The organism is Paenibacillus litoralis (assembly GCF_046244365.1).
GTDB lineage: Bacteria > Bacillota > Bacilli > Paenibacillales > NBRC-103111 > Paenibacillus_V.
In genome coordinates, this window is the sequence record NZ_CP176395.1 from 6,356,065 (window position 1) to 6,413,735 (window position 57,671).

Consider the following 57,671-nt stretch of genomic DNA (forward strand, 5'->3'; position numbering starts at 1 on the left):
GCGATACCCCACACCTCAGTCCCATAATCATGAAGCCTCTTAAGCCGGGAGGATGGAGCGTTTGTCGCGCCCCCCTCAAACTTGTTCTTTCAAAGATTAAAGGTTATTCTAGAAAATATGTCAGAAAGGATCATGTGCAATGGAACGTTCACGGGTATGGAGCGACAGGTTCAAGCTGTTTTTTTTGAACAATAAATTCGTCATCTTCTTATTGATTATTTTGCTGATCGGCATAAACATTATGGTGTTTACCAAAATCTCGTATGTGTTTAAACCGCTGCTCGTGCTGATCAAGACCGTTTTATTGCCGCTGATTCTTACCGGGGTCGTCTATTATTTATTGAATCCGATCGTGGATTACATGGAACGCAAGAAGGTAAAGCGCCTATACTCCATCGTCGTGCTGTATTTGCTCATTATCGGAATCGTCACCCTGGTGGTCGGGAGCGTCGTTCCGCTGATTCGCGAGCAGGTCATGAGCCTGATTCATAATTTCCCCGTCTACAGTCAGACGGTCGAGGCTCAATTCGAATCCTGGATGGGCAGCGACTTCATCAATCAGCTGCAGCAGGCGGTTAACGTCAATCCCCAAGAGCTCACGAAGACGATCTCCGAACGCGGGACGGCGCTCTTGAACCATACTTGGACCAGTATCGGCGGTTTTCTCGGGGCTTTGACCGAAACGCTGCTCGCTATCATTACGGTGCCTTTTATCTTGTTCTATTTGTTGAAGGACGGCCGCCGGTTGCCGAATTATATCGTTTCGTTCTTGCCGAATTCGTTCCGGGATCAATCGCAGCGGGTCATGTCCGAAATGAGCCATCAGATCAGCTCCTATATCCGGGGGCAAATCATCGTCAGCTTCTGCATCGGTTTTTTGCTCTATCTTGGTTATTTGATCATCGGCTTGGAGTACTCCCTCATTCTGGCGATCATTGCCGCGTGCACAAGCATCGTGCCTTATTTGGGCCCCGCTATCGCGATTACCCCTGCACTGATCGTCGCCATTGTGACGTCGCCGGTCATGCTTCTGAAAATGATCGTCGTCTGGACCGTCGTGCAGCTGATCGAAGGGAAATTCATTTCCCCGCAAATTATGGGAAGAACGCTGCAAATTCATCCGATCACGATTATATTTATCATTCTGACGTCAGGCAATCTGTTCGGTATCGCGGGGATCATTCTCGCCGTTCCCGGCTATGCCGTCTTGAAGGTCATCTTCTCGCACCTGTTCCGCTGGTTCAAGGTTCGTTCGCGCTTGTATGAGCCGGTAAATGCGGCGGAAGCCGAATCCGGTAACGCCGCGGAATAAGCATGGAACAAAAAAACCTCCTAAACCACTGTAAAAAGTGGTGCTGGAGGTTTTTTTTACAGCTCGTTTACATCAAAACGTGGGCTTAAAAAAATCAAAATTGCACGGTTGGTACAGCCCCTCTCCCTCTCCTCACCGTTCTACCGAACGATACGGAACAAGGAGACTTCCTGCTTCAGGCTTTGCGCCAGCTGGTTGAGCGTCGCCATCGACTGGGACACGCCCTCCATCGCAGCAAGCTGCTCCTCGGTTATCGCCACGATCTCATCCGTGTGCTCCGCGGACCGTTTCGCAATAGCCGCCGATTCCTCTACGGAAGCGGATAGCTCCTCCGAGCTTGCCGACATTTCCTCGGCTACCGCGGAAACGTCCTGCATATCGGCCGAAATGCGCCGAACCGATTCATAGATCTTCTGAAATGCGTCTCCCGCGCGCAGGATGACGACCGTTCCGTCGCTTGCCTCGCGCGTTCCCCTCTCGATTGCGCCAATCACGTCCGCCGTATCGGCCTGCATGCTGCCGACCAGCTCTTCGATCTGCTTGGTCGCTTCCTCCGATTGCGCCGCCAGCTTCCGCACCTCCGCCGCGACGACGGCAAACCCTTTGCCGTGTTCGCCCGCTCTCGCCGCTTCGATATTGGCATTCAACGCCAGTATATTCGTCTGCGCCGCGATTCTGGCTATGATGTCGACGATCAGTCCGATTTCTTCGGAATGCTTGCCGAGCCGCTTCACCACTTCCGACGAACGGGCCACCGCCTCGCTGATCGAAGCCATCTGCTTATCCGCTTCCTGAATCAAGACATTCCCCGCTTCAGCGTCGGCCGCAGCCTGCTGCGAAACGTCGGCGACGCGGGACGAACGCTCGGATACCTGGTGAATGCCTGCCGACATTTCCTGCATTGATCTTGCGCCCTGCTCGGCCCCCGACGTTTGCGCCGCGGCGCCGTCAGCCACTCCCTGCATTTCCGCCACGATTTGGTGGCTGGCCTGGACGGTCGCCTCCGCGCTGCTTGTCAGCCGATCGGCAGACGCGGCAACTTGATCCGTCGTTTCGCGGATTTGCGCCACGATTGTCTTGAACTGGCGCAGCATCGATTGAAGGGAGCCTGCGATCAGCCCGACCTCATCCCTTCGCCGCACATGCGCGGCGGCGATATCCTTGGTCAAGTCGCCGGCTGCGACATCGCCGAGCAAACGGGCGAATTGGCGCAGCGGCTTTAGCACCCGGAGCTGGAATATGACCGCAAGCAATACGACAAGCAGCAGCAGTACGCCGCCGACGAGCAAGCTCAGCATTTGGATTTTTGCCGACACCTGACTGCTTGTCTCCGACGGACTGCCCACGTACATGACGCCAAGCGGCTTTCCGTTTATATCGAGGAACGGCGTCATGACCTCCGAAACGAGTTCGCCGTCCAGCGAACGCGATTGGAACGCGCGATAACCCGGGTCCGCCTCCGCTTTATTCAAATGCGCTTGCAGCACGTCCGCTGCGTCATCGCGGGTACCTAGCACGGCCCCTTTCTTCGGCAACAGCGCTACGTCGACATACAGCGTTTCTTTAATCTCTTCCAGCGCTTCCGCATCGATAAAACGCCCGAACACCAGCAGCGCTTGCGGCTTCGCCTTCTCCGTTTCATCCGTAACTTTGGCCACGCCCAGAACGGCCAAGCCTTGTCCCGTGCTCACAAAGCCGGAAAAAACGTCTTCCTTGCCGAGACGCTCCAGAAGCTCCGGGTAGCCGAGCTTACCGGTGAATTCGGGAACATCGCCGCTCTGCGAAAGGACCGTCCCGTTCAGGCCGATCGTGCTCGCAAAGTTGACGTTCGGTATGACGCTAGTGGATACGTTGACGTTTTTCTCGATCCACGCCAAGTCCTTCGTTTCCACCGCTTTCCAGTAATCCTCCCAATGGGCGTTCGTAATGACGGAATCCAACAAGCTTTTGCCGATTTTGTCGGTCAGCTTGTGCGCCGCATCGGAAGCGCTGTAGGCGTGGTCCCGTTCAATCTCCTCCAAGCTGTTCATCATTGAAGAATAGTACGTATAACCGATGACCGTCATCGGCAAGCCAAGCAGAACGGCGAGTAACAAAACGACTTGAATGCGCAAAGAAAACAAATGAGAACGACCCATCCGACAGACACCCCTATTTATGCGCTGGTTCTTTATGGAAATCGAGAAGATTATAGCAGGAAATAGGACAAAAGTAACGTATTTTTATAAGCTTGCGGCGGACTACCTCAGTTCGGAAGGGCTCTTGCCGGTATGCTGCTTGAATTGTCTGCTGAAAAAAAAGACGTCGCGGTATCCGAGCGCTCCCGCCACTTCGGAAACCGACATCCCCGCGTAGCGCAGCAAATGCTCGGCCCGCTCCAGACGGGTGCGGATCACATAATCCTGCACCGATTCGCCGATCAGCTCCTTGAATTTCGCAGAAAAATAACGGGGCGATAAATTGGCGCGCGCCGCAAGATCTTCAAGCCTGTGCGGCTTGCCCGCATGCAGCTGAACGTAGTTGGCGACCTCGCGAATCGCTTCCTTCTGCTGAATGCTGCCCTCTCCCGGCCGTTTCGAACGCTGAAGCGGAGCCAATCCTTCTATGCCCTTGTCATCGGCTTCGTTACGATCGTGACGGAGCAGATGAATCATCAGCTGCTTCAATACGAGCTGGGCTTCCTCTTTCGCCGCGAACCCTTCCCCAAGAAAGAGTCTCACATACCGGGTCAGCAGACGTTCAACCTCCGTTGACTCGGGCTCCGGCAGCACCCTGTATGGCTTAGGCACCTCAAGCGGCACCGTCAGGATATCGAAATGGATGTAGGTGAGAACCAGCGGCTTTTGAGCGTTGTGAGTGGCGGTCGTCTCATCCCCGGGTCTAAACAGAAAGCAGCTTCCGTTTCGGACGTCGTGTGGAATGCCGTTCAGCACGACCTCGCCTTCCCCGCTCCATACATAGAACAAATCATAATTTTGCAGCGGCTTCTCGCGCTTTTGCCACTTCCAGGCCGGCTCGCATACGATTTTGGCAAAAGCGGATTTCACGACAAAATCGCCCGGCGAAACGTTCAACATGATGAATCTCCTTCACTTCTGAGTGATTTACTGCCATTTCCATTATAGACAATTGCGGAGGACATTTCACGTTCCCTGCGCGGATTGTCGCTAAAAGATGAACGAGCGGGATGATCGTTCCGGCAACCAAGGAAAAACGGCTTCGCCGTCTTTGGTCGGCGCGTTTACCGAGAAGTCGAACAATCAGCGGAGGATATCCTTTCCGAGACTTGAACGAAAGCCCTTGTCTTCCTTAAGAAACGGATGACAAGGGCTTAACGGACCGGATTAGCGGCCTAAAGCTTGAACTTGTTAATTTCCTTCTGCAGAGTGGCGGCCATTTCCCTTAGGGATGTCGCGGATGCGGCGATTTCTTCCATCGCGGCCAGCTGTTCCTCGGAAGAAGCCGCTACGCTTTGCGAGTTTACGGAAGCGCCTTTCGCGATACGCGAGAGCTCCTCCAAGGAAGCCGCGATCTCCTCGCTTCCGGCGGACATTTGCTCCGCTGCCGCCGACACCTCCTGCACTTGCTCCGTTACGTGCTGGAACGAAACGACGATCTTCTGGAACGCTTCGCCCGCTTGACCGGCGATATCCGTTCCCGTCTTCACTTCCTTGGAGCCCGCTTCCATGGCTTGAACAGCGCTGTTCATGTTGATTCCGATACCGTGCAGCAGCTGTGCGATTTGATCGGACGACTCCTTTGATTTCTCGGCCAGCTTGCGGACCTCATGGGCGACAACGGCGAAGCCTTTGCCGTGCTCGCCTGCCCGGGCAGCCTCGATCGAAGCATTAAGCGCAAGGAGATTCGTTTGGTTCGCGATATCGCTAATAATATCCACAATATGGCCGATTTCAACCGAGCGCTCGTTCAGCTCGTGCATGATCGACGCGGTTTTCGTTACGGAAACCTCGATTTTGTTCATTTGTTCGACCGTTTGCTGAATAACTTCGTTTCCGTTGTCCGCATCGCGGGACGCATCCTGCGCAAGCTCGGACACGACGGAGGAGGAATCGGCGATCCGCTCGATGCCGACCGCCATTTCGCCCATTGCTTTCCTGCTTTCCTCCGCGCTTTGCAGCTGCGATTCGGAGCCGGAAGCGACCTCTTGGATCGACGCTGCCACCTCGTTCGTCGCCTTGGCCGTCTGATCCGCGCTCATCCGCAAGTTATCCGACGACTCCATGACGTCGTCCGCCGTGTTCTTGATATTCTGGACGAGGCTGCGGATGCTGCCGATCATCGTATTGAAATTCGCCGAAAGCTTGCCGACCTCGTCGCGGTTATGCACCGGGATGGAAATGCTCAGATCGCCTTCGGACGCCTTCAGAGACAGCTCGGATAACCGGCGCAGCGGCCTCAGCGTATAACGAAGCATGACGATGACGAGCAGGATGAAAAACACCTCCGCGCCAATCGAAATCAATACGAAATCCGTCGTCGTCTTGTCCAGCTCCGCCTTGACTTTGCCGTAATCGAAGTCAAGTCCGAATATCGCGACCGTCTGCCCTTTCTCGTTCTTGATCGTGCTGAGCAGCGATATCCAAGTCCCTCCCATATCCTCGTATTCCTCCGTCATGCCGACTCCGCTTTTCTGCGCCTCCTCGTAAGCCGCTTGAAAGGTCGCCGGCAGCTCATAATCCTTCAGAGGCCCAAGGCCCTGCGCGTCCAAGGATTTATTGGTAAGCATCATTTTCAGATAGCTCTTCCCGTCCTTGGCAGTAATATCCGGCGTCATGACGTAGCTGTTCGTAATGAGGTCGTCCTTCGTCATCGCCTCGAGCTGTTCGGCCAACCGAATGTTCGATTGATTCGCCATGAACTGGTCTGGCTTCAAGTTCATGCTCCCCTTGGCCGCCTCCAGCGTATCGACGCCGAGCTCAAGCTGGGCATGGAGCGCTGCCTCAAGCTGCCGCAAATAATCGTAGTACATATTTTTTTCGCGTACGATTGAAATCGTTACCAGAACGGAAGACAATAAGACGATCATAATCCCTAAAAAAACCGACGATTTGAAAACAAGGCTTCTATTTCTCATAGCTTGTCTCCCCCCATTGAAATATGTGCTATAGGATCATATTTCGACAGAATCCAGTCGTTTGTTTAGCATTATTTATAGGCAATAATACCCATATTAAACCTCCTCAGTCGCAGCCTCGCCAAATGTCCGCAGCTGTTTACTTTAGATCGCAAGGAGTCCGAGGCGGAGGTGTGGGTACGGAAGTCAAAGAGACCGCCGCAGCGGTCTCTTTCGATCACGGAATTTATAGCGGCCGCTCTAAAGGACATATCTTGCAAGTGACAGCAAGAGCAGGAAAGCGATGCCGAAACAGAGCCGCATCAGCCATTTATCTTGTCGGTCAAACGCATTCACGACAGCTCCCCCTTCACATACTTGGCATTGAAAATGAACAGTCTGAGCAGCAGAACGACGGATGGAACCAACAGCGCAAAGCCGGCGACAAAAGCGACGATCAATGCGCGCCCCATCGTTTCGTTCGTCACTCCGCCATATACCGTTAAATACGGATACAGCAAATAAGGGAGATGGGATTGGCCGTACCCGAAAAAGGCGAAAGCAAATTGCAGCATCACCATGACGAATGCGACGCCGAACGATTTCCTTTGCCAAATCAGCCATACGGCAATCGAAAAGGCGGCTAGCGAAAGTCCGAACAGCCACCATATCCGCAGCGCGCGTTCAAAATGCTCCAGGTTGTGATTCCGGAGTGCGATAAAGACGAACAAGCTGGAGATGAGCGTCGGTATGCCGCCCCACAAAGCGAACTGGCGCATCTGCTCGAGCGCTCTCGCATCTTCCGCGCGAGAGGCATAATACGTCAAAAATGTCGAACTGATGAATAGCACGCTCGACATGGCGAGCAGCACGACCGCCCAAGAATAAGCGCTATAGAACAGCTCCTCCATCAGCAGTGTTACCGTGTTGCCTGAAACGGACAAAAATCCCCCTTCCGAGATGGTAAACACCGTTGACAACGAAGCGGGGATGAGCAAGCCTGTCGCCCCGTAAGCAAGCAGGTAGAAGCTGTTTTTCTTAGCGCCGTAATTGGCAAAAGCGTAGAACGACCCCCGGACGGTAAGTAGAACAAGCGCAATACTGCCCGGAATGAGCAAAGCCGTGCCATAGTAGTGGGCCGTTTCGGGAAAGAAGCCGACGATGCCGACGAAGAAAAACACAAGGAAAACGTTGGTCACCTCCCAGACCGGCGACAAATATCTGGAAATAACGGGCCCGATGATCGTTTCCATCCCGATCACTCTGCCGTAATAGGCATAGAAACCCGCTCCGAAATCAATGGACGCTACAATCAGATACCCGTACAAGAAGCTCCAGAGCACGGTGATGCCAAGCTGGTCGACCGACATGACTGCATCCTCCTTACAAAATGATCCGGCGGGTTTCAAGCTCCAGCTCCGCCGGTTTATTGCGGAAGAGACGAGCCAGTACCAAAAGACATACGATGCCGAGCACGGCATACAACACGGCAAACAGCCAAAACGCCACGCCTACGTGACTATTCGTCGTCGCCGCATCGGATACGCGCAAGTATCCCCGCATGATCCACGGCTGTCTGCCAACCTCGGCATAAAACCATCCAAGTTCGATGGCAAGCAAGGATAGCGGCCCGCCCGCTAAAATGCCCGCGAGTATCCAGCGATTGTAACCCTCCCATCGCAGTAACCGGGGCAGCGCCAGAAAAAGAACGGGTACCGCCAATAAATAAAACCCGATGCCGACCATCGCATCGAATAAATAATGCACATACAGCGGAGGCCATTCGTCCTTCGGAAAATCGTTCAAGCCGGTGACCGTGCCGTTTGGGTTATGGGTAGCCAATAGACTAAGCGCCCACGGGATTTGAATGGCCCCTGTCACCTCCTGCGTCTGCGGATTCAACCGGCCTCCGACGACAAGCGGCGCCCGGCTTCCGGTCTCGAAATGCCATTCGGCTGCTGCAAGCTTTTCCGGCTGTTCCTTGGCCAGAAACTGTGCGGCCATATCGCCCACCCCGATGGTCAGGACGGCAAGAATGAGGCCTGCCGTCATATTCAGACGAATCGACTTCCGGTAATAATCGTCCTTACGCCCCCGCAGCATGGCGAAAGCCGCGATCATCGCTAGCAAAAAGGCGGCTGTAAGGTAAGCGGAAGACAATACATGCGCGACTTTGGAAGGTACGGCGGGATTGAACATGGCGGCAAGCGGATCGATTTGGGTAAGCCGGCCGTTCTCCAGCATGAATCCTTGCGGCGTGTTCATAAAGGCGTTGACCGTCGTAATAAACAACGCCGAACCGGAGGATCCGATTATGATGGGCAAGGTGAGCAGCCAGTGCTTATACGGGTTGGAAAATCTGTCCCATGTATAAAGATAGATGCCGAGAAAGATGGCCTCGAAGAAAAAAGCGAACGTCTCCAAAAAGAGCGGCAATCCGACCACTTGGCCTGCCAATCGCATAAACTCCGGCCACAATAAACTAAGCTGAAGGCCGATGCATGTCCCGGTGACGACGCCTACAGCCACCGTTATGACAAAACCGCGCGCCCATCTCCGGGCCATTAACGAATAATGCGCGTCTTTCTTCCGTATGCCTATCCATTCGGCCAAAGAAATAAAAACCGGAACGCCGACTCCGACAGTCGCGAACAAGATATGAAAGGCTAACGTCATTTCCGTTAATCCTCGGCTCCAATCCACCGTTCCCACGAAGCAACCCCCCAGTTTCATAACCAATGATTCCTGCTGGTTACTATTCCCACCTCATTCATTTGTATTCACGCCCGATCATCGTTTCGAATCGGCGATTTTAACGTGTATCTAGCAGCATACATGCGAAAAGCCGGCGTCAGATGACCTGACCCCGGCTTTTCGCACGGCTTGCTATTTTCAGCCAATAGTAGAAGGATTGCTGGAAGTACAGTCACCATGCTGCTAGAACCATTCTCCCCGGTTCAGCCCTGTCCCCTTTTCATTCGAAGTTACCAGACCAGATCGGTCGCAATTCGGGGCTCGGTCCAGATTACTTCTGGACGATCGCCAGCATCTGATACACCTCGCGGCGGTCGCCGGGAAGCGTCGCTTCGGCAACCTTCATCTGCGAAGAACCGTCTCCGTCAAGGAATATGCCGTCCACCGGATGCGCATTTACGAGCGTCTCTTTGACAGCCGTACGGAACTCCTCGCCGGTGCTCTTCGTCGGCGTCACAATCATCCATAAGTAGCCTTCTCTATCATAGACCAGACCTGACCGCATCCGTTTCTCGTCGATTGCCGGCAGCCCTTCGATCAGCGCCTGCTCGTACCAGCCCGCATCGTCGCCCAGACGCATGCTGATTCCGCCCTGCGCCCAATAACGGCCGCGGTCGGTTACGGCCAAGCCGTCCGGGTCGGCTGCGACCTGTACCGAGAATCGTTCGGCCGTTTCATCAAAGACCAGCGTCCCTTTGCTATTGTCGATGTTGTACCAGCCGCTTCCATAATCGCCTGCCGCCCCCTTCAGCGGCACATTGTTCTTTACGGCGATGCTGAGCAGGCTGCCCTCCCAGAAAAAACCTCCGTTGATTCCATATTCCCCGGTATCCGTAACGTTGGCATCGATCGCTCTCAGCTCGACATTCCGCGGCGATGTGCGAATGAGGTGCAACTGGACGCCGTTCAGCGCCTTCACCTTCGCATAGCGGTAATCCACCGGCTTACGCGGCTCAGGATGTTTCTGAAACAAATAGATCGTGCCGAAGAAGGATACGGCGACGAGCAAAAAAAGAACGGCTGTGTTCAGACGTCCGCTTTCCCATGCATGCGGCTTCGTCCGCTCCGATTCTCGAATCATCCGCTCCCCCCTTCCATACGCACCCTTGCTTGTCCGCTCCTGATATGGAAAACATTACTATAAGCATACCGTTTTCGCCTGCTCTTTTCAATAAACCTTTGGGACTACCGGCACCCGCATAAATCGCTGAAAAACCGCATTTTACGCCACTCCCCGTCATAATGAGCTTGCCATTCCCGGCGCGAGCGGCTGGAATTCGGCACCTGCAGGATGATCCGAACAAAAATAGCCTGCGTCCTGCAGCTCCGGCAAGAGCATACAGAATCACAGGCCCGTTACATATTCATCCAAACGCTAAACCGAAGATTTGCGCAGAAGCATATACGATACCAGCACGTAGAGGACCACCGGCGGAACCATCCATATAGCAAGCCCGAATGCGGTATGATCGCCCAGCCAAACGAAGATGTCTCCCCACCACTTGTAGTACGTGCTCAAGAAGCTGACAACGGTTAAAACCAGGAAGGATGCGATGAAGAAGGTAAACATCCCTGTACGCCCGTATCTCCGGTATACGCTGGATATGGCGAAGCCGAGCATGAACATGTGGACCAGCAGGATGAAATAGATCAAGAACTGCTGGATTGCCGAGCCGTCATTGACGTAAGGCAGGCTGAAAAAATGCAAACCGGTTCCCCACCCGGAGGTTGCGTCCTCCAGCAGCGCCAGAATAAGCAATATCGCTGAAGTAATCCCGCTGACAACGCCGGCCATAGCCAGCGTCCCCTTATAAAAGTCCGTTCTCCTTATGCTGAAGCCGATTGCGAACGGAAAGGTTTGAGAAAGCACCAGCGTGCCTGCGACCAGCATAAACACGAAGATGGAAGAAATGCCGCCAGAATTGATCGTTTCATCGATCATGAGGCTGATAATAACGTTGATGACAAAGCTGGACATCATGATGATCCAGGGGAGGTACACCCACAGCCATTTGTCCCTATAATGTATTTTCATAACGCCCGTTATCCGGTTCATATGGCATCCGCCGCCTTTCTATCCGTTTTGCCGTTCGTTAAATGTACGATCAGCTGCTGCAGCGATACCGGCGCGAGCTCCAGGCCAAGCTCTTCGGCGTGCTTGCGCTCTCCCGCTCCCAGATGGCCGAGCAAGGTAACCGATGAGAGCCCGCCGAACGTTTCCCGTTCGATCGCCTGCTTTCCTGCCGAGAAAACTTCGACCTTGGAAGCGGGGCCGACGACGGTGAACGCTTTGCCGCGCAGCGAATCGGTGTCCTCGTCGATCAGCTTTTTGCCACCGTCGATAACGATGACATGCTCCAGCATCCGGTTGACCTCGTCGATTAGATGCGTCGACAACACGATCGTTCTGGGATGCAGCCCGTAATCCTTAAGCAAGTGATCGTAAAACAACCCTCGCGCCACCGCATCAAGCCCCAAATACGGTTCGTCAAAAATGGTGAGCGGCGCGCGGCTGGCAAGCCCGATGACGATGCCGACGGCGGAAAGCATCCCTCTGGACAATTTCTTGATTCTTCTTTTCGGAGGCAGCTGAAAATCTTTAATGAGCAAATTCGCGAATTCGCGATCCCAATGCGGAAACAGGGAAGCCGAAACCTCAAGCATATCGACAATGCGGTAGCTGTCCGGATATTTCTGGCTTTCCTTAATAAAGCATACTTGGCTAAGCACCCGTTCGTTCTCGTAAGGCGCTTCCCCGAAAAGCTTGACGCCTCCGTCCGTCGCAAACAGCTGCGCCGTAATCATATGCATGATCGTCGTCTTGCCTGCGCCGTTTCGTCCCAGCAGCCCGTAAATTTTGTCGGCTTCGATCTTAAAGCTGATGTTATCGACTGCCGTGAAGCTGCCGTACCGCTTCGTCAACCCCGTTACTTCCACTACTGGATTCATCGATTGCCATCCCCTCTCCGAATCATGTCGCTAAGCTGCTCCGCCGTAATCCCCAGCTTTTCCGCTTCCCGCATCATCGTTACGACGTATTGTTCATAAAATTGTTCCTTCCGCTTCTCCATCAATACCGCGCGTGCTCCCGCAGCCACAAACATCCCGATCCCCCTCTTTTTGTACAAAATTTGCTGATCCACAAGCAAATTGACGCCTTTCGCCGCCGTCGCCGGATTGATCTGGTAAAAGGCCGCGATCTGATTCGTGGAAGGAACCTGCGATTCCTCCGGCAATCCGCCTTCGATGATGTCGTCTTCGATCCGCTCGGCAATTTGCATGAATATCGGCCGGCTGTCGTCCATTTGCAATCCCATTTCATCACCACCAAACTGGTTAACTACTCATGTAACTAACCATACAAGTGATCCGCTAAAAAGTCAACATCCCGGCCGCCCATTTTCCAAAAAAAGAAAGCGGCCCGCCCGTCCTTCCCCCGTTCCGCTCCCGTTATCCGGTCATCCTCCCGAAAACCGCCCATTATCGGGCATTTTGACGAATCGGAAGTGACTCGCACAGGCTTAAATGTTATAATCAGTGGTAACCCTGACGGACGCCTGCGTCCACAAGACGGGAAAAACTACGCGAACTTGTTCACGGAAGGATGGACCGTAATGAATCCACTCTCACAACAGTTAAATGAAACGCTTGAGCGCGAAAACCCGCACGTCTACGCCATGCTGTCGTCCCTCGGCAAGCAAATTTACTTTCCGAAGGAAGGCATCCTGAGTCAATCGGCGGAAGCCAAGGCCAAAGCGAAAAAATACAACGCTACGATCGGCACCGCACTAGAGAACGGTCAGCCGATGCACCTGAAGGTCATTCAAGACACGCTTTCGGCTTACAATCCGAAGGACATTTACGAATACGCTCCGCCTGGGGGCAAGCCCGAGCTCCGTACCGCTTGGCGCAAAAAAATGCTGGCAGAAAACCCGTCGCTCGCCGGCAAAACGTTCAGCAACCCTGTCGTCACGAACGCGCTGACCCACGGCCTCAGCATCGTCGCCGACCTGTTCGCGGATGCAGGAGACAGCGTCATTATCCCGGATAAAAACTGGGAAAATTACGAGCTTACCTTCGGAGTCCGCCGCGGCGCCGTTATCGTGAACTACCCGCTCTACAACGAAGCGGGCAAATTCAATTCGGAAGGCTTGAAACAAGCCATTCTGGCACAGAAGGATAAAGGCAAAGCGATCGTCGTGCTGAACTTCCCGAACAACCCGACCGGCTACACGCCGGGCGCGGAGGAAGGCAAAGAAATCGTAGCCGCCATTCAAGCCGGCGCCGATGCGGGCATCAACATCGTAGCCGTCACCGACGACGCATACTTCGCCCTCTTCTTCGAGGATTCGCTGCACGAATCGCTGTTCGGCCATCTGGCCGACCTTAGCCCGCGCATTCTGCCGGTTAAAGTCGACGGAGCAACGAAAGAAGAATACGTGTGGGGCTTCCGCGTCGGATTCATTACGTACGCCGGCAGCAGCGAAGCGCAGCTTGCCGCGCTGGAGCAAAAGACGCTCGGCATCATTCGCGCCACCATTTCAAGCGGACCGCACCCGTCGCAAACCTTCGTGCTGCACGCCCTGAATTCTCCCGAATTCGAAGCGCAGAAGAAAGAGAAATACGACATCATGAAAGGCCGTGCGAACAAGGTGAAAGCCTTGCTCGACAACGGCGATTTCGGCGGCGTATGGGACTACTATCCGTTCAACTCCGGCTACTTCATGTGCCTGAAGCTGAAAACCGTCCAAGCCGAAGCGCTCCGCGTTCATCTGCTTAACGAGTACGGCGTCGGCACGATCGCCCTCGGCGAAACCGACCTGCGCGTCGCGTTCTCCTGCATCGAGGAAGCGAGCATCGACGAGCTGTTCTCGCTCATCCATCAAGGCGTCAAAGATCTCGAGAAGGTTGCGGCGAAATAATCGCCCGCCCGAACGTCAAAGCGGGGTTACCGGCATGCTGCCGGTAACCCCGCTTTTTTATTAGCAAAACAGTATTATTGCACGGATTTGGCGCTTTCCAGCGCTTCCTTCGGAACGACGATTTCTTTGACGCTGTTATAATTGGAATACGTGCCGTCGATATTTTGCACAAGATGCATCTTCTGGCCTTGGATTTCCATCTCCATGTCCATCGCCATGACAAGCGATTTCGGGAAGTAGGTCTTCTTGTCGATCGAGATCGTGTATTCCATGCTTTTCACTTTCAAGCCAGACATAGCGCTCAGCATCGCGTCCATCGATTCCTTGTCCCCGCTGCTCTTCAGCTCGTTGATAATAAAATCGTTGAATTTATCGCCCGAGGCCGTCAATTTGATCGTATAAGTATCGCCGCTCTCCGACAGCACCATATCGTTCGTGAACGCCTTCAGCTTGTCGAGCTGCTTGGACGGATCGAATTGCTCGTTGGACAACCCTTGTATCGCCGCGTTCATTTGCTCCGCCGGAAGCTTCATCCACGATCCGGAAGTAGGATCCTTCATGTACAAGCCGTTCTTGACATAGTACATTTCCATGTTCACATTTTGTCCCGCCGTATTCATGCTCATCACTTGCTTGAACATGGTTTCCGGCTTCATGACTAGATCCATATCGATTTTGGAGGCAATATCCGTCTTGTTGCCGCCCTGTTCGATCTGCTGCTTCATGTTCATGCTGACCGTATAGCTTTCAAGCTTGGCAGCTCCCTCGATCGATTTCGCAAAAACCGCCGCCGCTCCTCCCGCCTGCGGCGCTTCCGAAGGTTTGGCGCTCGGCGAAGCCGATGCCGATGCGGATGGCGAAACGGACGCTGCTCCGCCCGGACTTGCCGATGCCGATGGCTGGGCTCCCGTGTCCGCCGCTTTTTGACCGCAAGCCGTAACGGCCAGAAGGCTCCCTCCGAGCAGTGCGGCCATGATCAGTTTGGCCATTCTTTTTCTCTGTGTCATCTGTCAGTTTCCTCCCTTTCCGAATTCTTGTGGATTATACCATATATGGCAGACAGAAAAACCGACCGATCGTCCCATGGCCCAAGGACCATGAACGAGCAGCCGGTTTAGCCGATTGTTCTTATTTACTTATCGTAACTGTGCTGCTTGCCCGGAAGCTTCCGCTGGGGCTGGCCGCCTCCCTGGCGCTGCTTGTTTTTCTCGTCTTTTTGCTGCGTATCGTGAACCTTTTTCACAAAATCGCCTGTGCTTTCCATCTGCCGTCCCTCCTTTCCGGTTTTTAGCATTCTTCCGATGCGGGTTTCCGATACGTCCTTGCTCCGCCTTTTTCGCTCAAGCCTGCCGTGATAAAAATCACAGCGATTTTGTAATGCCATTCACAGAATTAATAGGCGATTTATGAGATAATTAGGAAAATTGGCACGGAATCGGGACAGATCATCGATCTTCCCTATAGTAAGGAGGAATTCATGAGACTGGTACCAACGACGGATTGTTTACCGGGCATGCGGTTGGGCAAAGCGGTATTTTCCGAAGAGGGAAATATTTTGCTCGGCGCCCATGTGGAGCTTTCCGAATCCTTAATTAACCGACTCTATAAGATGGGCTTCGACTTTCTGTTCATCGAGGACGGCAGGACGGAAGATATCGCAATCCGCGACCCCATTTCGGACGAGACGCGGCGAGTTGCGCTGCAAGCCATTCATACCGCCTATCGCACGTTCGGTAAAGATCCGGATCCTCTGAATACGGTCGAATACGGTTTGGTCATCAAGCAGCTCCGTCAAGTCATGACGCTTATTCTGGATGAGTTGAGCGCCGAGAAGCAGGATACGATCATGCTGCTTAATATGAATGTGATGAAGCCGGACGACTGGGAAAAATCCCGCTGCCAGAACGCCCTGAACGTCTGCATGTATGCGGCGATGATGGGCAATATCGAAGGATATTCGCCCGAGCAGCTCGAAACGATCGCGCTCGGCAGCCTTCTGCACGACGTCGGGAACGCCAAAATCCCTAGCCGGCTGCTCCGCAAAGCATCCAAGCTGACCCCTTACGAGTACAAGGAAGTGCAGAAGCATACGGAAATCGGTTATGAGCTTATCCGCAGCAACATGAACGTCCACCCCGACGCTGCGCTATGCGTACTCCAACACCACGAAAGAATCGACGGCAACGGATATCCTCACGGGATTAGAGGGAAAGAAATACTCGAGCAAGCGAACTGGATCGGACTTCTTGACGCATACGACGCCATGACGAATCCGCGCGCCTACCGCCAAGCGCTGCTGCCGCACGAAGCGCTGGACATCTTGTTCGGGAGTGCGGGAACCTGCTACGATTTGCACAAAGTAAGGCTTTTTCGCAACCATATCGCCATCTACCCCATCGGCATGAGCGTAACGTTAAGCACCGGCGAAAGCGGCATCGTTTCCGGCATACACCCCCTTTTCAAGCATAGGCCAACCGTACGGGTCCTGCATAATCCTAAAGGCGAACCGCTTAAAATTCCGTATGAAGTCGATTTGTCGACCCATCTGTCCATCATGATCGATAGCGTCGCCGGCCACAAAAAAATGTTGTCCAACCATGCAGGACTTCCTGCGGCTTTTAGCGAATCCATAAAGATTGCAATCAAATAAGAAAATAATGGGTTGATTCGAATGGAAAGCCGCATTGCCGTCCTTCTGAAAAGCGTTCCCATTTTCGAGGACTTGTTGTACGAGGAACTGGAGTCGATCGTTCCGCTCTTTACCGAGCGCAAGTACAAGAAAGGATCGATCCTGTTTTGGGAAGGCGAACCCGGGGACGAGTTCTTTATTATTAAATCCGGGCTGGTCAAAATTTACCGGCTCGACGAATCGCGGGAAATCATTTTATCGATGTTTCGCGAAGGAGACTTTTTCGGGGAAATGGCGCTGTTCCGCCAAGATATGAAACGCACGGCCACGGCGGAAACGATGGAGGCGACCAGCTTCTACGTATTGTCCCGCTCGGATTTTGCCGGTTTCATGGAGAAATACCCTAAAATTTTGCTCATGCTCCTTGAAACGTTATCCGAAAGACTCCATAAAGCGAACGAACAAATACTCAGCCTAACGTTTCAGGACGTACGCACCCGCATTTACAAAACGCTGCTCCGCTTGGCGGAAGAATACGGCACGCCTTACCAGAACCGCTCGACTATTAATGTGAAGCTGACGCATCAGCAAGTCGCCGGCATGGTCGGAACGGTCCGCGAGTCGGTGACCAAGGCGTTCCTCGAGCTGCAGGACGACGGCATCATTGCGGTGCAAAATAAATTCATTATGATCAAAGACATGAACAAGCTGAGAAGCAAAATTATCCCCTCAAAGTGAAGCGGTATCTTCGAAAAAACAAACGGCAAAAACCCCCGATCGTCGTTTCGGGGGTTTTCCTTTTAGGCGCGATTCCGAATGCGCTCGTATATGCAGAAGCTGTATGCGTAAGGATTGCGCTCATCCGTAACGCCCTGCTCCTCGGAGACGAGCGTCCATTCCGCTTCGTCAAACTCGGGAAAGAACGTGTCGGCATCAAACTCGGCATCGATCCGCGTGATGTACATCTTATCTGCATAAGGCATAAACAAGCGAAACATTTCGGTGCCGCCGGTAACGAACAGCTCTTCCTCCGCAAACCGCTCCAGCGTTTCCTCCGCCGTATGCACGACGACACAGCCATCGGCTTGAAAATCGGTACTGCGCGTCAGCACGACATTCGTCCGTCCGGGCAGCGGCCGCCCGATCGATTCGTACGTTTTGCGTCCCATCAGAATCGGATGTCCCATCGTCGTCTTCTTGAAATAGGCCAAATCGGCCGGCAGCCGCCAAGGCAGCTTGTTATCCTTACCGATGGAACGATCCCGCCCCATCGCTACGATATAGGATACCGTCATGCTCTATCCCCTTCCTGACTGTTTCCGTTCCCTCGTCCGCGCTTGCCGTTAAATGGCGATTGGCGCCTTAATCGAGGGATGCGCTTCATATCCTTCCAGCTCGAAATCCTCGAACCGGTAATCGAAAATCGAATCGGGCTTGCGCTTGATCACAAGCTTCGGCAGCGGAAACGGCTCCCGTGTCAGCTGCAGCTGCACCTGTTCGATATGATTCGCGTAAATATGCACGTCCCCTCCCGTCCAGATCAGCTCGCCGGCTTCGAGGCCGCACTGCTCGGCCACCATATGGGTCAGGTAGGCGTAGCTCGCAATATTGAACGGCAGGCCGAGAAACGTATCGACCGAACGCATGTTGAACAAGCAGGACAGCTTCCCGTTTGCCACATAAAATTGGAAAGCGAAATGGCACGGCGGCAGCGCCATCCGCTCGACCTCCGCCACATTCCATGCGCTGACCAGATGACGGCGGGAATCGGGATTGCGCTTGATCTGCTCGACGACCTGACTGATCTGATCGATTCTTCTGCCGTCCGGCGCCGGCCAAGAACGCCACTGCGAACCGTATACCTCGCCGAGATCGCCGTTCTCATCCGCCCATTCGTCCCAAATCGTGACTTTGTTTTCCTGCAGGTAGCGGATATTCGTATCGCCCTTCAGAAACCAAAGAAGCTCGTGTAAAATCGAGCGAATATGAAGCTTCTTCGTCGTAAGCAGAGGAAAGCCCGCCGCCAAATCGAAGCGAAGCTGTCTGCCGAACACGGAAATCGTCCCGGTACCCGTCCGGTCCTCTTTACGCGTGCCGTTTGCCATAATATCCCGCAGCAAATCCTGATATATTTTCATTCGTGTAAGCTCCTTCGTCATCGCGTTCCAAGCATAATCATTTCATTATACGACAGGAACAGACATCAGACAATGCGCGGACACCTTCATGGAGCAGCGGCGCAGGAAAGCTGCGCCTCCCCGTTCCCCTTCAAACCGCATCTCCATGACCGCTAACTCAACAAAAGATGAGCATCAAGACGTAGCTTGATACTCATCATTTTGGTATTTATTGGCGTTCATTTTACGTCAAAATATGGCTCAGGCACGATTTCGGCTGCCGGCCCGCGACGAGCTTCCCGCCCTGGACGTAGCCTTCCTCGCGGCCCTCTAGCTCATGGATGACTTTTTCGCGCCAGCCGGCCAGCTTGGATGCGTAAGCCGGATCGGCCGCACGATTCGTTCGCTCCTGCGGATCGGCCGTCAAATCGAACAGCTGCTCCTCGCCGGTCTGCGAGAACCAGACGTATTTCTCGCTGCCGTCCGTCGCGAAATGATTCGACAGCTTGCCGAAGCTATGCTCGCCGTGAATGTATGCGCGCCAAGGCGTCTCCTGCCCCGCGCAAAGCGGCAGCAGGCTTTGGCCGTCGACGGAAGCCGGTATTTCCGCTCCCGCCGCGTCAAGCAGCGTCGGCATAATATCGCGCAGCTCGACTACCTGATCGACCTTGCTGCCCGCTTTGAAACCGAACCTTCCCGTCGGATCGTTCACGATGAACGGTATTTTGGCGCTTCCTTCGTACGGCAGCGCTTTACGGAAATAATGATGATCGCCGATCAATTCGCCGTGATCGGACGTAAACACGATGATCGTATTGCGCAGCACGCCGTACTCGTTCAGCGCGTTGAGCAGACGGCCGATCTGTTCGTCCAGATGCGTGATCAGCGCATAATAGGCGGCGCGGGCACGATTCAGACGGCGCTTCGGGATTTTGCCGTAAATGGTCGTCGGATTGAAGGCGCCCTCTTCGGCCGCTTCCTCGTCCACCCAATCGCCGATCGGCGGATCCGGCAGCTCCAAATCCTTGTACATATCGAAATAGGCTTGCGGCGGGTCCAGCGGCGAGTGCGGCCGAACGAAGGACGACCACAGGAAGAAAGGCTTGCTCGGATCGCGCCGGCGCAGGAAATCGATCGATTGCGTTACGCACCAGTTCGTCGGATGCAGCGCCTCCGGCAAATGCCACGGACGCGTTACCGTCGAGGCGTTGCAATCGAGCCCGTTGTCCATGATGTCGAGCTCCGCGCCCGCCGTCTGCCGCAGCCAAACCAAATAATCGTCGACCTGGTCGAAATGCCCGTCGACCGTGTTGTCGTTTTTGCTCCGGTTATGATGCAGGTAGCCGTCATGCAGCACGACGTTATGGAAGCCGCACAGGTTTCGGGCCGGATACACGTGCATTTTGCCCACGCACTGCGTATGATAGCCGGCTTTAGCTAGCTCTCCGGGCAACGTATGGGCATAGTTCCAAGGCACTTTATCCTGATAACCGACCCGGCCGTGCGAACGCTGGCTCATGCCGGTAAATATGGCCGCCCTTGCCGGAATGCAAGTCGGCGTCGCCGAGTAAGCGTTTCGGAACAGAACGCCCGAACTTGCCAGCCTGTCGAGATTCGGCGTTTCGATAACGGGATGACCGAGCAGACTCAAGCAATCGTATCGCATTTGGTCTACCGTAATGAATAGAAGATTCGGTTTCACTGCGATTCTTTCTCTCCCTCCGTGCGCGACTTTACCAAAGTCCTTGACCGCCCAAGCGGCGGACAAGCCAGTTCGTGAACAGCAGCATCAGCAGGCCGACGGCCGATTTGAACAACCCTGCCGCAGCAGCCAGCGAGTACCGTCCCATCGATAGGCCGATTCGGTAAACGTACGTATCTAGTATGTCCGCTACATTGTACACCATCGGATTGTATAAAATAAACACCTGATCGAAGCCTGCGTTCAAGATTTGACCCGTCCGCAGGATGAGGAGAATGACGATCGTCCCGGCTATGGAAGGAAGCGTGATGTACCGGATCGCCTGAAACCGGGTCGCCCCGTCGATTTTGGCGGCTTCATAGAGCTCGGGGTTGATGCCGGCGATCGCGGCCAAATAGATGATCGTCCCCCAGCCCGCTTCTTTCCAAATTTCCGATCCGACAAGCAGCGCGCGGAAGCTGGAAGGCTCCATGAGCGGAGACGAGTCGAAGCCGATGAACGACAAGATGCCCGATTTGGTCGAAAACAAGGTGAACATGATGCCGCCGAGCACGACCCAAGACAGAAAGTGCGGGAAATAAATGATCGTTTGGATCACTCGCTTGAAGGCGCTGCCCAGCAGCTCGTTCAGCATAATCGCGAGCAGAATCGGGAACGGAAAGCCGAAAATAAGCTTATAAAAGCTGATGTATATCGTATTTTTCAGAGCCGTCCAGAAATCGTCCGCTTCGAACAGCAGCTGAAACCATTTGAGCCCCGCCCAATCGCTCGCAAAAATGCCTTTAGCCAGCTTGAAATCCTTGAAGGCGACAATGATGCCGCCCATCGGGATATAGTGAAACAGGATGAAATAGACGAGTCCGGGTATCAGCAGGACATAGTAATACTTATAACGGTGAAACTGTCTGAGCGTCATGATCGTCACTCCTCTCCAATCCCCGCAAAGCAACGTTTTGCCGTGTAGCGTATTCCGAGTACTTAGCGGGGAGCCCCGGTTTCCGTGACATTACTTTTTCGCCTTTTTCCATTCTTCGTTGACCTGCTCTTCGATCTTCTTGCCGCCCTGTTGATAGTATTTCGTAACGAATTCGTCGAACTTGTCGACAGGCAGATCGCCGAGCACGATTTTGGAGAAGTATTCGAGCCATAGCTTGTTGATGTCCGGGTATTCGATTTGCGCGGAAACCGTCTTCCAGAACGGGTTCACCAGCACGAATTTGTTCGTGATTTCCATCGCAGCGAGTCCTTCGTCGCTCATCCAGCGGCGGTCGACGACCTGGTTCATCCTGACGGGGTTCGAAAAGCCCTGCTTATACAAATCGGAATAGGAAGCGACGAGCTGCTTGATCCGGTTTTTGTCCTTATCGTACGTGTAGTGCTCCCCTTCGATCCCGTAGGTAACAAGGTTGAAACCGCCGTTCGGGCCGTCGTTCGTCGACCAGTCGATCAATTTCGCGAGCAGCTCCGGATTTTTGGCCTTGGCCGAAATCGATTTAATGTCGCCGTAGGCGGGACCGGCTTCCGGCCATCCGTTTTTGCCTGCCGGCCCTTTAGGGGGCGTGAGCAGAGAGAAGGCGGCTGCAGGCGTCACTTTTTTGACGGAATTGATAAGCGGCTGCTTCGGATCGACGTCGAACGCGGAGCCTTCGAAAACGCCGATTTTGGAGTTGATGATTTTCTCCTCCAGCTGCTTCTTCTCCATCAACAAAAACTCGGGGTCGATTATGCCCTCCTTGTACCACGCATTCAGCAGCTTCAGCACTTCCTTCGTCTCCGGCAGCGTCATGCCCATTTTCAGCACGCCGTCCTTCTCGGCCCAGAAATTCGGGTAAATGCCAAAGGCGCCGAAAATGCCGGCAAAGCTCGTCGACGTATTCGACATTTTGGAGCCGCCAAGACCGAACGTATCGTTCTTCCCGTTCTTGTCGGGATCTTTGGTCGTAAACGCCTTCAGCACCTCATGCAGCTCGTCGATCGTCGCAGGCTGCTTCAAGCCGAGATTGTCCAGCCAGTCCTTGCGGACGATGAAGCCGTTCGTATTCGGACCGTTGAACGGCTCCGGGCGATAGCCGACCGGGAAAGCGTACAGCTTGCCCTTATAGCGGAGCGCCTCGATGTCGGAAGCCTTATAGAGCTTGCTTGCGTTCGGCATGTTTTTGATCATATCGTCGAGCGGCAGCAGTAGCCCTTCGTCCGCCATCCTCGTCATCGTCGGGATATCGAGATTGAAATAGTCCGGAAGCTCGCCGGAGGTCGCCAGCAAGTTCAGCTTGGTGAGGTATTCCTGACCGGTTGCGGGCATCGTCACGTTGAAATCGATTCCTTTAATCCCCGCCTTGTCGAGCCCCTTCAAAATCTCTTGCTTTCCCTTGCCGCCATCCGCCGGATATTCGGCTATTCCGTTGTTGCGCATAATGTTGTATGTAATCGTCTTGCCGCCGCTGTCTTTGTTTTCGTTTGGCGAGCTTGCGCCTCCGTCTTCCGTTTTGGACGAACAGGCTACGAGACCTGCGGCTACCGTGGAAACCAGCACCGTTTTGACAACATACGAAGCTTTCATCGTTTCATCCCCTTTATATGTGTTGTCCTATCGGAAGTGTACCATGGATTTCTGACTGGCGGCTTCCGAACGGATAAATCCAATACGAGAAAATGGAGCGTTCCGTTAAGACTTAACGGCACCGATCATGACGCCTTTGACGAAATATTTTTGCAGGAAGGGATATACGCATAGAATCGGAATCGCCGAGACGATAACCGTTGCGGCAATGACCGAATCGGTAGAAGAGGTGGTGACCTCGCCCGTCAGTCTAGCCAGCTCTTGGCCGCTGATGACGTCGCGCAGCATAACCGGCAGCGTGTATTTCGTTTTGTCGTTCAAGTAGATGACGGCAGCGAAAAAGTTGTTCCACCTCGCCACCGCTTCCCAAAGCGCGATTGTCGACAGCACCGGCATCGATAGCGGCAGGATAATGCGATAAAAAATGTAGATCGGATTCGCCCCGTCGATCATGGCCGACTCCTCCAGCTCCGCCGGCAGACTGACGAAAAAGCTGCGCATGACGAATACGTTGAACGCCGAAACGGCTCCCGGCAAAATGAGCGCCCACAACGAGTTGATCAGCCCTAAACCTTTGACGAGCAAATAGGTCGGTATCAGTCCGCCGCCAAACAGCATCGTGAATAGAATCAGGAACGTAACCGCATTTTTGCCCGGCATCTCGTTCTTAATAAGCGGATAGGCGGTTGACGCCGTGACGAGCGTGCTGATGACCGTTCCGATTAGCGTGATGAATATCGTGTTGCCGTAAGCCGTCCAAATGTAATTGGAGCTGAGCACCGCCTTGTAAGCGCCTGCCGTAAACTCCCTCGGCCACCAGAAGAAGCCTCCGCGCATCGCCTCCTCCATCGAACTGAACGATAGCGACATTTCGTGCCACATCGGATACAGCGTCAGCATGGTGAAGGCAAGCAGAAGCGCGCCATTCGTCCATTGAAACAATCTGCTTCCCAGCGTCAGCTTGCCATACATCGTTCACCCTCCTTTTGTCTTTTACTTTGGTCAATCGATACGCTCGCCGAGCCGTCCAGCCCGCCGCAGTCGTTTCGCGTAAACCGTGCAGCTACCTGCGTTTTTCTAGGATCGGATCGGCTCCGCTCCCGGAATGAGCGATTGATGAATACGCTCTCATTATGGTTCGGAACGCGGCCGTTCAGCAAGGTGGACTATTTGCTTTCGTGTGAAAAAACAGCATACGGACAAGCTTTAAGACAGAAATTTAACATTGCGGATGCTTTTTGCACATGAATGATGGCATGCATTCCTTTAAGGCAACAAAGCAATACTGCATAACAGCGATTTTGCGTTAATGTAAGTTATTGTAAATTGCTTCGCGATGCTCTATAATTCATTACAATTTAACCCTGCAGCGTAATTGTATTGCTTGGCCAAGCGACGCCGCATTGGGGCGAAATTGCTTTATTCCATTCACGCAAGCCTTGCTTGCTTCATACATGCCCACGACGATGAAAGAGAAAAGTACGCCGAGATGTCCTTGACAGGGACGGTGCGCCGGAGACTGAGAGCGCCCGAAAGGAAACAACGGCCGAAGTTCGCTCCCGAGTCGATGCTTGAACGGTTCTCCGGCTTTTGGCTTCGGAGACCAGTAGAGTGATCCGGCCGCACGCCGTTACCGTGCTTAAGCGAGAAACGATGTCCGATTGCGCCGAATGCGCGCGGTCGCCTGCGTCCTTCCGGATTCGTAACAAGACTTTGTCTTGAACGATCAGCCGGTATCAAACACAGGAACGCGTTTCTAATAAGGGTGGTACCACGGTTCCCCGTCCCTTGCGGATGGGGGCCTTTTTGCATTAATAATCACTTATACGAAAAAGGAGTGGAACAACGATGGGGAACAAGGAATTGGAAGAGCTTCGCGCTCAAATCGACGAGATTAATGAGAAGCTGCTGGCGTTGATCGGCAAACGGGGGTACATTTCCCAGGAAATCGCTAAGGCTAAAGACATGCAAGGGCTGCCCAAATTCGATCCGGTCCGCGAACGCGAGATGCTGGATAAGCTGGCCGCCTTGAATGAAGGCCCGTTCGATGAAGCGACGATTCGTCATCTGTTCAAGCAATTGTTCAAGGCATCGCTCGACCTGCAGCAAAGCGATAAGAAGAAGCATCTGCTCGTTAGCCGCAAGAAGCAGTCGGATGACACCATCGTAACGGCCAAAGGAGTGGCGGTTGGCGGAGGTGCGCATCTGATGGTGGCGGGGCCCTGCTCGGTGGAAAGCTATGAGCAAACGCGCGCGGTTGCAGCAGCCTTGAAAGCCGCTGGGGTGAAAGTCATGCGCGGCGGCGCCTTCAAGCCCCGTACATCTCCTTACGATTTTCAGGGACTCGGCATCGAGGGCCTAAAAATTTTGAAGGAGGTCGCGGACGAATTCGGACTCGTCACGATCAGCGAAATCGTCAATCCGGCGCACATCGAAGTTGCGCAACAGTATATCGATGTCATCCAGATCGGCGCCCGCAATATGCAAAATTTCGAACTGCTAAAGGCGGCCGGCGAAGCTACGATTCCTGTCTTACTGAAGCGCGGCATCGCAGCGACGATGGACGAATTTTTGCTGGCGGCGGAATATATCGTCTCCCGCGGCAACGGCCAAGTGATGCTGATCGAGCGGGGGATCCGCACCTACGAGAAATGGACGCGCAACACGCTCGACATTTCGGCGGTGCCGATCCTGAAGCAGGAGTCGCATCTGCCTGTGCTCGTCGACGTGAGCCATTCGACAGGCCGAAAGGACATCGTGCTTCCTTGCGCCAAAGCCGCTCTCGCCGCCGGCGCCGACGGCATCATGATCGAAGCCCATCCCGATCCGGCTACCGCGCTTTCCGACGCGGATCAGCAGCTAACGCTTGAGCAGTTCGATGCTTTTTACACGCAGCTGAAGGCTTCTGGATTGTTCCGCGAGGCTTGAGGGGCGAAGGAATCCGTTCAAGATGGTGAGTTGGACGTTGCTGGAGCGGAAGTGCGGGATGTTGCTTGGAGAAGTGCGATGTTACTGGTGTAGTGCGACGTTGCTGGGGAGTGCGACGTTGGTGGCGTAGTGCGAAGTTGCTGGGGAATGCGACAATTCTGACGAAGTGCGACGTTGCTGGGGAGTGCGACATTTCTGGCGTTGTGCGATGTTGCTGGGGAGTGCGACATTTCGTGCCACGTTTCTGGGGAGTGCACGTTTCTGGCGTAGTGCGACGTTGCTGGGGAGTGCGACGTTTCTGGGGAGTGCGACGTTGCTGGGGAGTGCGACATTTCTGGTGTAGTGCGATGTTGCTGGGAATGCGACTTTTCTATCGTAGTGCGACGTTTCTGGGGAGTGCGACATTTCTGACGTAGTGCGACGTTGCTGGCGTTGTGCGATGTTGCTGGGGAGTGCGACGTTGCTGGGGAATGCGACATTTCTCGAAGTACGATGTTACTGGGGAGTGCGACGTTTCTATCGTAGCGCGACTTTTCTGGGGAGTGCGACGTTTCTGCGTAGTGCGACGTTGCTGAATGGCGCGGATAGTGAACTTTGCTTCACTAATAGTGAAGCAAAGTTCACTATATTTCTGCCTTTGACCCCCTTTTGCTCCAATAGTGAATCAAACGAGACTATTTGGCTCTAAAGTTCATTATTAGTGAACTTTTCTTCACTAAACTGCTTTGAGAGCTCTTCAGATGGGTATTTAGTGAAGTTAGATTCACTAATTGTGAACTTGTCTTCACTATATTCTTCCTTCAGCTCGATAATGAGAAAAGGCTGATCCAAAGCCAAAAAATCCGCTTTGGGATCAGCCTTTTTTTTACCTAATGGTGTTTTATCTTTGAAACTTACTCTTACTCGTCCACTATCTTCATAATCCTTCAACCTGAGATTGCTTCCATGGCTTCATTACATTCCATAACGCTTATCCTAAACGTTAAGACTACTTCCATGGTTCCATTATTTCCCGAATGCTCATCCCAGTTAAGCTACGCAGGCCGCTACCCATTCAACGCCTCATCAGGCGTCTATCTCAGCTAGCACGGTGGCGACTATTCCGATTGCTGTGCAGACCGCCGGTAAGCTTCGAGCAACGTTACGACCGGAATGCCGTCGATCGTCATGCCGTCCAGCTTGCAGTTGCCGATCGTTACCCCGCTCAAGTCGCAGTCGGTAATGACGCTGCCGCCAAGCTGGCAATGCTCGAAACGAAGCGGACGCTGCGTAACGCCCTCTTCATAGGCCGGGTGTCCGACCGGGGGCACCCCGATATTATGGATATAAGCGCCACCGAGCTGAGCGCCGTCGATTTCGAGGTCGCTGAGATTGGCATCGCTAATTTTAGCGTTCGTAAAAGAAATATTTTGCAATCGGGTCCCGTTCAAATTGGAGCACTCCACGGAAAGCCCGAGCATGGCGACATTCTTCATTCGGACATTCTCTCCGATAGCGTTCGTAAACGTCGATCCGGTGATCGACGCGTTCTCCACCTCCAGCCGAAGCGGTTCGTTGCGGTTCTTGAGAGCGATCGGCTCGTTCGGTACGAAAGCCGCTTCCGCGATCTCCGCAGCCTCTTCCTGCACAACCCAGCCGTTCTCCGTGTAAAGCTCCGCGACATCGTCTGCCGTTAGAGCGCGCTCGTACATGCGAATATCGTCAATGATGCCCTTGAAGAAAAAATAAGGCTCATCCGTCGATTTGCGGCCGATAAATAACGGCTCCTCCGGGTGCAGGGAAAGTCGGTCCTGCTGCGAGCCAGTCAATTTGCCGTTCCGATACAGCCTATGTGACTCGCCGTCGACTACCGCCACGAGATGGTACCACTTCCCCCTCTGAAGCGGTTCCCGGTCGATGATGTCCGTCGCGGTCATGAACCGGTGCCAGGTAAACGTATCGTTATATGTACTAAGCTGAAAGGATCTCCGCTCATGATGACCATCCTGGGCAATGATGCAGTTATTCCACCATCCCAGCCTCGCGTCGGGACTATACTGTACCCATAAGGAAACCGAAAACCGTTCCGGGTGAACGGGCGGCGCCGGAGAGACTACGATGTAGCTGGTTGCGCCGTCAAACTTGTAAGCGCTGTCCGGGTTTCCAAAACGATCCTCCGCAAGCTCGGCGCCGAACACCGTCCCGTGCCGATCGTTGCCGCTAGAATCACTCGCGCTGCCCTGAAACAAATATTCCGCTAGTAAGCCGTCATTAAGCTTCAACGTCAATGCAAATCCTCCTCTTTTATGCATCCATGAGTTTCACTTTCCATTATACGGAACATTTGTTCGTTTGTAAATATATGGTTTATATAGAGAAATACAGGCGGCCGCCGTTCATACTTCCGTTCCCTTCCCTCCAACTTTGCGTGCCAAGTTCTCAAGGATGTAAAAAGGCCGCTCTTTAGAGCCACCTTTGAAGAATTTCGGTTATTTTTGCTCCAGCTGCATTTTGCGGAATTCGCCGGGCGTGACCGCCTCGTATTTTTTGAAAAAGCGGATAAAGCTGTGCACGTCGGCGTAGCCGATCATGCCGCTTATTTCTTGCAGCGAGTATTTGCGGTTGTCCTTGAGCAGCTCCTTGCTGCATGCGATTCGGTGCTTCGTCAAGTAATCGAGCGGAGAATGACCGGTCTCCGCCTTGAAAATGCGGCTCAAATAGCTGCTGCTGAGGCCGACATGGTCTGCGATATCGCTGATCGAGATCGGGCTGCGGTAATGGCTTTCCATGTAGGCGATCGATTTATCGATATACATGTTATTATTCCGTTTGTCCTGCTGCGGGTCCAGCCGGTTCATCATTGCGCCAAGCGACGTGAGGATGAATTGCTCCAGCTCTTTGTTGTTGCGGCAATCATGAATCTTCATGATCTGGATCGTCCGGAGCGCATCGGTATCGTAACCGTCCTGCAGCAGCTCGTTCATAACGGTGCTGAGCAGCATGACGATCATTTCCTGCGTACGTTCGTACGAATATTTGTCGCTGTAAATGTAATGGCGAAATAGCGCGGCGACGGCATCATTCATCTTTTTGGCATCCATCGCCTTTACGCTGCCGATTAGCAGCTTCTGAATCGCAAACGGGTATTCGAAGCCCCTGTCCGACGGCGTATCGTGCATGAAGACGACATCGGATTTGTTGTACAGCGCTTTGAAGTTCGTACCGCGCCGCGCTTGGGCGAACGATTCGTGCAGATCATGGAGCGAACGGCACGCTTTGCCGAACGAAAATTGGAGATCGAGCTGGAACTGCATATGTACGGAATCGCTGACTGCGCGGCAGGATTCGGTAATCGTCTGCTTCCAGAGCCGTTCGTCCGGCTCGATGCCGAAGTTGAGCACGTAGGCAAAGCGTCCCTCGTCCAGCATCGTCCCGTAAGCGAGGAATGCATCGCGGAACGTTGTCTCGATTAAGCCGAATACGTACAGCTTGATTTTGTTGTAATCCTCGGAGCTTGCATACTCGCGCATGTCGGTATCGACGATACAAACCGTATAATAGGGCAGCTCGACATGAATACCGACTTGTTGGAGCTGCCCCAGCGTCGTCGTCGCATCGGTTCCGTTGTTGTGAAGCAAATCATAAATAAGACGGTGGCGAATAAGCGGCTCGTGTTGCTCCATCGTCGAGCGGACCTGCCTGTTTTCGTCGATGAGATGATCGATTCCTTTTCGTACGAGCGTATACTCGTCATCGGTGCTCGGATGGAAAGCATGCGTAAAGTTGGACGCGTAGCTTTTCAATATTTTTTTCCAAGGACTGTAGAACATAAAAGCAAACGTGTACGATAGCACAAGCCCCAGAGCGATCACCAGAATCGAGATTTGGCCAATTGCATAAAACTTATCCGTCAACTGGTGCTTATAAAGGGAGTACGGCGTCAACTGGACGATCATCCAGGAGCTTACCGGTGCTTCCAAAACGTTCGTAAAGTACTGCTCGTCGCCTAGCTTCCGGATCGATTGTTTTTCCGTTTTCGGTATGCCGTTGGCCTGAACGTCATCGGTCAGCAGCTTGGCCAGCGCGCCGTCGCGGCTAGAGAACAGCACATTCCCGTTGTCCCTGTCAACGATATAGTAATGGGGCGTCTTAGCGGAAACCGTCTTTTGCAGCGTTCCAAAAAAGCTGTCCTTGCTCACGTTGACGATCAGCTGACCGAGCTCGAATTTACCCGTAAGCGGAAGCTTGCGCTTAAACGAAATGACTTCCTCCGACCGCACGTCCGTCGCACTGCGCACGCTGCGAACTTCATAGCCGGCCGCAGCCTCGTCGCCGCCGACGGCACCGTCGATATACGCTTTGTCGTAAAACTCCTCACGCAGATAAAAGCCTTCGTTCGTCGTCAGTACTTTATCCGTCAGCTTGAAGTAGACATAAACCGAGTGGATCATCCGGCTTGGCGACGTTTGATTAATCAAATTCGATTTCAGTACGTTGAAATCGTAAATGCTAGACTGGAACGGATTGGATAACAACTCGTTTAAGTTGGACATGAACGACAGTTGCAGCGATATCCCGTCGAAGCTGCTCAGCATCGTCGAGATTTGCGCAGATAAATGATGGTTGTCGATCGAAGCCGTCTTTTTGTATTCGTCCTTCAACTCGCCGGAATACGCGTAAAAATAAAACGAGCCGATCAGCACCGTCGGGATAAAGATCGTGAGCAGATAGGAGAGCAGTATTTTGTTAAATACCGTCATCGTGACATATTTCCGCAACCTGTGCCCCTTCCTTTCTCGTTCGATGGTTCTAATGAATCCTGCATTCCGGCGAATCTGATGAATCGAATGAATGCGACGATTCTAATGGATCCGATGAATCCGGCGAAACCGATGAATGCAATAAATCCGACTGTTCCGATTACCGAGGCAGCAGCCTCTTGAGCCGCAACTTCGGCATGGCGAATCGCCTTTTTTGTATGCGCTTTCATATCACAATACCGTGATTGTTACATTCTAGTATACCGTGCTGCCCTTCATACTTGCAATCCAAATCCCCCGCCAAACGCATCTGAACATGCAGATTTTTGCGCGGGGGAAATGGCTATAATGAAAGAACAGAATGTCTAAGCGGCGCTATTCTCGCGTCCCCAATTGACGACAAGCACCGCGATATCGTCGGATTGCGGCGCCCCGTCCGCAAATCGGTCTACGCTGGCGAGAAGCTCGTGCGCACCCTCTTCCGCCGAAAGCAAGGCCACGCTCGGCAGCAATTCGGACAAACGCGCGGTTCCGAACTGGCGCCGTTCGGCATCCTCCGCTTCCGTTATGCCGTCCGTATACAAGACCACGCTGTCGCCGGGAGTCAGCGTGACGCGCTGATCGTAATACGGCGCTTCCTCCATCGCCCCGAGCGGCAGTCCTTTACGGCTTTTCAGCGGCGCTACCGCCCCATTCTCGCTTACGACATACGCCGTGCAATGCCCTCCGTCGCTGTACGTCAAGTCGCCGGTTTCCATATCCAGCAAGCCGCACCATATCGTAGCGAACATCGCCGACTCGTCCCGGCACAGCTCCTCGTTCACTTCGCTAAGCACCTCGCCGGGAAAACGTCCCGGCATCATCCGCGCTTTGAGCAGCGTCAACGTTACCGCCATAAAGAGCGCCGCAGGAATGCCTTTATCCGAAACGTCACCCAATATGATGAACAAATGTCTGCCGTCGATCGGATAATAGTTGTAAAAATCGCCGCCAACCTCGCGAGCCGGACGGAGCAGCGCTCCTACTTCGGCTTTATGCATGGCCGGACGGGCAGTATCCCCTTCCGCAGCAGCGGCAACCTCCTCGGCAGCCCCGTGGTAAAGCTCATACGGGATGGCGCTGAACGTTTCCGTCGCCGCTTTCGGCAGGAAGCTCATTTGAATGTCTCTTGCGATCCGAAGCTCGCTTTCCATTTTTTCCTTTACCGTCGTCGTATCTCTCAACGCCTGAAGCGACTTCTCTAGCGCCTCATACAAGGCCGCGTTCTCGAGCGCGATTGCGGTAGGAGCCGCAATCGATTTCAGCAGCTGCTCGTCGCGGTCGTCGAACGGCTTTTTCCCGCGTTTATTCAGAACCTGGATCACGCCGACTACCTCGCCGCGATTCATGACGGGAACGCAAAGCATGTTCCGCGTCTCGTATTCAACCTTTTTCGCCACCTTGCTGGACCAGCGGGGGTCGCGTGCCGCATCGTCTATCCTGACGGATTCGCCGGTTTGCGCCACCCAGCCGGCAATGCCTTCGCCCATGGCGAGCCGAATTTCGCGCACTTCTTCCCCTTTGCTGCCTAACGCCAATTCAAAATAAAGCTCGCCGGTATGCATGTCCACAAGGATGATGGAGGAGGCTTCGGCGTTTACGACATCCGCCGTCGCTTTCATAATCGTTTGCAAAAGATCTTGCTTGTGGATCGTCGAATTGATTTCAAGGCTGACCTCGAACAACATCCGGGTCCGCTCCAGATCATGCTCCGCCGTACGTCTTTTTTTCCGTTCAGCAGCCCACAGCCAAGCAGAGGCGGCAACCGCGCAGCCAAGCAGCCATACCGCAGCAAGCATCCGAATCACCTCGTAACCTTTATTACACCGCAACCGCCTGCAGCGCTTCTTCTTCCGAGCCGTATATGGCAAAAATCGAGCTGAAGCCCGACATATCGAACACTTCCTGCACCTGCTCCGTCAATTGGCATAGCGCCAGCTTCCCGCCGATCGCCTTCATCTTCTTCGCCGCCAGAAGCAAGCTGCGCAAGCCTGCGCTGCTTACGTACTCGAGCTCCGACATCGCGAAGACGAAGCTCTTCTTTCCTTGCTCCACGAATTTCCCGAATGCCTTCTCAAGCGTGCCGGACGTATTCGGGTCCAGCCTTCCTTGTAAGGTCATGACGATCGCATCTCCGATCGCACGCTCTTCCACTCTCATGGGGTTCCCTCCGAATTCTTGTTTCGTTTCGTAGTCAGTCTGGTTATATTGTAACGCCCAGCCCGCTCATAAGCCACTTGTTCCATGATCCGCGTAACCAAATGAATACCGAGTCCGCCGATTTCCCGTTCCTCCACGTCCAATGTAAGATCCGGGGTGCCGCGGCTGCCGAAAGGATCGAATGGACGGCCGTCGTCCTCGATGACCAAAGCCACTTCCTCGCCCGAAAACGTCACCGAAATACGTATCGTCCGTTCATCTTCGTCTTCATAACCGTAAGAAATCGTGTTCGTAATCAGCTCGTCGCACGCGAGCTGCAAATGGAATGACGTTCCGGCATTCATGTTCTGTTCTTCGCAAATCGTCATAAGCCGGTCTGTCACATGCGTTAATTCCGAAAGCCGATTCTTGATCTCAATCGTGTAAGCATTCGTCAACGTCATCACCGCCATCCGTTTCGTTAACCGCCAAACGAGACTACCCCATCTTCATCAGCATGCTCTCCAGCAAACGAACCCGTGCTCCCGATGCGTGCAGAAGCCCGATTCCGATCTCCGGATAGAGCCGGACAAGCCGGGATAACCCCTCTCCCTTGAGGGCAAGTACGCGAACCTCGTCAAAAATCGCCTGAGCCGTCACAGCCGACGGAGAACGGTCAAGCGCCGTCGTATCCCCGAACGCTTCCTTCTGGCCGAGCACGCCGATCGTTCCTTCCCAGCCGTTTGCCGAAGACGCTGCGCTAAGTTCCACCGTCCCTTCGACGATAATGTACATCGTGGGATTCGGTTCGCCCTGCTGGAGCAGGACCGTTTGGTCCGGGTACGTTTCCTCTTGGGCGATGCCTGCGATCAGTCCCAGCTCGTCGACAGACAGATGGGAAAACAACGTCACCTGCTTCAAAAAGATTACTTTATCCAGCATGCTTAAATATTTGCGTTCTTCCTGCATCGTTCCCCGCTCCATTCCGGCCAGCGCGTGAGCCGCGATTTCCTTCAGCCAATGATCCGACCAGCCTGACGCCGCAATCAATATCGACTTCCCGTCTTCGTTCGGTACGCGAGCCGTCTCCTTGGCTCCCTTGAACAGCTCGAGCAAAGCCTGCGACAATCGGCGGTCGCCGATGCCTTCCGCCAATATTTCAAGCCCGTTCTCGCGCGTCTCCTCGTCCTGGTCTTCAATCGACTGGCGTACCGAGGCGACAACCTGCTCGTCGGCCAGCTTCTCGAGCACCAACCAAACCGTATCGCTGAGGTCAAGCCGTATTTCCCGGTAACGTTGCTCCGCGAGGACAGCCAGCTCCGGCTCGTTCAACCGCTCAAGCTCGGCGGACAGCCGTTGTCCGTCTTGGGCACCGGCGATTCGCGCGGCACATGTCTCTACGAGCACATCGCGTACTTTCCCGCTCGGCAAAATACCGCACAGAGCGGAAACCGACGCTTTCCAAACAAGCGGATGTTCGTCCCGAAGCCCTTTATACAAATGCGCGGCTCCGGCGTCGCCGATCGTCGTCATCGCTTCGATCAGCGCCCGGCGAAGCTCTTGATCCGCGGCCGGAAACATAGCCAGCATGCGCGGCACCGCATCGGCAAGCCGCAGCAAACCGAGGCAGCGTACCGCGGCAACCTTCACCGCCGGCCGCTCGTCGTCCAACAAAGCTGAAACGGCCTGCGTGTACGACGACAGCCGCAGCTCGCCGATCGCGCGGCAGGCTTCTACCGCGCCTGCGCCTCCGGCCGCAAGCAGCTTGTCCAGCGCCTCGCCGCAGGCGGAGTAGCTCTCTTCGCTGCGCAGCGCATAGAGCGACTTCACCGCTTCGGCAATCACGCGCGGATGCTTGTCAAGCAATTTCATGCGCACGAAGAAATGGGCCTGGCTGCGCATATGATCGGCTCTGGCAAGCAGACGAACGCCTTCGCTGCGCACTTCCTCGTCCTCGTCCTCCAGGAAGGAAGCCACCTTCGCCAGCGCTTCGATTCCCGCTCCCTTCAAGCTCATGGCTTTCAGCGCGGCTACGCGGATCCGCGGACTCGCGTCGCTAACGACTTCGACCAGCTGCGGCAACAGCGCCGAATCCTTGGCATGGCCGACAATTTCGAGAGCGACCTCGCGGACGTGCTCGCTCGGGTGTTTCAGGAAGCCGACTACGCCGGCCAGCGCTTTCGCATGTTTGATGCCCCCGAGAAAGGAAGCGGCCAATTCGGAAATTTGCGTTTGCAAGGATTGGACGCTTCGCACCAGCTCGTTGACATAGAGCATACGCCCATACCAAGCGAGTCCCAGCAACAATATTGCCAGCCCTACGCCAAGAAGCGACTGTACCTCCAGCGGCAGCCAGCGCGACGAATGGAGGAAGGAAAGCAGCGCCCCGAGCAAAATGCCGCCGGATGCGGCGATGCCCTGAGCGACAAAGCGAAAACCGTCGCGCTGCGAGATCGGCAGCATTTTGAAAAACAGCTGATAGCACGGCTCCGCGAAATAATAAAGCAGCACATAGAAAAATCCGTAGCCGAGCGATACTGCGAACAACGCAAGTCCCGTATCGATAAATATCGCGCTTAGCACGAATCCGCCCAAGAACACGACCGAAACCGCCAGAAGCAGATTGCTTGCGCCGAGCCAGTTCATCAACCGACCGGACACGGTCTGCAGTAGCAGCGATACGGTGAAGAGCAGCGTTACCATCATTCCGTAGAACGAAGTTAAATCCGCTTCGACCGGAAACCGTTGTTCCGCCGAATAAAAGTATTGGTACTCGATCATAAAATAAAGCGCCGGCATCAAGGTCATCAGCCCTACCGCACAAAGCAAGAACGGCGATTTGAGCATCGCTCGCAAGTAATACATCGAAGAAGCGGGAGCTTCCTCCGCCGTTCCGCCTCCGGCCGCAGCCGCTTGCACTTCGTTCGATGGTCTGCCTTTCTCCTTCTCGGACTTCGCCCGTTCGGTTGCGGAAAGCTGCCCGGCCGCATGTTTGCCGCCGATGCCGAAATTGGCGTCGCCCTCGAGCGTTGCCGCAACCTGTGCGGAAGCCGCGGGCCCGGCCTTTCCTCGCTGCCCCGCCCCCGTATCCCGCAGCATAAGCGGTACCAGATATCGCTTGATGGCAACGCGAAAATTGCGGTAGCCGACAAGCATCATGATCGGGGAAAGCAAGTAAACGTATTCGGTGCCGAAGGCAGGTCCGATTCCTTGCGCGAGAAAGCCGGCGGCGATGCCTCCGACAGTCGCTCCCGCCACGAACAACGGCATCAGCCGTTTGGCCTGCTGAGTCGGGCACAGGTCGAATGCCGTACTCCACAGCAGAAGCGTCATCTGCCTGACGACAAAGTTGGAGGACAAGAACAAAATCGGGTAATACCACAGCAATTCCGTGCCGCTTAGCTTGAAAAAGAGCAGCACGCCCGCGTTAAGCAGCACAGCGCCAGTCATGACAACGTATAAGGTGCGCATAAACCGCGGCTTTGACATCCGATTGGCCATCGACGCCAAAATCCAGCCTTCGAACGGCAAAATTAACGCTTCCGCCATGTAGATAAGGGGCAAGTTTTGAACGCCGAAGCGCTGATTAAAAAGCGCCATGAAGCCGGTATAATTAAGCAGCTCGGCTACGCCGCCGAAGAAAAATACCGGGAGCATCAACCACAGCTTTCGCATATCGTCGGCCCGTACGCCAAGCCATTTCCACATGTTCGTTTTCAACCCCTCCGCAGCTCAACCTCCCGGTTTCCGGCGGAAGCAGAATCGGGCTCTGTTTTCCGCGGGCGGAAGATTCCAAGGGCAACCCCGTTGCGCAGCGGTTCCACTTGGTGTTGTATGAGATCCGGCTACATCTTCTTCAAAAATGTAAGCCGGCCTTCGCCTTCGTAATAATAGTCCGGAACGTGACCGACCCCGACAAAGCCCCTCTTAATAAATAGACGCTGAACGGAATGATATTCCGGCAAATCGCAAGTGTAGGCGAGCACATAGCGCCCCCCGTTCGCACGAACGTAATCGATCATTTCATCAAAGAGCTTGCTGGCAATACCATGCTTGCGGTAATCCTTATGGACCGCAATGTAATCAAGATTGTACCCGCTTGTTTTCTGTTCGTTCTCGAACGCGCTGCACGCCCCGATTAGCTCCCCGTCTTCGTTCGTGGCATACCAGAAATTGTAATTCGGCTGCTTCAAGCTTTGGAACGGGTTATATTGGAAATGCTCGATTTCCCCTGGCGTGTAGTGCTGGTCGTCGAAAGAATCCCGCGACAGGAAAAAATCGCGAATGGATGAGGCCTCTTCCTCCGAAGCCATTAATCGAATCGTATACTGCAAGGTCTGCATCGCCTTTCCTCCCCCTCCCGCAATTAGGAAACGGACAATGTGCCGTTCCAATCCGACGTCGTGCCGTTCTGGTAGTACTCATCGCACATGTAAAAATAAAGCTTGGCCGCCTGATCCTGCCTGTTAATCTTAATGACCTGCACGAAGGCTTCGCGGGCGTCGTAAAAGCGGCCGACCTGGTACAGCTCGATGCCTCGCTCGAACAACGTCTTCGTCCGTTCCTTTAATGCACGGATCGTTTCCGGCTCCCCCTCGAACACATCGTACAGAACGAGCGGCGAATCTTTCCCGTCGACGCGGATCAATCCGAGACAGCGGTAATGAAAGCGGTCGCGTTCTATTAGCGTATTCATCACATGCTCCGTAGCCAGTACGGCAACGCCGAGCGCGTCGGTCAGCTTCTCCAGCTCGTTCGCCATATTGACGTCGTCGGAAATCACGTTGTTTTCCATCCGCTTCTCTTCTCCGATAATGCCGAGACGAAGCGGACCTTTATGGATCGCGATTCCGATATCGACCGGCAAGTACCCCGAGTTCGCCCGGTGCATGTTATAGATCTCAAGCTCCCTGCGCATCTCGATCGCGGACCGCAGCGCGTCGTCCGAGCCCGACGCATTCGGGAACAATGCCATGATGCCGGCTCCCAAATATTTGTTGACCAGCCCGCCGTTGTGGTGAACATAAGGACCGAACCGTTTCAAATACGAGTTGATGAAATTAAAGTTCTCTTCCGGCGTAAGCCTTTTGGACATCCGGTAGAACGAACGGATATTCGTTACCAGAATGCTCATATCCTGCTCTACCTGGTCGCCCAGCCGCACATCGAGAATGCTTCGTTTGTCCAAATACTGCAAAAACTGCTGCGGCACGAACCGGTAATACGCCTCGCTAAATCTCGTAATTTGCGCGATATAATCGCGGATATGCTGGGCCATCATATTGAACTTCTCGCCGAGATCCTGAACTTCGTCCCTCGTACGGATCGATACGGTCGCATCCCAGTTGCCGCTGGCAATTTCCGTGACGCTTCGGCGCAGCTTACGGATCGAAGCGAGCTGAAAATACGTCATAACCATGAACAAGAGGATAAGAACGCCCGTAATAATCGTCAGATTCTGCACGATGCCGCGCAGCAGCTGCTTGCGGTGCTGCACGATACCCTCGAGATTTTTGCTTATTTCATAAAGGCCCACCACTTCGCCTTTGGCGTTGTATAGCGGACTGAGCGCGTACATCCAGGAGCCGGTATCGTCCACCCATTGATCGGTAACGACCTTGCCCTCCTTGATCACCTGCGAATTTGCCGGCGTGCTCTCGAACGGTTGGTACATATAGGCGCTGTCGTCGTCCTCGATCAACCGGTAGATAACGCCGTTTTCTACCCGGTAAAGCGCCTTATAGAAATCGTCGCTCGTAAAATCGCTTTTACCTTCGAATACGAAATCCATACTGCGGCGGAACTGCTTGTAATCGTCGTTCATGTAATCAAGCGGAGAAGTCATTTTCTCCAGCTTGTCGCCGTCGATCAGATTGCGTCCGTTATGGGCAAGCATCGCCAGCTCCCGGAGCGATTCCTCTTCCAGCTTCTTGCTGAAGTTGGTATAGATGAAATAAGACAGCACGGACATCGAAATGACGATGATCGGCACGAACACGATAATTTGCTTGAGCATAAGCGAGACGCGCCTTTTCATAACATGTAGGTAAAAGATCAGCACGGCAACGGCAAAAGCAAACAGCGAAAGTAGCGCGGCTCCCCATGTGAGCCACCGCGTAGCCCGGTAGCTGCCGGAATAAAGCGCACTGTCCGCCGTCCGCATGACTTTCCCGTCGGAGCCGAGCTGCATGATCCGGTCGATCGCCGTCACGGTAAGGGTGCCGTCCCCGTTAACCATGATGCTCCGCATGTCGAAAAAACGGATCTCGTTGCCGATCGCCCTCTGCTCCTCCGCCGAATACAGCGTCTCCAGCACATACGGATTTTTCGGGTTAAACCGGCTGATTCCGTTCGCATAATAGTCCAAATAATAAAGATTGCCGTTTCCGTCCGCTTTCAGGCTTTCGGGGTAATTCCGGTTCGTCCGGTCTATACCCGAAAGCGGGTACACGGCCGTTGACGCGCCGCCCGCGGCAAGCGCGTAAATGTCGCCGCTGCGCGTGGAAAAATACAGGCTGCCGGGGGAAATCCCCTGTACTTCCTCCAAATACTTGTTATTCGGCAGCTTAAAGCTGAACGTCGTCTGCTTCTCGGCATCGCCTGCGCCGAACCGGTACTGCGTGACGTCCGAATCCGCATTGACATAGTAATAGAGAACGTCGCCTTGAACTTGAAGCGATTTGAAATTGCCGACTCGCAAGCGCTTTTTATTGTTTTGATCGTAATAGTCCAAGCGGTGGATAACCCTGTCGAATGCGCCATTCGGCGTGAAGCGTACGATTTGCTCCGATTTGACGCGAAGCCCGTACGAATCAAGCACCGTATTGACCGTATACAAATAACCCTTGGAATCGACAGCCAATTCGTTAAAATTGTTCAGTTCGCCCGCCGTATCCGGCGTTTCGGCAATCTGGAACTGGATGATCCCTGTCTCGTCCAACTTGTAAATGGTTTTTTTCGATCCCGCGATGACGTACATGCTTTGATCTCCGCTCATAAGCGCAGCGGACATGTTCTGCAAAGAAATGGAACGGCTTGTCGGCATTTCGACCGCCAGCTTCTGCTCCGCCGTTTGCTCCACCAGCATATTTCTGTGCAGATATGCGTACCAACCGCAAGCTCCTGCCGTGATGGCCAACAGCAAGAGCCAAACTGCAACCCTTTTCATTCGTTTCGCCTCTCCCTGACCGTCAATAAGCGGCTGTCGTTCCCCGGTGCTTTCGCAATTTAAGACAGTCCGCCGTCCAAATAACGCCGTTTATTCGCTTAATGCATACTCACTTCGATCGTCCCCGCCGATTCGTTCCAAGCAACCGTCAGCCCTAAAGCCTCCGCTACGAAACGAAGCGGTATCATCGCCCTGCCGAGAACGAGAACGGCGGCGACGCCAAGCTGCACCGGCTCTCCGTCAACATAGGCTTCACTGCTGCCGACTTGGCAAACGATAACCGTATCGTCCTTGCTGATGGTAACGGTAGACAGCTCCTGATCCCAGACTACGGAGGCTCCGAAAGCCTCTGACAGAGGCCTGATTTGGATATAGGTATTGCCGTAAATGTTTACGGGCGGCACATCGAATTTAAAATCGAGATCGCTCGAGACGATAGTTTCGACAGCCAGCGGCACTACCTCGCCGGAAGAAGCCTCGCGGATCTGCCCGGCGTATTCCGCCAGCTTCTGCAGCTCTTCGTCCGTGTATTTCCGCTTCTCCAGCACTTGCAGCTGTTCCGCCGCCAGCGCCAGCCGTCCGGCAAGCAACGGGCTCTCGACACCGGCTTCCTGCAGCGCTTCCGCCTGTTCTTCTGCTATTTCCTTAGCGGCGGCGAGCTCTTCTTTCTTCGTGAGCTGAATCTGTTCCTCCAGCGCCGCCGTAGTACCGGCAAGCAGCCCTGCCCGTTCCGCATCGCCCTGCTGCTGCGCTTCCTCAATGGCCGCTTTCAGCTTCACCTTCGCTTCTTCGAGCCCGGCAACCGTTTCGGCATAGCCGTTTTCGGCCGCCGAAAGCTTCACCTTTGCGTCGATCAGCTTCTCCAGCACGCCATCGATCGCCTGGGCTCCCGCACCCTCGGACAGCAATGCGGCGAGACGCGCTTCCAGCGTATCGACAGCTGCCGAAAGCTCCTGCAGCGTCGGCTCTGCGCCAGGACCGCCAACTCCGGCTGCTCCGCCTGTGCCTCCCGCGCCGCCTGCTCCGGCTGCTCCGCCGCTGCCTCCTGCGCCGCCAGCTCCGGCTGCTCCGCCGTTGCCTCCTGCGCCGCCAGCTCCGGCTGCTCCGCCAGTGCCTCCCGCGCCGCCAGCTCCGGCTGCTCCGCCGCTGCCTCCTGCGCCGCCTGCCCCGGCTGCTCCGCCTGTGCCTCCCGCGCCGCCAGCTCCGGCTGCTCCGCCGCTGTCTCCTGCGCCGCCAGCTCCGGCTGCTCCGCCGCTGCCTCCTGCTCCGCCGCTTCCTCCTGCGCCGCCAGCTCCGGCTGCTCCGCCGCTGCCTCCTGCGCCGCCTGCCCCGGCTGCTCCGCCTGTGCCTCCCGCGCCGCCAGCTCCGGCTGCTCCGCCGCTGCCTCCTGCGCCGCCAGCTCCGGCTGCTCCGCCGCTGCCTCCTGCGCCGCCAGCTCCGGCTGCTCCGCCAGTGCCTCCCGCGCCGCCAGCTCCGGCTGCTCCGCCGCTGCCTCCTGCGCCGCCAGCTCCGGCTGCTCCGCCAGTGCCTCCCGCGCCGCCAGCTCCGGCTGCTCCGCCATTGCCTCCTGCGCCGCCAGCTCCGGCTGCTCCGCCATTGCCTCCCGCGCCGCCAGCTCCGGCCGCTCCGCCATTGCCTCCTGCGCCGCCAGCTTCGGCCGCTCCGCCGCTGCCTCCCGCGCCGCCAGCTCCGGCTGCTCCGCCGCTGCCTTCCGCGCCGCCAGCCGCTTCGCCGTTAGCTTCGGCTTCCAGCGCTTCCGCGGCCGCATCCGAGCTGCCGATCAGCGCCAGCTGCGCCTCCGCCACCCGCGAGTTGCCCTCGAGCAGCGCCTCCAGCAGCTTGTCCTGGGCTGCCAGCTCCGTACCTTCGGCCGAAAGCTTGCTAAGCTCCTGCACCTTGCCGTCTTCCTCCGCAAGATCGTATTCTTCTTTATTTTTTTTGCGATCCTTCGCAAGCGCTTCCCTCGCTTTGCGAAGCTCGGCAGCCGGCATCGCCGCGGTCACTTCTCCCGGCTTCAAAATACGAAGCAAAAATTTCATTTCCGCAACCTTATCCTCCGCAACTGCCGGCTGTCCTTGCGGGTTGACGATCGCCGAAGCTTCGGTCGCATTCTCGATATTCATCCAAGCTCCGCCGGCGTATTCCGATTTGTACAGAATGCCTTGTCCCGACGTGTCGATCGTCTTCTGGGCCGCTTTGAAATTAGACGGCGTCAACGCGTCGCGATGAATGATGTATGAACCGACGATCAGAGATCCGACTGGAACGTCAAGCTTTCCGGAGGACGATACCGTACCCGATTTATCCGGCAAGTCCTTCTTCGCTCCGTCCTGGGCGGGCGCTATCTTCAACGCGCCTGATGCGCCGTATCCTTCGGGCTTTCCTTCCGCAACGACTGCGTCTCCCTTGTACAGCTTGACGACCAGCGTATCCGCGCTGCCGAACACGAAGCTCAAATGACGCAGCCGCTCCTTCAACTTGACGGTTTGACCGATTTGCAGCCCTCCCGGCGTAAACACCGCGTATCGGTCCGCCTTAAGCTCCTTATCCGCCGCTTTGTCCAGCTTCAGCGAGAACTCCCCGATCATCGAAGGCACGGTCTGTTTCATCGACCAGGTGCCGGTCAGACCTTTTGCCTGCTTCGGCGCTCCGCCGATTGCCTTCAAGCCGTCATCTACTTCATGATAGGGCAGCTCGCCGGGACTATAGCCGCTCTCAAGCGCGCTGCCCGTATCGAGATTCAGCTTCGATACGGCGGACAAGTAGCCGAACTGGCTTGACAACACGCCGCTCGACGCCTGCTCGAGAGCTTCCTTCGCCTTGCCCAGCTCCTCCTGCTGAAGCAGTCCGAGCTTGTGCTTGCGTTCCGCTAAAGCCAGCTCCTCCTTCGCTTTGTCCCTGTCCTTCAGCGCCTGAACATAGGTCTCCTCCGCCGACTTTCCGCCCAAATACGATTGCTTGACAGCTTCCGTGACCGCCTTACGCGCTTCTTTTTCTTGTATGACCGCTTTATTCCGCTCGAGCATCGATACCGGAAGGGAGTACTTCTGGTCGTCGAAATACCGAAGCCCGTCGAATTCGCCCTGAAACAGCGATTTGGGAATCGGAATAAACAGCAGCCAGAAGAACCCTTCCCACTTCTTCTTGATCTGTGTCAGCATGTCTTCGTAGACCGCCATGAACGCATCGTTGTCGAGGTCCTGAATCTTGACCATGCTTTCGACGGCCCGCGTCGGACCGCTGCCGAACTTGCTTATGTACAGCTTGCGCGTCGTCGCTACCCGCGAGTCGGCCAGCTTTCGGTTCTCCACCGCTTTAAAAAGCTCCAAGCTGGACTTCTCCGCAGCCGCAATGAAGCTCCATAGCCTGTCTTGGTTCAAATTCGTATAATAAGGCTGAAAATCGAACGAAACCGGCTTATCGAGATCCTTGCCGATTTTATCTCCGAGCGCCAGTCTCGCGCCTTTGGCCGCCAGGCTGGCCACCTTCATGTCGGAACGCGACTTTTCCAGCTTCTGCTCCGCTTCGTCCGACTCTTGCTTTGCCGAGGCCGAAACCTTTAGCTTCGTCCGCGCTTCCTTAGCCAGACGCTCCGCTTCAGCCAGCTTTGCGCTTGCGCCTTGTTCTCCCAGCGAAGCTTGAACCGCAGAGAGAAACAGCGTTTCCACTTCATATTTCACTTTTTTTTGCTTCGCGAGGAGCGACTGCTCCGCTTCGATCAGCTGTTTTTTGGCTTCCGGAACCTTTAGCTCAATTTCCAGATCCTTGCTTAAACTATGCGGCTTGGCAAAGAGACTCCGGTCCTTCGCTTCCTGATTTTTGATCGCCTGCTGAGCCTGTTGGTACTCCGTTCTTTTTTTCGTCAGCTCCGTTCTTGCTTCCTTAAGAGCCGGGCTCGCTTTCAGCCCCTCCTGCATCGCTTCGGCAAGCGTGAGCCGCTTTTCGCCATTGTCGAATGGCGCTGCCGCAGCCGTTTGCGGCGCCGCAAATGCAAACGTCACCGACACCGCCAGACACCATTTGACAAGTCGAGTCTTGAACAACCGAATCACCCCAGAACGGTCGGTCCTTCGGCATTTTTCGCGCCGGAGGAAAGCGTACGCCATAGCGCGAAAGCATCATGACAGCCGCCCGAACCTTGTTACTTTCATACTACTATATTTACCATCCAGACGCATCTATTAATTTGAAACTAATGGAAACTCTTTCATTGCCGAGGCGCCTTGATTTGGTGTACTATGAAGATAGCTTTTTCGACAAAAATCGTCTCTTATGCAATAGATTCGAATAGCATTGGAGCCATTCGCTTAGCCCGCCGGCTAATGTTTCGGAGTCTCGGTAGTTTCCCGTACATATCCCGGCTTAACGCCTGCTTTATGGGTAATTGTGCGGAGTTTCGCTTCACTTTGTCGGGAATGAAGGAGGAATCACGTTGGGCATGCTCGTTTGCAACGGCGCGATGCTGATGTGCAGCTTCGGAGCCGCTCCCACGCCGCTCACCGTTTTGCCGGTCAATCAGGTTACCACGTCATCGCCGATCGCGAACATAATGGATCACAAACCGATGGTCAATATTAAACCGTTCGGTACCTGCAAATCGATGGCGAATCCTGCGGTCGCCGCCGCAACCGCCGCGAACAAGGGCGTTTTGACGCAAATGCCTTGCGTTCCGGTAACGGCCGCGCCATGGGCGCCGGGATCGCCCACCGTACTGATCGGGAATATGCCCGCGCTTAACAATAGTTCCAAATGCATGTGCAACTGGGCCGGCGTCATTCAAATCCAAATGCCCGGACAGTTTACGATTCAGGTGCCATAATCCGAACGGCAGATCCTCTTCCTTACGGGATTAGGCATTTAAGCAGTTCTCCATACGAAGCGAAACGAATCATGAGGTGGTAGTCGTGAGTAACGAAGCGGTGAAAACGGGCGAGAAAATTTTGAAGCCCGTGCTTCATCCTTATATTCAAACGCTGTTGAAGCCAATTCGGGAAGCGAAGAAGCTTCCCGCCGTCGCCATTCAGAAATCGCAGGCGGTGCTCCGCGGCTTCCTATCGGGCAAAGAAACTTCGCTGAGAAACTACGTCGGTATCGGAAACTACTACATATCCAAGCGCCTCCTGGTCGCTATCCTCATAATCCTTCTGGTACTCGTATATTTCCTCTTTATTAAACCGCCAGCCGTTCTTGCCAAATGGTTCGGCAAAGTCCCCACCATCCAAGTATCCACTCCGAAGGCCGCATCGTTTACCGGGAAAGCGAAAGTGATCGACGAAGCCAAGGCGCCGAAATATTCGGGCGATCTGGTCGACGGCCAATATGCCGGTACGGGGAAGCTGTTTAACGACAGCGGCAAGCTTGTTTACGAAGGCCAATTCGACAAGGGGCTCAAGAACGGCGCGGGAACGCTTTTCGACGATAGCGGCAACATCGTTTACAAAGGGCAGTTTGCAGCCGACGTATACAATGGCCCCGGCATGCTCTATTTTGCGGGAAGCGGCCAAAAGATCCGTTACGAAGGGGAATTTCAGAACGGGAAGCCGGGCGGCGCCGGCAAGGAGTACTACCCGACAGGCGAGCTCAAATACGAAGGCGCGTTCAGCGCGGATACATACAGCGGCAGCGGAAAGCTCTTTTACCCCGGCGGCAAAATCCGCTACGAAGGCGGCTTCCAGGCCAGCCAATTCAGCGGTAGCGGCAAGCTTTTCAACGAACAAGGCGCCGTCCTGTACGACGGAGGTTTCCAGAACGGCAAATATTCCGGCGACGGTACGGAATTTTATCCGAACGGCTTTATGAAGTATAAGGGCGGTTTTGCCGGCGGCAGTTATCAGGGTGAAGGAGCTTCATTCTCGGAAAGCGGCGTGCCGGTATACAAAGGCGCTTTTGCGAACGGTACCTACAATGGCGCAGGAGAACGCTATGACGAAGAAGGGAAGCCGCGCTTCAAGGGCTCCTTCAAGAATAACGTCTACGAAGGGCTCGGCACGCTGTTCGATAAAGACGGCACGGCGATCGTGAAGTCGTTCTTCTCGAACGGCAATCTGCATGTTCAAGGCTTTATCGGCTTATCCAGCCAGAAAATCGAGGAAATGCTCGGCAAGCCGACGGAAGTGGCGCTGGCTGATCAGACCCCGATTGCGGCTGGCGGCGGCTCGAACGATGCTGCCTCAAGCGAAGCGAACGCGGCCGGAACGGCAAATGGCGCTCCAAACGAAGCGGCCGCCGATCCCTCCGCTAAGAAAACGGCCAACACGGTTATCGTCGGCCTGCCGAGCGCAGCTCCTGCCGGAGGCGAAAAAACGGCGGCTGCAGGCGCCGGAAGCGCGCCGCAAACGGACGGCACGGCTGCGGCCGATCCCGTCCAGCCGATGCTCGCCGGAGGCGAAGGCCGCGTTAAGCTGACGATGACCTATGCCAATCTGCAAATGGCCTTCGTTCTCGAAACGTCCAAGTCCAACCCGAAGGAAGCCGTCGTCACCGACGTTTCGTTATGGAGCAGCAAAGCGATCGCGCTTATCCAATCGAATATCGAAACGTTCAAGGATGTCAAAAAACCGAATGAGCTGGGTTACATCGTCATGGAGCTGGACAAGCCGGAGAACGCTCAAACCTATAGCAACAGCTACTTTAAGGACGATGTTTTAGTTAAGTTAACGCATGTAAACGGGGACAAGCTCGCGCATCAGCTGGACGTCACGGCCGTTCCCTTGAACGGAGGCGGCGGCTGAAGCAGCCCGCTCCCCCCTATTGACGGCTTCTTAAACGGAGGCCGTCATTTTTTCTGCGCATACGTTCTACGGAAACGGCAATTTTCAATGCTTCACTCGTTTTTACAAACATTTATTTTGCCTTTTGCCGATGTATCTCTTATCCTCGTATTGATGCTTGAAGCCAGTTAAGAGAGATCACTTATTAGGAGGAATACCTGCATCATGATACCTCATAGCGGGTCGCCGATCCAGCCTGCAGCACGCAGACCCCGTCGAGGAAGAACGGGTCTACGCATTGTACTTGCCTTTATTGCGCTTGCGCTGATCGTACATACGGTCATGTATTATGCTTTCGTACCGAAGCAGCCCGACGTTTTTCAAGGGCTGAAAAAGCCGCTCAACATCGCGCATCAAGGCGGCGAGCTGCTCGCTCCGTCGAACACGATGACCGCCTTCGATATCGCTCATTCGCTCGGCGTCGACGTACTCGAAACCGATATCCATATGACGAAGGACGGCCAGCTCGTCACGATTCACGACGCTACGGTCGACCGGACCACGAACGGCAAAGGCCGCGTTGACTCGTTTACGCTCGAGGAGCTGCAGAAGCTCGACGCCGGCTATTCGTTCAAGGATTTGCAAGGCGAAACCAGCTTCCTCGGCAAAGGCGCTTACATTCCTACGCTGGACGAGCTCTTTGCGAAGTACGGCAAGGACCACTATTTTAACGTCGAAATCAAAGACACGTATCCGAAATCGGGCGAATCCCAAATCGAACAAAAGCTATGGGACTTGATCCGGAAATACAAGCTTGAACGGAAAGTGATCGTCAACTCGTTCGATAACGGCATCGTCAAACGGTTTAACAAATTTGCGGCAAATCAAGTCGCGATCGGCGCAGGCAAAAGCGAAGTGATCAAATTTGTCCTGACGCATAAAGCGTTTATGCCCGGATTTTATCGTCCGGGCGCGCAGGTGCTGCAAATTCCAACCTCAAACAGCGGCTTCAATCTAAAAACCCGCGGTCTGATCGAAGGCGCACACCGCCTGAACATGCAAGTCCATTATTGGACGATTGACGATAAAGCCGAAATGAAAGAGCTGATCGAGCTCGGCGCCGACGGCATTATGACGAACAGGCCGGATCTGCTCAAGGAAGTTATTCAGGAAATGGGACTGAAATGAAGCCATAGAAAAAAACCGCTGGGGCCTATCACTCCAGCGGTTTTTCTATGGCTTGACCGCACGATGTCCGCAGACTCGTACCGATCCGATTACTTCCCGTTCAGCTTCGCATAAGCCGTATTCAGCTTTTTCATGATGTCTTGATAAGCCGCGTCCGTCTTCAGCTGCTCCACGTAAGCATGCCATTGCTCGTCCGAAATTTTGCCCATGATCAGCTTGAGCTTCATTTCCGTCGTCTTCACGTCCAGCTCTTGAAGCTTCGCTTTGTCCTTAGACTCCAGCAATCTTCCGTCTACCGGATTGACGGCCTCGAACGAGACCCTCTCGCGCTCCTGCAGCAGGGCTTGCTTGAGCGCGGCCGCTTCGTCGGACATTGCGCCGCCGGCCGCGTTCCAGCCGATCGCGCTGTCAAGCTGACCGGCGGTTTGCGGCGTCATTCCGTCCGCCACGCTGCCGGCCGAACCGGCAAGCCGATCGAGAAAGGACAAGATCAGCTTCGTTTTCGCTTCGGAAGCTCTGTTCGAAACGGCGAACATGCCGGACTGTCCGGGACCTACCGGCACGACTTTCGTTTTGCCCGGCGCTTGCAGCGAAATCAGAGGAACGGCGTCCGCTTTATGGAACGTTTGCCGCAGCTTCCCGGCTGCCGCAACCGCCTCGTCTACGGTAAGGCTCGCCATACCGGCGTTGCCTTCAGAGAAGCCGTACGATTTGCCGGAAGGATCCGCGGCAAAGTCGCCTTTCAGCACCCCGTCGCGGAATGCTCTGCTTAGCCAATGCAGTGCCTGAAGCTCTCCGGGCTCGGCAACGGTATCGACGATTTTTCCTCCAACGAGCTTATAGCGGCCCGCGCTTTCGTTAAATACATGCTCCACCCATGCGAAATCGCCGAGACTGTCCGGCTTGACCTTACCCGCAAACCCTACCGTATCGTCTTTGCCGTTGCCGTCGGGATCTTTGCTCTTAAAGTCCGCCATGACGCGGTAAAGCTCGTCCATCGTCTGCGGCATTTGCAAATCGAGCGGCTTCAGCCAATCCGCACGCAAAGCCGGGAACCTCTCGTCATAACGGGATTTGGGCTTCGCCAGCCCGTAGAGCTTCCCTTCCAAACGAAGCTCCGGCGCTTGCGCGGCCAGCTTGTCCAAATGCGGGTATTCGGGCAAGTAATCGGTAAGCTCCTTGAATACGGCCGAACCGAGCGAGAGCGGAAATATCGTTTGATCCGGCACGAACATCAAATCCGGCAGATCGCCCGCCGCGATCAAGACGGTCATTTTTTGCTGATAGTATTCGGAAGGAATGCCGATGAGCTCAAGCCGGATGCCCGTTTCGGCTTCCACCTGTTTGGCCAGCGCTTCCAGCGGTTTGACATCCGTTTGCGCGTCCATTCGGTAAACAATTCGCAGCTCCGTCAATGCCTGTCCTTCCGAAATGGAGATTTCCCGGAACTGCCCGTCCCACGAAACTTGGCGCATGTCCGCCTCCGCGACGAATCGAAGCGGAATGAACGGAATGCCGCCCAGCAGCTTGGGCGCAGCAGGCAGTTCTTTTTTCTCGCCGTTGACCGTCGCTTCTAAGCTCCCTACCTTCAATCGAAGCGACAAATTCCGTTTCTCCGCACTGATGACGCCGGTTTTCTCGTCCCACTTCGCTTCGAAACCGAGCCGTTCCAACAGTTGCTCGTACGGTGCAAGCGTATTTCCTTCCTCGATGATCGGCGCTATTGCGAATTGAATTCGACCCGAGGGCACGAACACGCCGAGCGGGTTGTCTTCGGCATCCTGATTCGCCATAAGGTTCGGTTGCCCGGCGTTATTGCCCGCTTCCAATACCGGTGCCGGCGTCTCCTGCAATTCCTTCGCGTATAACGGCGTTCCCGCGAGCATTGTAGCGGTCAATCCGGTAATAATCCATTTTTTACTCACGAATGATCAGCCCCCCGATTTCCAATATTTTCACTGCTCTATGTTCATACGTTTCTAGTAAACCGAATGTTGCATGAGCAATAGAAATAATAATCGTATGGTAATTATTCAAAATTTTAGCCGCGGCTAATAGAAAAACAGACTGCACTTCCTGCAGCCTGTCCTTCGTTTATCGGGTTATTCTTCTATACTAGCCGCCGCTTCCAAACGCGAATCGCTAAGCTCGTTCGCCCCGTTCCGCAAAGCGCCTGCTTCCAGAGGCTTCTTCATCGCCCACCACCGGACGCGAACGCGCGTCGCGTCGGTCGGGCCGAGTACTTTCACCCCGATGCGAAGAGTCCCTTTCTTCGGATAGACGAGCGCGCCAACCGTTACGTTGTCGAGATCGGGCGCATAGGCGCTGTCTTTGAATACGTCGATATTGCCGTAATACACCTGCTCGCTGTCGTTCACCATATCGCCGAACGGCTCCGCGCTGTTGTTTTCCAGCCCCGCCGTTACGTAGACGTTGCCTTCGCCGAGCCCATGCTCGATCTCGCCGGAGAAAAAGCTTTTGCCCTGCTTCGAGAACGAAAGCATCCCTTGGCGCGCTACGTTCCTAAGCTCGATTTCGACAACGCCGCTGCGCGTTTCGTCTGCGCCGGCTTGACCGATGAAAGCTGCGGGCTTCGTCTCGGCCGTCCATGCGGATTTGCCGGAAGCCGCTGCTTCGCGCTCCGTCAGCTCTCTCTGAGCTTGCGCGTAAGCCGTACTTTCCTCGAATTGCCTTGCCACGGCTTCCGCTCGTTGCTCCAGCTCGCCGATCCGCTGCAGGACAGAAGCGTTCGTCACATACTCGCCGAACGGCACCCGTTCGACTTTCTCGATCATATAAGTCGGGCCCATTTGCAGCAGGCTGATTTTGGCCAAGTAAATGCAGGGCTCGGAAGGAGCATCCATCGCTTGATCGATCGTACGGTTGTAATAGTCGTCAAGCAGACGTTTTTGCACCGGTCCTTCCGTCACAAAAACGGTATTCGCGGAAGACGGCTCGACGGAAACCTGCCGGTCGCCGATTCGCAGTTGTCCCGCTAAACCGACGATCGCTTTCACGTTCGAACCCGATCCTGCCCGAAGCAGCAGTGGAATCGAATACTCGGTCTCCTGGCTGTCTGCGGGCTCCCGGAACGCGATGTGCGCGTACTCGTCGCTTGCCGCCTCCAGCTGCGACGCGGACAATTCGAATTGCAGCGATACCGGCGGCGTCTGCAGCGTCTTCTCGACGGTCAGCCGCGCTTCGAACAATTGGCCGGGATTGACATACCGCGGCGTCGTCAACAGGAGACGAACCGGGCCGTCCGCAACCAGCACATTCGTTTCTTCGAACAGGCCCCCATAAGGAAAAGAAGAAGGATCCGGCGCTTCCTCCCGTACGAACAGCCTGTAGCTTTCGAGCACCCGGTTATACTCGCTGATTTCCTCCGAGCGAACGGATGAGTTGGCGACGGCGTGAACGGGCTCCTTGCCCTTTTCGTCATAGGCGATGCAGAGGTACACGTTTTTGGCGTATTCGTTGTTCGTAAAGCCGTCGGCCATCGACAGCTTCAGCGTGACCGGAGACGGGACGATGATTTCGCGGCCGAGCGCGTCGAACGCGGCCCCCATTTCCACGGAGACGGACTTGTCGTCAATCGCGACGACCTGCAGCCCCGTTACGACCCCGGTGCCGTAAAGAAGCCGGTTCAAGAGGCGCCGCTTATCGTTGAAATATTTTTGCTCCGACTCGAAATCCCGCACGGTGAGCAGCTTTCCGTAAAAATAGCGGTTGCGCTCAAACGGATAATAACGTGATTTTTTCATGGGCCACTTCCTCGCTTTTCGCTTATTCTAAATCGGAATCGAGCTCGAGTCTCGTATGCTGATCCATGCGGCGATCCCGGTCTACGTCGATCAAAATCGTGTTGTACGGCATCGAGGATTTTTCGTCCAAAGTCAAGAGGGTCGGCTCGGACAGCACGGTGTTGATGCCCGTATACGTATGCATGTCCATGAACATCCATTCCTGCAGCACGACCAGCTTCGCTTCGGTAAAAACAGGCTTCTGCTCGTCGACGATTTTCTGGATGAACAGCCGCTGCGCTTCCGTTTCCACGCATTCCGGCCGCATAAGGATACAGAAGACGTACGGATTATCCCCGTATAAATCACCTAGCAGCCGGCTTAATTCGGACTGCTCCCGCATGCTTTTGTATTCGAAATATTCGATAAGTATCGGCGGATGGCCGGTAACCAGCTCCAGCATGCGCTCGATCGCCCTTCTCGTGCCCCGCTCCTTGTACAGCTCCGGGGCCATCCGGATGAGCTGCCTGCGCTTGCTTTCCTCCCAGCTTTCGTCCTCGGCTATGCCCATCCAAGTTCCGAGCCATTTCAAGTAATCGCCGGATACCGAATCCGGATCGAAAAAGCGCGCCATCCGGTCGATCTTCTCCTCGGTTCCCTGCAGAAACGTATCGAAAAGAGCCAAGTACCGGTGCAGGAAATCTCTGCTCTGCGGATGCTCTTGATAGATCGGAGGCAAATAGTCGAGCAGCGACTGGCGGGGAAAATAAATCCGCAGCTTGCGGATAACCGGCGTTTCGTGCTCGCTGCCGATGAAGCGGATGCTTACCCACAAATAGCGTCCCTTTGCATGACGAAGGAGGGCGTCCTGCGGATTCACGACCGGCTCCGACCACAAATGAGCGGTAGCCCTAAGCTTCTCCAGTGCGTCCACCGCAGGGTCGGCCAAATACTCGCCCATGTCCGTAACGATTCCGCCGATCGGCTGCATACGCCGGTCCGAAGCGAATACCGAAATTCGGATCTGCGTCTCCTCCGGTATGTCCGCATCCAGCCATACTTTATGCCATTCCGTTTCTTCCTCGGCGGAATCGAGCGCGGCTGCGAAATAGACGCCTTCCGGCAAGCCGTTCTCCTTCATCGCCATCGTCCGGTGCTGCAGCTCGAGCAGCGTGATGTCTTCGGTTTCCCCGTTCAGCACGTACATCCGGCCGCGCCGGTCAAACAGCAGCTTATCGCAGCGCCCGCGAAAGCCGGATATCGGTGCGAGGTAGCGTCCTTCTTCGTCAAATCTTAGAATGTACCGGTCGTCCTCCGCATCGGAACGGACATACCGGCAGTCGCCGACATAAATATGCTGATTCGCGTCAATGGAAAACCCCGCATACGGCATGTCACGGGTGAGAGAAAATGCCGATTTCGCATCCCCTCCTTCGCCGAAAACGATCACGAGCCGCTTCTCCGTATCGAATAAAGCAAGCCGGCCGCCGTGAACCGCTACCGCATAGCGACGATGCAGCTGCGCGGCCATGATCGGCTCTTCGACACGAAGAAGCTCGTGCGTATACAGCATCGCCGGACTGCCGGAAGGATCGAAACGGATGATGCCCACCGCGCCGTTTTCCGGCAGCTCCGAATTTCCATTCACCCCAACCAGCATATCGAGAGGAGTCGCCACATAAACGTTTTTCGCTTCATCGCAGGCTACGGCTAACGGAAACAACAGATTGCCGTCCCAAGAGTCGGCTGTCCAAACCGCTTGTCCGTTCGATACCGAGTATGCGGCCACTTTGCGCTCGCCCGCCGGATCCGCGACGAAAAGCATATCGCCGCTCGCCGCCAGCATCGCCTCGTTCGTAAACTGTCCGTGCCATTCTCTAAATACCGGCTCCGCATGTTTATTCTCATAGTCGTATGACCAGAGTGCCGCCGTCTGATCCATGACATACAGCTTGCCGTTCGTTCCCGGGGTGAAATCGGCCAGCCCGGCGAGCCTCTCGAGCTCCGACAATCGGATAATCCGTTTCACGCCGTATTTTTCCGTCCGGTTCATGCCGATGCCGGCGGCAGCGATATGCAAATTATGGGCATATCCTCTACCCCAGTCCTCGGGTTTGTTCAACGAGAAAAAGCTGGATTCGCCGCTCATGCCTTCACCTCCTTGCTCGTTCTCTTTGCAACGCGGGATTAAGAGCCTCCAGCGTCGTCTAATTCCCGGCTTTCGGGCGTTTCGGCCGGACTAAGAGTCTCTAACGGCTCTTAATTTCGCGCGATATTGCCGGTCTCGGCCGATCCTTATCGCCCAAGACTCGCGTTCACTCCATACCCGCTATTCCCTCACGCCTTGTCGCATATCCGGCTCAAAAAGCGTCCGTGATGCTGACCAGCTCGATTTCATGCTCGCCCGAATACACCAGCCCGTATGGCGGTATCCGGATATCGCCGTCCGCTTCCTTGGCGATGCTGCCGCCGTCCGCATCCAGCCATAAATCCTGCACGTACTCGACGCCTGTAACCCGGTTGATCGCCCCGTATACGTCGCCTTTATAAACCGTACGGCCGAACGACCATCCGGACGCCCCGTTTCCTCTAGCCATCGGCGACAGCAGCTTGCGCAGCTCTTCGCGTACCCGCCTGTCGGCATCCCTGACGTGAGGCTGCAGAACTACGACGGCATGAACAGTTACTTTGATGTACTCCGCCGGGATCACGTGAAGCTCGGTCGTAATGAGCCGGTATTGATCCAGATGCGCCTTGACCGTTTGCAAAAAGCCCGGGCTCGCTTTCGGATGGTCGGATTCGCTGTAGGGGACGACGACGACCGTCATCTGTCCGGGCGACTTCTGGCGCGGATAATCGCGTTTCCCTTTCGTGTAGAGCGGAATGGCCTTTACTCTCGCTACCCGAAGTCCCGGCGTGTTCGCCGCCAAGTATTCGTAATCCTCGCTGGTCACCGCCCGGGTTGGCGTCCGCAGCTCCCGCAGCGCCCGTTCCTTGGCGTCTTGAATCGTTTCGCGCTCCGTTCCGCCCTTCGCGGGTGCATGGTTGACGGCTGTTATATCCGCATAGATTCGATGTTCGCCCTCCATAAGACGAATAAAACGTTCCTTCACGTTGCCCCGGCGTCCTCCGCCTCTTCGGTACGCCAGAATACAAATATTATCCGCTTCGGAAGCCGCAGGAAGAATGCCTTGCTCGTTGTTGCCGAAGCGAAGCTCGTTCGTATCGGCATCCAGCACATAATGACGGTCATAAGGACCGGAGTTGTCAAAATCGTCTACCCGGATCCAGTCCTCCCAGACGAGCTCCGTTTCTCCCGGCTGCTTCTTTCCAACCTGCAGCATGAACCCGTCGCGTATGCATGACTGCGCATCCCATTCGAAAGCTTGTCCGGGTAGTCCGCTGCTGCGGCCGATCAGACGCGTTTCCTCGAAATCGGGCTCAAAGGCGATGATGCGCACCCCGTCCTCCGATTTTGCCGGAATCGCGCCGCGCGTTCCGTCGCCGAACGTAACGGTAAGCGAACGGCTGCTTTCGTTCTTTAGGATCGAGCAGCAGCGCTCGCCAGGCTTCGCTGCGGTCATGCCGTCCCGTTGACGCCAATAACGCCATACGCCTCGTTCGTCGCGAACCTGTACTTGAACCTTTCCGTAGAAGGGCAAATAACCGCTTATCGTACAGCTCCAGCCCGGCTCCCCGGAGCAAGCGAAAGGATAAACCGCGCTTGCCGTCTCTTGCTGAATCGCGGATACCGTATTCAAGCATACCCGCTGCAGCTTCGGCGACAGCTCGTATCCTTCCGCTTCGAGCGTACAACAGAGCCAATACCGGCTGCGGTCGTTTGCCGGTTGGATAGGGAGCGGCTTCATCGGCGAATGTACCTTCAGCACGACGCTGCCGCTCTCCGACAGCTCTACGGTATCGTCTCGCACGGTTTCTACCGGAAGCCAGCCCTCTGCGCCTCCATCGGCCGCGCCGTAGTATCGCCAAGAGACGCGCGCGGACGAGAAGCGTCTCCCGTTCGTTTGACCGTCTTCGCCTCCGACCGCAACCGGATAATCGTTAAAAAGCAGCATCGACAGCGTTACGTCCGCTCCTTCGGGGAACGGCCTGTCAAACCCCAGATACAGCCGGTTGTCCCGTTTCGGTTCTTGCCCGAACGGATAGAACGAAACCGCGGCATGGTCATTGGAGGAAGTCGCATCGTTCGTGATCGTCCCGACGCGGGTCAGCACCTTCTCCAGCCTAGCGGGAATGAGCTCCAGCGTCCGCTCCGTCTCGAAATGCTGGTCCATCGCCATAAGCCGCGTCCCAGCCGGCAGCACCAGCCTGTCCATGGCCCCTTCGAACGATACATCGGCGCGCGCTTGCGCCGGCTCCTTCGGATGAACGCCGAGCAGCTTCAGAAATTTGCGCTCGTTACTGATCGTCACGCGGTTCATATAGTACTGCTGCATTTCCGTCAGCCATGCAAACAGCTCGATCATCGTAACGCCCGGATCGTGGGCATTTTCATCCGTCCATTGCGGCTGCAAATGAGGGATCGACCGGCGCGCCTCCTTGACGAGCTGCTCGAATGTACGGTCATCCAAATTCGGTATCGGCAGCATCGCATCTTCCTCCTTCTTCCCGGCGTCATGGGTCCGGCATCAAGCCGTTTTAGACTAGCGTAATATTCACCTCATGCAAGCCGTTCACGACGATGCCGTGGGGAATGTCGCCCAGCTTGCGAGGATCGAGCTCGATTCGCTCCCCGTCCTCGAGCTTATGTACGGTCATGTAAAGCTTCTCAACATGGTTAACCGCGGGTATCGATTTGAGCAAACCGTAAAAAACGGAAACGTGCAGCTGCTGTCCGATCGCCCAGCCTTTCCCGTCATAACCGCCGGTAAGCGGGTCTAAAAACTTGTTCAACAACCGAATCGATTCCAGCTCGGCTGCGACCATATGCTCCATATTCGTAACCGCCATGACGGCGTGAACCGATATTTCCAAATACGCGGGTTCGATCACCTGAATGTTTTCCGCAAACGCAACTACATTAGGCGACCGCTGCAGCAAATATTTCTCTACCTCCCGCTTCATCTCGGGAAAGCCTTGTCTGCTTCGAAGGCCGTCCTTCGCAAGCACGACGAGCGTAATCGAGCCGATTTCCCGTTCCATCCGGACGTTGACGTTGGCCAAACATTTGACCTTCGCAATGTTCGGATACGCCTCGCGCGCCATCCATTCGAAATCGTCGGCCGTTACCGCCCGGTCTCTATGCTTGATCAACTGCGGTCCGCGGTGAACCGCTTCCTGCACCGTTTCGCCGTCACAGCCGCCTGCCGACGGCTCCGGATTTTCAACCGCTTGCACGAACGCGATCGATTGGCGCATTGCGGCGATCTGCTTGCGTCCGACATTGCCTCGCTGTCCGCCCGACACTTTATAGCTGACGCGCATCCGCTCTCCGCCCTCGGGAACCGCCATGCCCCTGACCCCGTCGCCAAAAAACAGCCTGCCGCTGTTCCGGTCGATCATGTAATGCCGATCCTTCGGCTGCGATTCGTTTAGCGTGGCGACCGGCTTCCACAAGACGAGCACCTGTTGAAGATTGCCTTCCGAATCGCGCAGCACCTTGCTCTCCTCACCGGAGAACTCTAGCCGCTGCAGCTCCTCTTCTCCCAATCGGCCCGTCTCGTCGATCCACACCTGCTCGGCAACAATCGGCGTCCGATCCAGCCTGTACTCCGTGCCGTACTCCCCTTCAAGCAGTACCGGCACTTCGGAGACGACGGTCTCCTGCTGAATGACTCTCGTCGTATTGACGTAAATGCCGTTGACGACAGGCACGGGCATTCCTTCCGGCGGCGCGTCGTACTTGGCATCGCGGTTTACCGCGCGCAGCCAGTAGAGCGGCGTCCCGAACAACGGCTCACCGGCGAAATCGTAGGGTCCTGCAAAC

The 57,671-nt window shown here is 55.0% G+C and carries 40 protein-coding genes (1 of these 40 running past the window's edge); 8 read left to right on the plus strand and 32 right to left on the minus strand.

The features are described 5' to 3' along the window. Window positions 1–139 precede the first annotated feature (139 nt). On the plus strand, window positions 140–1,312 hold the full coding sequence (locus ACKGJP_RS26910) for an AI-2E family transporter (protein ID WP_409341861.1): 1,173 nt from the start codon (window positions 140–142) through the stop codon (window positions 1,310–1,312). Window positions 1,313–1,452: 140 nt separating this feature from the next. On the opposite strand, the gene ACKGJP_RS26915 is transcribed toward ACKGJP_RS26910, so the two are convergent. From ACKGJP_RS26915 to ACKGJP_RS26955, 9 genes are all read right to left on the minus strand, one after another. Continuing rightward, window positions 1,453–3,450, minus strand: coding sequence for a methyl-accepting chemotaxis protein (locus tag ACKGJP_RS26915; RefSeq protein WP_409341862.1), 1,998 nt, complete (start codon window positions 3,448–3,450; stop codon window positions 1,453–1,455). 102 nt (window positions 3,451–3,552) lie between these two features. Next, a complete protein-coding gene (locus tag ACKGJP_RS26920; RefSeq protein ID WP_409341863.1) occupies window positions 3,553–4,389 on the minus strand; it encodes a helix-turn-helix domain-containing protein in 837 nt (278 codons plus the stop codon). A gap of 275 nt (window positions 4,390–4,664) precedes the next feature. Beyond that, the gene (locus ACKGJP_RS26925; protein WP_409341864.1) at window positions 4,665–6,407 is read right to left on the minus strand and encodes a methyl-accepting chemotaxis protein; all 1,743 of its coding nucleotides are present in this window, start codon (window positions 6,405–6,407) and stop codon (window positions 4,665–4,667) included. A gap of 332 nt (window positions 6,408–6,739) precedes the next feature. Continuing rightward, on the minus strand, window positions 6,740–7,756 hold the full coding sequence (locus ACKGJP_RS26930; RefSeq protein WP_409341865.1) for a cytochrome d ubiquinol oxidase subunit II: 1,017 nt from the start codon (window positions 7,754–7,756) through the stop codon (window positions 6,740–6,742). A gap of 13 nt (window positions 7,757–7,769) precedes the next feature. Then, a complete protein-coding gene (locus tag ACKGJP_RS26935) occupies window positions 7,770–9,098 on the minus strand; it encodes a cytochrome ubiquinol oxidase subunit I (RefSeq protein ID WP_409341866.1) in 1,329 nt (442 codons plus the stop codon). 313 nt (window positions 9,099–9,411) lie between these two features. Further along, complete coding sequence (locus ACKGJP_RS26940) at window positions 9,412–10,221, minus strand: hypothetical protein (protein WP_409341867.1); 810 nt, start codon at window positions 10,219–10,221, stop codon at window positions 9,412–9,414. A 294-nt stretch (window positions 10,222–10,515) separates the two neighbouring features. Next, window positions 10,516–11,196, minus strand: coding sequence for a hypothetical protein (locus ACKGJP_RS26945; protein WP_409341868.1), 681 nt, complete (start codon window positions 11,194–11,196; stop codon window positions 10,516–10,518). Further along, the gene (locus tag ACKGJP_RS26950; RefSeq protein ID WP_409341869.1) at window positions 11,193–12,089 is read right to left on the minus strand and encodes an ABC transporter ATP-binding protein; all 897 of its coding nucleotides are present in this window, start codon (window positions 12,087–12,089) and stop codon (window positions 11,193–11,195) included. The genes ACKGJP_RS26945 and ACKGJP_RS26950 overlap by 4 nt, the downstream gene beginning before the upstream one ends. Further along, entirely contained in the window at window positions 12,086–12,457 is a 372-nt protein-coding gene (locus ACKGJP_RS26955; RefSeq protein WP_409341870.1) for a GntR family transcriptional regulator, read from the minus strand. The genes ACKGJP_RS26950 and ACKGJP_RS26955 overlap by 4 nt, the downstream gene beginning before the upstream one ends. 297 nt (window positions 12,458–12,754) lie before the next feature. Between ACKGJP_RS26955 and ACKGJP_RS26960 the strand changes: the two genes are divergently transcribed. Further along, entirely contained in the window at window positions 12,755–14,062 is a 1,308-nt protein-coding gene (locus tag ACKGJP_RS26960; protein ID WP_409341871.1) for an aminotransferase class I/II-fold pyridoxal phosphate-dependent enzyme, read from the plus strand. A gap of 74 nt (window positions 14,063–14,136) precedes the next feature. Here the strand turns inward: ACKGJP_RS26960 and ACKGJP_RS26965 are convergent, their stop codons facing one another. Both ACKGJP_RS26965 and ACKGJP_RS26970 read right to left on the minus strand, forming a co-directional pair. After that, window positions 14,137–15,069, minus strand: coding sequence for a DUF6612 family protein (locus ACKGJP_RS26965; RefSeq protein WP_409341872.1), 933 nt, complete (start codon window positions 15,067–15,069; stop codon window positions 14,137–14,139). Window positions 15,070–15,194: 125 nt separating this feature from the next. Beyond that, window positions 15,195–15,326, minus strand: coding sequence for a DUF4023 domain-containing protein (locus ACKGJP_RS26970; RefSeq protein WP_409341873.1), 132 nt, complete (start codon window positions 15,324–15,326; stop codon window positions 15,195–15,197). 213 nt (window positions 15,327–15,539) lie between these two features. On the opposite strand from ACKGJP_RS26970, the gene ACKGJP_RS26975 reads away from it, so the two are divergent. Then, entirely contained in the window at window positions 15,540–16,712 is a 1,173-nt protein-coding gene (locus ACKGJP_RS26975) for an HD-GYP domain-containing protein (RefSeq protein WP_409341874.1), read from the plus strand. A 21-nt stretch (window positions 16,713–16,733) separates the two neighbouring features. After that, a complete protein-coding gene (locus tag ACKGJP_RS26980) occupies window positions 16,734–17,429 on the plus strand; it encodes a Crp/Fnr family transcriptional regulator (protein ID WP_409341875.1) in 696 nt (231 codons plus the stop codon). A gap of 62 nt (window positions 17,430–17,491) precedes the next feature. Here the strand turns inward: ACKGJP_RS26980 and ACKGJP_RS26985 are convergent, their stop codons facing one another. The 6 genes from ACKGJP_RS26985 to ACKGJP_RS27010 all read right to left on the minus strand — a co-directional run bounded on the left by ACKGJP_RS26985 (window position 17,492) and on the right by ACKGJP_RS27010 (window position 24,042). Next, window positions 17,492–17,986 (minus strand): dihydrofolate reductase, encoded by a 495-nt coding sequence (locus ACKGJP_RS26985; protein WP_409341876.1) that lies wholly within the window; start codon window positions 17,984–17,986, stop codon window positions 17,492–17,494. 48 nt (window positions 17,987–18,034) lie between these two features. Next, window positions 18,035–18,829, minus strand: coding sequence for a thymidylate synthase (thyA, locus tag ACKGJP_RS26990; protein ID WP_409341877.1), 795 nt, complete (start codon window positions 18,827–18,829; stop codon window positions 18,035–18,037). A 223-nt stretch (window positions 18,830–19,052) separates the two neighbouring features. Further along, window positions 19,053–20,510, minus strand: a complete 1,458-nt coding sequence (locus ACKGJP_RS26995) for an arylsulfatase (RefSeq protein WP_409341878.1) — start codon at window positions 20,508–20,510, stop codon at window positions 19,053–19,055. A gap of 31 nt (window positions 20,511–20,541) precedes the next feature. After that, window positions 20,542–21,426, minus strand: coding sequence for an ABC transporter permease (locus ACKGJP_RS27000; RefSeq protein WP_409341879.1), 885 nt, complete (start codon window positions 21,424–21,426; stop codon window positions 20,542–20,544). Between the two features lie 90 nt (window positions 21,427–21,516). Then, the gene (locus ACKGJP_RS27005) at window positions 21,517–23,070 is read right to left on the minus strand and encodes an extracellular solute-binding protein (protein ID WP_409341880.1); all 1,554 of its coding nucleotides are present in this window, start codon (window positions 23,068–23,070) and stop codon (window positions 21,517–21,519) included. Between the two features lie 105 nt (window positions 23,071–23,175). Next, complete coding sequence (locus ACKGJP_RS27010; RefSeq protein ID WP_409341881.1) at window positions 23,176–24,042, minus strand: carbohydrate ABC transporter permease; 867 nt, start codon at window positions 24,040–24,042, stop codon at window positions 23,176–23,178. An 876-nt stretch (window positions 24,043–24,918) separates the two neighbouring features. Here ACKGJP_RS27010 and ACKGJP_RS27015 point away from each other — a divergent pair. Then, window positions 24,919–25,998 carry a bifunctional 3-deoxy-7-phosphoheptulonate synthase/chorismate mutase gene (locus ACKGJP_RS27015; RefSeq protein WP_409341882.1) on the plus strand — a complete coding sequence of 360 codons (1,080 nt, stop codon included), beginning with the start codon at window positions 24,919–24,921 and terminating at the stop codon, window positions 25,996–25,998. 684 nt (window positions 25,999–26,682) lie between these two features. Here the strand turns inward: ACKGJP_RS27015 and ACKGJP_RS27020 are convergent. The 10 genes from ACKGJP_RS27020 to ACKGJP_RS27065 form a co-directional block, all read right to left on the minus strand. Further along, on the minus strand, window positions 26,683–26,928 hold the full coding sequence (locus ACKGJP_RS27020) for a hypothetical protein (protein WP_409341883.1): 246 nt from the start codon (window positions 26,926–26,928) through the stop codon (window positions 26,683–26,685). Between the two features lie 167 nt (window positions 26,929–27,095). Continuing rightward, window positions 27,096–28,265, minus strand: a complete 1,170-nt coding sequence (locus tag ACKGJP_RS27025) for a LamG-like jellyroll fold domain-containing protein (protein WP_409341884.1) — start codon at window positions 28,263–28,265, stop codon at window positions 27,096–27,098. Between the two features lie 201 nt (window positions 28,266–28,466). Further along, on the minus strand, window positions 28,467–30,755 hold the full coding sequence (locus ACKGJP_RS27030) for an AraC family transcriptional regulator (protein ID WP_409341885.1): 2,289 nt from the start codon (window positions 30,753–30,755) through the stop codon (window positions 28,467–28,469). A gap of 347 nt (window positions 30,756–31,102) precedes the next feature. Next, on the minus strand, window positions 31,103–32,575 hold the full coding sequence (locus ACKGJP_RS27035; RefSeq protein WP_409341886.1) for a PP2C family protein-serine/threonine phosphatase: 1,473 nt from the start codon (window positions 32,573–32,575) through the stop codon (window positions 31,103–31,105). Window positions 32,576–32,597: 22 nt separating this feature from the next. After that, window positions 32,598–32,936, minus strand: a complete 339-nt coding sequence (locus tag ACKGJP_RS27040) for an STAS domain-containing protein (protein ID WP_409341887.1) — start codon at window positions 32,934–32,936, stop codon at window positions 32,598–32,600. Further along, window positions 32,933–33,379, minus strand: a complete 447-nt coding sequence (locus ACKGJP_RS27045; protein WP_409341888.1) for an ATP-binding protein — start codon at window positions 33,377–33,379, stop codon at window positions 32,933–32,935. Before ACKGJP_RS27045 ends, ACKGJP_RS27040 begins: the two co-directional genes overlap by 4 nt. A gap of 34 nt (window positions 33,380–33,413) precedes the next feature. After that, a complete protein-coding gene (locus ACKGJP_RS27050; RefSeq protein ID WP_409341889.1) occupies window positions 33,414–36,623 on the minus strand; it encodes a HEAT repeat domain-containing protein in 3,210 nt (1,069 codons plus the stop codon). Between the two features lie 137 nt (window positions 36,624–36,760). Further along, window positions 36,761–37,258, minus strand: a complete 498-nt coding sequence (locus ACKGJP_RS27055; protein WP_409341890.1) for a GNAT family N-acetyltransferase — start codon at window positions 37,256–37,258, stop codon at window positions 36,761–36,763. 23 nt (window positions 37,259–37,281) lie between these two features. Then, window positions 37,282–40,083, minus strand: coding sequence for an adenylate/guanylate cyclase domain-containing protein (locus tag ACKGJP_RS27060; protein WP_409341891.1), 2,802 nt, complete (start codon window positions 40,081–40,083; stop codon window positions 37,282–37,284). 98 nt (window positions 40,084–40,181) lie between these two features. Next, window positions 40,182–44,126, minus strand: coding sequence for a stalk domain-containing protein (locus ACKGJP_RS27065; protein WP_409341892.1), 3,945 nt, complete (start codon window positions 44,124–44,126; stop codon window positions 40,182–40,184). A gap of 389 nt (window positions 44,127–44,515) precedes the next feature. On the opposite strand from ACKGJP_RS27065, the gene ACKGJP_RS27070 reads away from it, so the two are divergent. The 3 genes from ACKGJP_RS27070 to ACKGJP_RS27080 all read left to right on the plus strand — a co-directional run bounded on the left by ACKGJP_RS27070 (window position 44,516) and on the right by ACKGJP_RS27080 (window position 47,981). Further along, window positions 44,516–44,902 (plus strand): DUF4280 domain-containing protein, encoded by a 387-nt coding sequence (locus ACKGJP_RS27070; RefSeq protein WP_409341893.1) that lies wholly within the window; start codon window positions 44,516–44,518, stop codon window positions 44,900–44,902. Window positions 44,903–44,987: 85 nt separating this feature from the next. Next, a complete protein-coding gene (locus ACKGJP_RS27075; RefSeq protein ID WP_409341894.1) occupies window positions 44,988–46,814 on the plus strand; it encodes a hypothetical protein in 1,827 nt (608 codons plus the stop codon). Window positions 46,815–47,018: 204 nt separating this feature from the next. Further along, a complete protein-coding gene (locus ACKGJP_RS27080; protein ID WP_409341895.1) occupies window positions 47,019–47,981 on the plus strand; it encodes a glycerophosphodiester phosphodiesterase in 963 nt (320 codons plus the stop codon). 89 nt (window positions 47,982–48,070) lie between these two features. Here ACKGJP_RS27080 and ACKGJP_RS27085 read toward each other — a convergent pair whose 3' ends face one another. The 5 genes from ACKGJP_RS27085 to ACKGJP_RS27105 all read right to left on the minus strand — a co-directional run. After that, window positions 48,071–49,906 (minus strand): extracellular solute-binding protein, encoded by a 1,836-nt coding sequence (locus tag ACKGJP_RS27085; protein ID WP_409341896.1) that lies wholly within the window; start codon window positions 49,904–49,906, stop codon window positions 48,071–48,073. Window positions 49,907–50,083: 177 nt separating this feature from the next. After that, on the minus strand, window positions 50,084–51,745 hold the full coding sequence (locus ACKGJP_RS27090) for a hypothetical protein (protein WP_409341897.1): 1,662 nt from the start codon (window positions 51,743–51,745) through the stop codon (window positions 50,084–50,086). Between the two features lie 22 nt (window positions 51,746–51,767). Continuing rightward, window positions 51,768–53,873: a phage tail protein gene (locus ACKGJP_RS27095; protein WP_409341898.1), complete on the minus strand. Its 2,106-nt coding sequence runs from the start codon at window positions 53,871–53,873 to the stop codon at window positions 51,768–51,770. A 211-nt stretch (window positions 53,874–54,084) separates the two neighbouring features. Then, window positions 54,085–56,334 (minus strand): putative baseplate assembly protein, encoded by a 2,250-nt coding sequence (locus ACKGJP_RS27100; protein WP_409341899.1) that lies wholly within the window; start codon window positions 56,332–56,334, stop codon window positions 54,085–54,087. 49 nt (window positions 56,335–56,383) lie between these two features. Then, window positions 56,384–57,671: the 3' end of a putative baseplate assembly protein gene (locus tag ACKGJP_RS27105; protein WP_409341900.1), read on the minus strand. 1,760 nt of this gene lie beyond the right edge of the window; 1,288 of the gene's 3,048 nt are visible here — the last part of the coding sequence; its start codon lies beyond the right edge, outside the window; it ends in the stop codon at window positions 56,384–56,386.

Bases quoted from the DNA above. Each gene is read 5' to 3' on its own strand.
- ACKGJP_RS26910 (WP_409341861.1), top strand. From the start codon at position 140: ATGGAACGTTCACGGGTATGGAGCGACAGGTTCAAGCTGTTTTTTTTG.
- ACKGJP_RS26915 (WP_409341862.1), bottom strand. From the start codon at position 3,450: ATGGGTCGTTCTCATTTGTTTTCTTTGCGCATTCAAGTCGTTTTGTTA.
- ACKGJP_RS26920 (WP_409341863.1), bottom strand. From the start codon at position 4,389: ATGTTGAACGTTTCGCCGGGCGATTTTGTCGTGAAATCCGCTTTTGCC.
- ACKGJP_RS26925 (WP_409341864.1), bottom strand. From the start codon at position 6,407: ATGAGAAATAGAAGCCTTGTTTTCAAATCGTCGGTTTTTTTAGGGATT.
- ACKGJP_RS26930 (WP_409341865.1), bottom strand. From the start codon at position 7,756: ATGTCGGTCGACCAGCTTGGCATCACCGTGCTCTGGAGCTTCTTGTAC.
- ACKGJP_RS26940 (WP_409341867.1), bottom strand. From the start codon at position 10,221: ATGATTCGAGAATCGGAGCGGACGAAGCCGCATGCATGGGAAAGCGGA.
- ACKGJP_RS26945 (WP_409341868.1), bottom strand. From the start codon at position 11,196: ATGAACCGGATAACGGGCGTTATGAAAATACATTATAGGGACAAATGG.
- ACKGJP_RS26950 (WP_409341869.1), bottom strand. From the start codon at position 12,089: ATGAATCCAGTAGTGGAAGTAACGGGGTTGACGAAGCGGTACGGCAGC.
- ACKGJP_RS26955 (WP_409341870.1), bottom strand. From the start codon at position 12,457: ATGGGATTGCAAATGGACGACAGCCGGCCGATATTCATGCAAATTGCC.
- ACKGJP_RS26960 (WP_409341871.1), top strand. From the start codon at position 12,755: ATGAATCCACTCTCACAACAGTTAAATGAAACGCTTGAGCGCGAAAAC.
- ACKGJP_RS26965 (WP_409341872.1), bottom strand. From the start codon at position 15,069: ATGACACAGAGAAAAAGAATGGCCAAACTGATCATGGCCGCACTGCTC.
- ACKGJP_RS26970 (WP_409341873.1), bottom strand. From the start codon at position 15,326: ATGGAAAGCACAGGCGATTTTGTGAAAAAGGTTCACGATACGCAGCAA.
- ACKGJP_RS26975 (WP_409341874.1), top strand. From the start codon at position 15,540: ATGAGACTGGTACCAACGACGGATTGTTTACCGGGCATGCGGTTGGGC.
- ACKGJP_RS26980 (WP_409341875.1), top strand. From the start codon at position 16,734: ATGGAAAGCCGCATTGCCGTCCTTCTGAAAAGCGTTCCCATTTTCGAG.
- ACKGJP_RS26985 (WP_409341876.1), bottom strand. From the start codon at position 17,986: ATGACGGTATCCTATATCGTAGCGATGGGGCGGGATCGTTCCATCGGT.
- thyA (WP_409341877.1), bottom strand. From the start codon at position 18,829: ATGAAAATATATCAGGATTTGCTGCGGGATATTATGGCAAACGGCACG.
- ACKGJP_RS27000 (WP_409341879.1), bottom strand. From the start codon at position 21,426: ATGACGCTCAGACAGTTTCACCGTTATAAGTATTACTATGTCCTGCTG.
- ACKGJP_RS27005 (WP_409341880.1), bottom strand. From the start codon at position 23,070: ATGAAAGCTTCGTATGTTGTCAAAACGGTGCTGGTTTCCACGGTAGCC.
- ACKGJP_RS27010 (WP_409341881.1), bottom strand. From the start codon at position 24,042: ATGTATGGCAAGCTGACGCTGGGAAGCAGATTGTTTCAATGGACGAAT.
- ACKGJP_RS27015 (WP_409341882.1), top strand. From the start codon at position 24,919: ATGGGGAACAAGGAATTGGAAGAGCTTCGCGCTCAAATCGACGAGATT.
- ACKGJP_RS27035 (WP_409341886.1), bottom strand. From the start codon at position 32,575: ATGCTTGCTGCGGTATGGCTGCTTGGCTGCGCGGTTGCCGCCTCTGCT.
- ACKGJP_RS27040 (WP_409341887.1), bottom strand. From the start codon at position 32,936: ATGAGAGTGGAAGAGCGTGCGATCGGAGATGCGATCGTCATGACCTTA.
- ACKGJP_RS27045 (WP_409341888.1), bottom strand. From the start codon at position 33,379: ATGACGTTGACGAATGCTTACACGATTGAGATCAAGAATCGGCTTTCG.
- ACKGJP_RS27050 (WP_409341889.1), bottom strand. From the start codon at position 36,623: ATGTGGAAATGGCTTGGCGTACGGGCCGACGATATGCGAAAGCTGTGG.
- ACKGJP_RS27055 (WP_409341890.1), bottom strand. From the start codon at position 37,258: ATGCAGACCTTGCAGTATACGATTCGATTAATGGCTTCGGAGGAAGAG.
- ACKGJP_RS27060 (WP_409341891.1), bottom strand. From the start codon at position 40,083: ATGAAAAGGGTTGCAGTTTGGCTCTTGCTGTTGGCCATCACGGCAGGA.
- ACKGJP_RS27080 (WP_409341895.1), top strand. From the start codon at position 47,019: ATGATACCTCATAGCGGGTCGCCGATCCAGCCTGCAGCACGCAGACCC.
- ACKGJP_RS27090 (WP_409341897.1), bottom strand. From the start codon at position 51,745: ATGAAAAAATCACGTTATTATCCGTTTGAGCGCAACCGCTATTTTTAC.
- ACKGJP_RS27095 (WP_409341898.1), bottom strand. From the start codon at position 53,873: ATGAGCGGCGAATCCAGCTTTTTCTCGTTGAACAAACCCGAGGACTGG.
- ACKGJP_RS27100 (WP_409341899.1), bottom strand. From the start codon at position 56,334: ATGCTGCCGATACCGAATTTGGATGACCGTACATTCGAGCAGCTCGTC.